The organism is Bacteroides sp. LFL-34 (assembly GCF_027257075.1).
GTDB classification, from domain to species: Bacteria; Bacteroidota; Bacteroidia; order Bacteroidales; family Bacteroidaceae; genus Bacteroides; species Bacteroides ovatus.
Window position 1 is genome coordinate 1 of record NZ_JAPQKZ010000048.1, and the last position, 47,193, is coordinate 47,193.

The 47,193-nt window shown below is 42.8% G+C and carries 32 protein-coding genes, 2 tRNA genes, 1 rRNA gene and 1 pseudogene; 4 read left to right on the forward strand and 32 right to left on the reverse strand.

Going from position 1 to position 47,193, the window contains the following annotated elements; all coding sequences use genetic code 11:
- Positions 1-222 precede the first annotated feature (222 nt).
- The 10 genes and pseudogenes from N5O98_RS22070 to yaaA form a co-directional block, all read right to left on the reverse strand.
- Positions 223-4,024: pseudogene (locus N5O98_RS22070) on the reverse strand (hybrid sensor histidine kinase/response regulator transcription factor).
- 195 nt (positions 4,025-4,219) lie between these two features.
- On the reverse strand, positions 4,220-5,428 hold the full coding sequence (locus tag N5O98_RS22075) for a glycoside hydrolase family 88 protein (RefSeq protein ID WP_004308642.1): 1,209 nt from the start codon (positions 5,426-5,428) through the stop codon (positions 4,220-4,222).
- Positions 5,429-5,685: 257 nt separating this feature from the next.
- Positions 5,686-6,177, reverse strand: coding sequence for a DUF4488 domain-containing protein (locus N5O98_RS22080; protein ID WP_004305582.1), 492 nt, complete (start codon positions 6,175-6,177; stop codon positions 5,686-5,688).
- A gap of 139 nt (positions 6,178-6,316) precedes the next feature.
- Positions 6,317-7,720, reverse strand: a complete 1,404-nt coding sequence (gene asnS, locus N5O98_RS22085) for an asparagine--tRNA ligase (RefSeq protein WP_004297192.1) — start codon at positions 7,718-7,720, stop codon at positions 6,317-6,319.
- Between the two features lie 105 nt (positions 7,721-7,825).
- A complete protein-coding gene (locus N5O98_RS22090; RefSeq protein WP_118161548.1) occupies positions 7,826-9,325 on the reverse strand; it encodes a pseudouridine synthase in 1,500 nt (499 codons plus the stop codon).
- Positions 9,326-9,399: 74 nt separating this feature from the next.
- Positions 9,400-10,746, reverse strand: a complete 1,347-nt coding sequence (gene purB, locus N5O98_RS22095) for an adenylosuccinate lyase (protein WP_008650420.1) — start codon at positions 10,744-10,746, stop codon at positions 9,400-9,402.
- 141 nt (positions 10,747-10,887) lie between these two features.
- A tRNA-Val gene (locus tag N5O98_RS22100) sits at positions 10,888-10,962 on the reverse strand.
- A gap of 35 nt (positions 10,963-10,997) precedes the next feature.
- Positions 10,998-11,072 (reverse strand) — tRNA-Val (locus N5O98_RS22105).
- Positions 11,073-11,259: 187 nt separating this feature from the next.
- The gene (locus N5O98_RS22110) at positions 11,260-11,805 is read right to left on the reverse strand and encodes a sugar O-acetyltransferase (RefSeq protein WP_004297187.1); all 546 of its coding nucleotides are present in this window, start codon (positions 11,803-11,805) and stop codon (positions 11,260-11,262) included.
- Between the two features lie 3 nt (positions 11,806-11,808).
- The gene (gene yaaA / locus N5O98_RS22115; protein ID WP_004308638.1) at positions 11,809-12,582 is read right to left on the reverse strand and encodes a peroxide stress protein YaaA; all 774 of its coding nucleotides are present in this window, start codon (positions 12,580-12,582) and stop codon (positions 11,809-11,811) included.
- A 138-nt stretch (positions 12,583-12,720) separates the two neighbouring features.
- On the opposite strand from yaaA, the gene N5O98_RS22120 reads away from it, so the two are divergent.
- Positions 12,721-14,703, forward strand: coding sequence for a family 20 glycosylhydrolase (locus N5O98_RS22120; protein ID WP_004308637.1), 1,983 nt, complete (start codon positions 12,721-12,723; stop codon positions 14,701-14,703).
- A gap of 101 nt (positions 14,704-14,804) precedes the next feature.
- On the opposite strand, the gene carB is transcribed toward N5O98_RS22120, so the two are convergent.
- Entirely contained in the window at positions 14,805-18,026 is a 3,222-nt protein-coding gene (carB, locus tag N5O98_RS22125) for a carbamoyl-phosphate synthase (glutamine-hydrolyzing) large subunit (RefSeq protein ID WP_004305593.1), read from the reverse strand.
- A gap of 427 nt (positions 18,027-18,453) precedes the next feature.
- Between carB and trpS the strand changes: the two genes are divergently transcribed.
- Positions 18,454-19,548: a tryptophan--tRNA ligase gene (trpS, locus tag N5O98_RS22130; RefSeq protein WP_004297181.1), complete on the forward strand. Its 1,095-nt coding sequence runs from the start codon at positions 18,454-18,456 to the stop codon at positions 19,546-19,548.
- A 90-nt stretch (positions 19,549-19,638) separates the two neighbouring features.
- On the opposite strand, the gene N5O98_RS22135 is transcribed toward trpS, so the two are convergent.
- The 13 genes from N5O98_RS22135 to tig all read right to left on the reverse strand — a co-directional run bounded on the left by N5O98_RS22135 (position 19,639) and on the right by tig (position 39,263).
- Positions 19,639-21,984, reverse strand: a complete 2,346-nt coding sequence (locus N5O98_RS22135; protein WP_004308636.1) for a DUF2339 domain-containing protein — start codon at positions 21,982-21,984, stop codon at positions 19,639-19,641.
- Between the two features lie 719 nt (positions 21,985-22,703).
- Positions 22,704-23,891, reverse strand: a complete 1,188-nt coding sequence (locus tag N5O98_RS22140) for an OmpA family protein (protein WP_004305595.1) — start codon at positions 23,889-23,891, stop codon at positions 22,704-22,706.
- A 103-nt stretch (positions 23,892-23,994) separates the two neighbouring features.
- Entirely contained in the window at positions 23,995-25,896 is a 1,902-nt protein-coding gene (gene mutL / locus N5O98_RS22145; RefSeq protein ID WP_004297175.1) for a DNA mismatch repair endonuclease MutL, read from the reverse strand.
- Positions 25,897-25,913: 17 nt separating this feature from the next.
- Positions 25,914-26,213, reverse strand: coding sequence for a hypothetical protein (locus N5O98_RS22150; RefSeq protein WP_004297174.1), 300 nt, complete (start codon positions 26,211-26,213; stop codon positions 25,914-25,916).
- A gap of 1 nt (position 26,214) precedes the next feature.
- The gene (locus N5O98_RS22155; RefSeq protein ID WP_118161549.1) at positions 26,215-27,978 is read right to left on the reverse strand and encodes an OstA-like protein; all 1,764 of its coding nucleotides are present in this window, start codon (positions 27,976-27,978) and stop codon (positions 26,215-26,217) included.
- Between the two features lie 22 nt (positions 27,979-28,000).
- Positions 28,001-29,383 carry a peptidylprolyl isomerase gene (locus N5O98_RS22160; protein WP_004297172.1) on the reverse strand — a complete coding sequence of 461 codons (1,383 nt, stop codon included), beginning with the start codon at positions 29,381-29,383 and terminating at the stop codon, positions 28,001-28,003.
- Between the two features lie 9 nt (positions 29,384-29,392).
- The gene (locus N5O98_RS22165; RefSeq protein WP_004308632.1) at positions 29,393-30,238 is read right to left on the reverse strand and encodes a hypothetical protein; all 846 of its coding nucleotides are present in this window, start codon (positions 30,236-30,238) and stop codon (positions 29,393-29,395) included.
- A gap of 54 nt (positions 30,239-30,292) precedes the next feature.
- Positions 30,293-31,837: a peptidylprolyl isomerase gene (locus N5O98_RS22170; RefSeq protein ID WP_022198987.1), complete on the reverse strand. Its 1,545-nt coding sequence runs from the start codon at positions 31,835-31,837 to the stop codon at positions 30,293-30,295.
- Between the two features lie 103 nt (positions 31,838-31,940).
- A complete protein-coding gene (gene guaB, locus N5O98_RS22175) occupies positions 31,941-33,419 on the reverse strand; it encodes an IMP dehydrogenase (protein ID WP_004297169.1) in 1,479 nt (492 codons plus the stop codon).
- 86 nt (positions 33,420-33,505) lie between these two features.
- Positions 33,506-35,686 (reverse strand): DNA helicase RecQ, encoded by a 2,181-nt coding sequence (recQ, locus tag N5O98_RS22180; RefSeq protein ID WP_004305598.1) that lies wholly within the window; start codon positions 35,684-35,686, stop codon positions 33,506-33,508.
- Between the two features lie 168 nt (positions 35,687-35,854).
- Complete coding sequence (gene clpX, locus N5O98_RS22185) at positions 35,855-37,099, reverse strand: ATP-dependent Clp protease ATP-binding subunit ClpX (protein WP_004308630.1); 1,245 nt, start codon at positions 37,097-37,099, stop codon at positions 35,855-35,857.
- Positions 37,100-37,101: 2 nt separating this feature from the next.
- Positions 37,102-37,764: an ATP-dependent Clp endopeptidase proteolytic subunit ClpP gene (clpP, locus tag N5O98_RS22190; RefSeq protein WP_004297164.1), complete on the reverse strand. Its 663-nt coding sequence runs from the start codon at positions 37,762-37,764 to the stop codon at positions 37,102-37,104.
- Between the two features lie 143 nt (positions 37,765-37,907).
- The gene (tig, locus tag N5O98_RS22195) at positions 37,908-39,263 is read right to left on the reverse strand and encodes a trigger factor (protein ID WP_004308629.1); all 1,356 of its coding nucleotides are present in this window, start codon (positions 39,261-39,263) and stop codon (positions 37,908-37,910) included.
- Positions 39,264-39,871: 608 nt separating this feature from the next.
- Between tig and N5O98_RS22200 the strand changes: the two genes are divergently transcribed.
- Complete coding sequence (locus N5O98_RS22200; protein WP_004297160.1) at positions 39,872-40,117, forward strand: RNA recognition motif domain-containing protein; 246 nt, start codon at positions 39,872-39,874, stop codon at positions 40,115-40,117.
- Between the two features lie 66 nt (positions 40,118-40,183).
- Here N5O98_RS22200 and N5O98_RS22205 read toward each other — a convergent pair whose 3' ends face one another.
- Positions 40,184-40,954 (reverse strand): ABC transporter ATP-binding protein, encoded by a 771-nt coding sequence (locus N5O98_RS22205; protein ID WP_004308628.1) that lies wholly within the window; start codon positions 40,952-40,954, stop codon positions 40,184-40,186.
- Positions 40,951-41,694, reverse strand: a complete 744-nt coding sequence (locus N5O98_RS22210; RefSeq protein ID WP_004308627.1) for an MlaE family ABC transporter permease — start codon at positions 41,692-41,694, stop codon at positions 40,951-40,953. The genes N5O98_RS22205 and N5O98_RS22210 overlap by 4 nt, the downstream gene beginning before the upstream one ends.
- A gap of 75 nt (positions 41,695-41,769) precedes the next feature.
- Between N5O98_RS22210 and lptB the strand changes: the two genes are divergently transcribed.
- Entirely contained in the window at positions 41,770-42,531 is a 762-nt protein-coding gene (gene lptB / locus N5O98_RS22215; protein ID WP_004308626.1) for an LPS export ABC transporter ATP-binding protein, read from the forward strand.
- Between the two features lie 138 nt (positions 42,532-42,669).
- On the opposite strand, the gene der is transcribed toward lptB, so the two are convergent.
- The 6 genes from der to rrf all read right to left on the reverse strand — a co-directional run bounded on the left by der (position 42,670) and on the right by rrf (position 47,186).
- Entirely contained in the window at positions 42,670-43,983 is a 1,314-nt protein-coding gene (gene der / locus N5O98_RS22220; RefSeq protein WP_004308625.1) for a ribosome biogenesis GTPase Der, read from the reverse strand.
- A 47-nt stretch (positions 43,984-44,030) separates the two neighbouring features.
- Complete coding sequence (gene era / locus N5O98_RS22225; RefSeq protein WP_004308624.1) at positions 44,031-44,912, reverse strand: GTPase Era; 882 nt, start codon at positions 44,910-44,912, stop codon at positions 44,031-44,033.
- A gap of 86 nt (positions 44,913-44,998) precedes the next feature.
- The gene (locus N5O98_RS22230; protein ID WP_004308623.1) at positions 44,999-46,006 is read right to left on the reverse strand and encodes a beta-ketoacyl-ACP synthase III; all 1,008 of its coding nucleotides are present in this window, start codon (positions 46,004-46,006) and stop codon (positions 44,999-45,001) included.
- Positions 46,007-46,093: 87 nt separating this feature from the next.
- A complete protein-coding gene (gene rpmF / locus N5O98_RS22235) occupies positions 46,094-46,279 on the reverse strand; it encodes a 50S ribosomal protein L32 (RefSeq protein WP_004296852.1) in 186 nt (61 codons plus the stop codon).
- Positions 46,280-46,291: 12 nt separating this feature from the next.
- On the reverse strand, positions 46,292-46,870 hold the full coding sequence (locus N5O98_RS22240) for a YceD family protein (protein ID WP_004313594.1): 579 nt from the start codon (positions 46,868-46,870) through the stop codon (positions 46,292-46,294).
- A gap of 205 nt (positions 46,871-47,075) precedes the next feature.
- A 5S ribosomal RNA gene (gene rrf / locus N5O98_RS22245) occupies positions 47,076-47,186 on the reverse strand.
- Positions 47,187-47,193: the final 7 nt, after the last annotated feature.

Consider the following 47,193-nt stretch of genomic DNA (forward strand, 5'->3'; position numbering starts at 1 on the left):
ATGATGTGGTGTCTTTAAAGTTACTAAAAAGCAAACATATCTACAACTTTTAATAGGATTAAGAAAGAAGAAGACAGTTGAAATAAAAAAGAGATTACCACCAAATTTGACGAAGAACCTTTTTCAACTTTATAGTAGACAAAAAACTCTCATTCATTTCTGCACTTCACCTCTGTGTCCTCCGCGTCCTCTGTGGTGAACAAATGCATAACCGCAAAACAATTACTTTGTATGCTGCTTCACATACTCCGATGGCAGACAACCGACATACTTCTTGAAACTGGTAGAGAAGTAAGAAGAAGATCCGAAGCCTACCATTCCGCTAATCTCCGAAATGGAGTAGCGCCCTTCAAGCAACAATTTACACGCCTTATTAAAACGGATGCGCCGGATAAAGTTGGCAGGCGGTTCACCGGATATGGAATTCATCTTGAGATACAGTGACGAACGGCTCATACAAAGCTGACTTGCCAACTCATCAGAGGTGAAGTCTTCATTACTGATATTTTCTTCTACTACCTGAATAGCTTTGCTCATGAATTCCTCATCCAGATTATTCGAAGTCATTTTAGCAGTATCTATATCAATCGTATTCGAATAATAGTGTTTCAACCGCTGGCGTGCTTTCAGTTGATTAGCTATTTTTCCTTTCAATAAATGAATCGAGAACGGTTTGGCAATGTAATCATCCGCTCCAGCCTGAATACCCTCCGTCTGTGCATCGACACTTCCTTTGGCAGACAACAGCAGGACGGGAATATGGCAGGTTTGCAGATTTCGTTTAATAAGCTGGCAAAGTTTGATACCGGCAATACCCGGCATCATCACGTCGGAAAGGACAATGTCCACACGGTGCTCTTTCATAATAGCCAATGCTTCTTCGCCGTTTCCGGCGGTCAGCGTCACATAGTTCTGCCGGAAATTATCTTTCAGGTAATCCACCATCTCTTTATTGTCATCTACCAACAAGATAGTAGGACGCTCTTCCTCACTGCCGGCTTCTATCTGATCACCGTCCGATAGTTCTTCTGCAACTATAGCCGACGCATCACCAGAGAAATATTCATCAGCCACCGGAAGCTCCCGGAGAGAAGCAGATGTTTCGACTTCATGTGTCGGCAATTCACGTTCTTTCTCCGTGAAGGCAGCCATATCAGCAGGTAGCGTGACTTTAAATTCGGTATATTGAGCTGGTTCGCTTGCTACCGTAATAGTGCCGTGATGCTTTTCCACAAGCATCTTCACCAATGACAGCCCGATACCCGTCCCCTTTCGCTGACCGTCTACCTGATAGAAACGTTCGAAAATACGGGTTAGCTGTTCCGGAGACATACCGATTCCGCTATCTCTTACCGTGAAACCATAGGTATCTCCCTCTGTCCATAAGGAAAGCAAAATACTTCCGCCGTCCGGTGTAAACTTAAAGGCGTTAGACAACAGGTTCATCAAGATAGTCTCTACATACGTCCGGTCCGCCGGAAACAACCGTCCTTCCAGATCGGATTTTATATGAAAGCTGATAGCACGCTTCTGCGCATTTTCTTTAAACAGGGCAAAAGCATCTTGCAACAGTCCTTCTACATTCACCTGCGCAACATGAATGGGCATTACACCTGCTTCGGCTTTACGGAAATCCAGCAACTGGTTGACAATGTGCAACAACTTACGACCGTTCTTATAAACGTAATCCAGTTTCTGCTGTACCGGAGTTCCTTTCAGATTGCTCTGCCCCAAGAGTTCCTCCAACGGAGCCAGTATCAGACTCAACGGAGTACGCAACTCATGAGACATATTCATGTAAAAACGTACTTTCTCCTGACTGATTTCTTCTATCTTGTTTCGTTCTATCTGTTCGATCCGGACTTGCATCTTCATTTTGGCACGAGCAATAAAAAAATAGATCACAAAGACGAGAAGCCCTACAGAAAAGAAGATGAAAAGTGTCTTTGCCCACCAGGTCTGATACCACATCGGAATGATATGCACAAAAAATTCAGTGGTCGCCTCACTCCACTTTCCATTGTTGTTACATGCCTTCACCTTGAATACATACTCACCGGGCGGGAGATTGGAATAACTTGCCCGTGCAAAGGAAACATGGCGGGAGTAGTTCCACTCGGTTTCAAAGCCTTCCAATTTGTAAACGAACTGGTTCCGCTTGCCAGCCAAATAGTTGATAACGGCAAACCGGATATTAAAAAGTTTCTGATCGGAAGGGAACGACATACCCAGCATCCGCCCTTGCTCGTCCTGATAATAACGTACCCGTTCACTTTTCATATCCGTAATCACCTGATTTAAGACAACGGCTCCTGTCACTACCGCATCCGGGGAATATGGATTATCACCCAATTCGTATGGCTTGAAATAGGCAACGCCCCCAAGAGACCCCAGGAAGAATGTACCATCGTGCGCTTTGCAAGCTCCGAAATAGTTAAACTGATCGTGAGGCAATCCGTCCTGCTTCGTATAGTTGAGGAAAGTACCCTCCTCCGTATTAAAGCAAGCCAGTCCCTTGTTAGTTGTCAACCATAAACGCCCCCGTTCATCTTCCAGTATATTATAAATAAAGTCATTTGGCAAACCGTCTTTCATCGTATAGTGTTTCCAGGCAGTCGGTGCTCCTTCCTTATAGCAATATAATCCTGTGGAAGAACCGATCCAGATTTCATGACGGCTATCCTCCTGTACACAGAAAGCCTGTATCAACCCATGCAGATAAGCCGAAGAAGAAAGATGCAGTTCTTCCAGTTTCCCGCCGGCATACAAAAACAGGCTCTCTTCCGTACCAATCCAGATTCTTCCTTTTGAATCGCGAAACAAGGTATATATCAATACATTCTCCAACTTTTTATGCTTTTTAGCTAATGGATGCTGTGACAGTTCGCCGGTCTGTTTGTCGAAAAGGTAAAGCCCGCTCATGCCGCCTACCCAAAGCGTTCCATCCGTTCCGTCCAATAAGGAGTAACAACTGTTAGTCAGGGAAGTAGAATGGGGAAAGGAATATGTTTCTATCCTGCCACTCCGGTGATGCAGACGACTCATTCCCCCTCCATGAGTGCCGATATAGACACTTCCATCCTTGTCCGTCCATATACATTTTATATTGTCCGACTTTAAAGCATTGGCGGAAGTACCCGTCCGGTAATATGAAAAGACTCCGGTTTTCCGGTTATAATAATTTAATCCGCCGTCGTTCGTGCCAATCCAGAGATTGCCATTATCCGGGTCTTCGGCAATACAACTCACTGTGTTATCACTTAACGAATTCCTCCAGGCGGAATGTTGCAAGCGTCCGAATGCCGGAGCGAGAGGATGATAATAATTAAGCCCGCCGTAAAATGTACCGATCCACATTCCCCCTTGATTATCTTTCAAGATAGAACGGATGGAATTATGGCCCAAGGTAGTCGGATCTTCAGGAGAAAAACGACAGATACGGAAAGTTCCCGTCTCCGGTTCAAGGATAAGCAAACCTTCCATGGTTCCTATCCAAACCCTTCCTTTATCATCTCCGGACAATGTCCTGACCGAGTTCGTAAGGAAATAAGCAGGAGTATTTTGCTTGTTATAATGATGTTTTATTTGAAAGTTGTTATCCACACAATACACCCCGTTTGTCAATGAAGCCAGCCAACAGTTGCCGGTTTTGTCGTCATAGAGCATATCGGAGATGGTTTCTCCTTTCAACTGGAGAAGAAGCCGGGTCACGTTTTCGTTGCGTACATAATAGAAATAGACACCTTCCGAAGTTCCCAACAGGAAACCGTCATTCATCCGGCGCTTTATAATACGAAACGAAGCGGGAACCTTCATACCAGTTCAGTCCGTCTATGGTGCCTACCCAAATCTTATTATTATGATCTTGTGTCAGAGCGAGCACAGTATTTTGCGACAGCCCGTCATCTACGGATAATCGCTTAAAATGGATGAAGCTGTCGGCGGCCGATACAGCCAAAGGAAAAAATAAAATGCAAACGGTTAATCCGAATAGGTATCTAAATAGCAAATGTCGGTCTTTCATGAGCTAATATTGAAGAATTTATCGTAAAGATAAGTATTTTCAATTCAATCTGATAAATGAATCCCGTTTTTTAACTCATATAAAGGACCGGCATCGGCTCAAAACAGGACAACTGCGCCAAAGTCCGACAGTTATAAATTCATATTTTAGATGCGGTTGCCCTGAACTTTAAATTTTTTACGGTTTCTCTTCAAGTTAGTAAGACGGATTTTCTGATTTTTCTTTCAGATCTTTATAACGTTTCAAGGCTTCCAGATAATAATAATCAGCATAATTGAGCGGAGTATCAATTTCACTGTCATGCGGGAAACTGCCAACCGAATGTAACAGGATGAAGCCATGATTTCCTCCTTCCTGGGCCAAATAATCATCAGAGGATAACTGTTTCAGGATATGCTCCGCATAACGGAAATATTCTTCCCCTTGTTTCTTGTCGCCATAACCACTCAACTCCAGTAATGCAGAAGCTGTTACGGCAGCCGCAGAAGCATCCCGCGGTTCATTCGGAATATTAGGAGCATCATAATCCCAATAAGGTACATAGTCATTTTCGGACGGACGGTGATCGATAATGAACCGCGCTATTTTATGAGCGGCATCCAGATAGCTCTGTTGCTTAGTGAAGCGATAACACATGGTATAACCATACACTCCCCAAGCCTGTCCACGCGCCCAAGCAGAAGAATCGGCATATCCCTGAAAGGTTCCTTTCGACTCTACCTCACCGCTATCTGCCAGATAGCTCACCACATGGTAGGAGGTCATGTCCTCCCGAAAGTGATTCTTCAACGTTTTGTCGGCATGAGAGATGGCTATTTCACGATATTTCGGATTATTGGTTTGCTCCGAAGCCCAGAACAGCATTTCAAGGTTCATCATATTATCAATAATCACCGGATAACTCCAATCGCCGAAATCCCACGAACGAATCAGTCCGACTTCCGGACGAAAACGGGAGCACAAGCTTTCTGAAGAATGAATCAGAATCAAACTGTCCGTTGGCTCCGGTTTCAAACGGATGCCCTGCCCATAACTGCAAAACATCATAAAACCCAAATCGTGATTACCCGTATAATATTGCATATCCTGCAGACGGTCCGTATATTTACGCGCCTCTTTTGCGAGAGCCTCATCACCGGTCAACTCGTATGCCAGCCACATGGAACCGGGATAGAAACCACTCGTCCAATCTGTGGGGTGCTCCAGTCTGTACTTTCCTTCTTTAATAGAACGGGGAAAACAGGCGGTATCCGGTTCATTCTTCAATTGTTCTGCCATATAGAGCAACTGATGTCCCGATGTTTTCACTGCATGATCAAACCATGCCATCTCATTTCCTTTTGAAGCATCGCAAGCAGTCAGGAGCGCCATACTCCCTACCGCCAGTAAAAGTTTGTTTTTCATTGTTCCACTTTATTTTGTTACTGTATTCTATTACTGGCAACAAAGTTAGAGCAAGTCGCAGACAAACCCTTTGCAAATCTATTTTTTCATTTTTGTTTCTATTTCTACGGACTTTGATTTTGTCCAAAAGTGCTTTGTTTTTATCTTTTATAGAAAAACAGGCACGGATTTTACCAAATAAGCTGTTGTCAGGCATAACCAAACAACTATGCAGCCTTTTGCAAAATCCGTGCCTCCACCCAAAAGTACGCGCTCTTCTATCTCACAATATCTTCCGGAAATTTAGCCGGCATTTCCACCCTCTTCCAGGTTTCATAATACCAGGTGTTCAACTCATTTCCATTCAAATCATTCTTGATAAAATATTTCAGATGGAGATAATCATTGTCTTTAATCTCAAATTCCAAAATATTGTCCTGATTGTCCAGCATCGGGAGATGAATGTTCTTCTCGATGCTTTCCTTATAAGAATCGTCCGTGAGTTGTTTATAAGTACCATATCCAGTAATAATTGCATCCGCACCGGGAATAATGGTAAAGTTAACGATTTGTCCGTCATCACTCAATACTTTAAATGTATTACTGGGTTTCAACGCTCCCGGAACATCGGGAGACTCGGATACATAATGGCAGAGCTGCCAAATACCTTTCAAATCGGCCGCTTTGAATTTGGTTTTCTTCTGGGCCGTCGCACCTGTTACCGCTAACAACATTATTGAAAGCATGGTAAAGAAATAGAGCTTTTTCATTGTTGTATTATTTTAGTTAACACTCTCGAATGCGTATTTCCAAATATAAAGATTTATTTTGAGAATACAGCAATTCAGAGCATAAAAAAACTCGCATAACCTGAAGATTATGCGAGTTTTACATAAATATACCGAAATATTAGAAATCAGCATTTCTTGGTGTACGCGGGAACGGTATCACGTCACGGATATTCGCCATACCTGTTACAAACAATAACAGACGTTCGAACCCTAATCCGAAACCGGAGTGAGGACAAGTACCGAACTTACGGGTATCCAGATACCACCACATATCCTTCATCGGGATGTGCATTTCTTCAATACGGGTCATCAGCTTGTTATAGTCGGCTTCACGTTCAGAACCACCGATAATTTCACCAATTTTCGGGAAAAGAACGTCCATGGCACGTACAGTCTTACCGTCTTCGTTCTGCTTCATATAGAAGGCCTTGATTTCCTTCGGATAGTCAGTCAGAATCACCGGACGTTTGAAGTGTTCTTCCACTAAGAAACGTTCGTGTTCGGAAGCCAGGTCCACGCCCCAGTAAACCGGGAATTCGAACTTATGTCCTTTCGCAACAGCTTCTTCAAGAATCTTGATACCATCTGTATAAGGCAAACGTACGAAATCATCTTTCAATACACCTTGCAGACGTTCAATCAAGCCTTTGTCGAACATATCGTTCAGGAACTTCACATCATCCGCACAGTTATCCAACGCCCATTTCACACAATATTTGATGAACTCTTCTGCCAAGTCCATGTTGTCTGTAATGTCGTTGAAAGCCACTTCCGGCTCAATCATCCAGAACTCTGCCAAGTGGCGGGGAGTGTTGGAGTTTTCGGCACGGAACGTAGGACCGAATGTGTAGATAGCGCCCAAAGCAGTAGCTGCCAGCTCACCTTCCAGCTGACCGGAAACAGTCAGACTTGCCTGCTTACCGAAGAAATCATCTTCATAAGAGATAGAACCTCTCTCGTCTTTCTTCAAGTCATACAGGTTCATGGTAGTCACTTGGAACATCTGTCCGGCACCTTCACAATCGGAAGCCGTAATGATCGGCGTATGGAAATAGAAGAAGCCCTTTTCATGGAAGAACTTGTGAATAGCAATCGCCATGTTGTGACGGATGCGGAACACAGCACCGAATGTATTGGTACGCGGACGCAAGTGAGCAATCTCGCGCAAGAATTCCATAGAGTGGCCTTTCTTCTGTAATGGATATGTATTATCGCAAGTACCCAGCACTTCGATTTCACGAGCCTGTACTTCCACTTTCTGTCCGGAACCCACTGATTCTACCATTTCTCCGTTCACGCTGATACAAGCGCCGGTAGTAATCAGTTTCAGCATCTCTTCATCGAAATTAGCCAAATCTACTACGATCTGCAAATTATTTATTGTAGAACCGTCATTCAGTGCGATAAAGTTTACTTGTTTGCTACCTCTACGGGTGCGAACCCATCCTTTCACATTAACCATAGCGCCAATGTCTGTGCGCTTCAACAGGTCAACAATTTTTGTTCTACCAATCTTTTCCATTTAACTTTTTCTTTTTAGATACAAGAAGACGAGGTTTCAAATGCAGGATGAATTCTTTCCTGCTTTCTTTCCCCGTCCTCTGTCAAGTTGTTATTTATTGACTTATTACTCAAACGAACCCATGCGGAGGTAGTTTACTTCTGCTTCCGACAGGTAACGCCAGTCTCCGCGACGCAGACCTTTTTTGGTCAGCCCGGCGAAGAATACACGGTCGAGTTTTACTACTTTATAACCCAGTGATTCGAAAATACGGCGAACGATACGGTTCTTACCGGAGTGAATTTCGATACCTACCTGGTCTTTCTTGAAATCATCTGTATAGCTGATCGCATCTGCATGGATTTCGCCATCTTCCAACTGGATACCAGCTGCAATCTGCTCCATATCTGCTTTAGTCAGGTTCTTGTCCAGATGAACATGATAAATTTTCTTCTTCAGGAATTTCGGGTGTGTCAGCTTGGAAGCCAGATCACCGTCATTCGTCAGTAACAGTACACCAGTCGTGTTACGGTCCAGACGTCCTACCGGATAAATACGTTCGTTGCAAGCGCCTTTCACCAAATCCATTACTGTACGGCGTTCCTGCGGATCGTCCGATGTAGTAACGGTATCTTTCGGTTTATTCAGCAATACATATACCTTGCGTTCAATGCTTACCGGTTCGTCGTGGAACTTAACCACATCCGAACGCTTGATCTTTGTACCCAATTCCGTTACTACCTCACCGTTTACAGAAACCACACCTGCTGTGATAAACTCATCAGCCTCGCGACGTGAACAAACACCGGCATTAGCCAGGAACTTATTCAGACGAATCGGTTCATTCGGATCAACAAACTGTTCCTTGTACTCGATCTGTTTCTTTACGCTATACTTAGCATTCGGATCATAATCGCCGGTACGCGGACGAGGACGATAGCCTCCTTGTGAACGGTCATTGTTGTATCTCGGACGGTAACCTCCCCCACCGCCGTTATTGCTGCGATAGCCGCCACCTTCGCCGTTATTGAAACGGGGACGATACGGACGGTCACCACCTTCACGGTTGTAAGAAGGACGTTGAGGACGGTCGCCACCTTCGCCGTTATTAAAGCGGGGACGGTAAGGACGGTCGCCACCTTCACGGTTGTAAGAAGGACGTTGAGGACGGTCGCCATAAGACGGACGCTCACCACCTTCGCCGCTATTGAAACGGGGACGTTGAGGACGGTCATAAGAACCACCTTCACGGTTGTAAGAAGGACGTTGAGGACGGTCATAAGAACCACCTTCGCGGTTGTAAGGACGTTGCGGGCGTTCACCTCCTTCATTATTGTTATTGAAGCGAGGACGATACGGACGATCTCCACCTTCACGATTGTAAGAAGGACGTTGGGGACGGTCGCCATAAGAGCGGTCACCGTACGAACGCTGCGGGCGTTCGCCTCCTTCATTGTTGGCATTAAATCGCGGGCGATACGGACGATCCCCGCCTTCACGGTTGTAAGAAGGGCGATACGGACGTTCTCCACCTTCTCTGTTGTAAGACCTGTTACCATCACGGCCGGCACCTGTATTCTCTTCATTGAAAGAATTTTCGCGCCATTCTTCGTTTTCTGTGCTCATTTTTTTATTCGAATAAAATTAGACTTTGGCCTCACGGCCTATTTAAAAAACACGTTTATTATATAAGTAAACAATTAAAGCCCCGTATATGTATGGGGAGTGATTGCTCTTAACTCTTTTTTAATATCTTCGCTTACATTCAATTCTTCGATAAACTCTTTAATAGAACTTTCTGTAATAGCTTGGTTGGTGCGGGTTAACGCTTTCAAAGCTTCATACGGATGCGGATAAGCCTCACGGCGCAGAATAGTTTGAATAGCTTCTGCCACTACGCTCCAACAGTTATCCAAGTCACGATAGATAGCTGGTTCGTTCAGCAACAGTTTACGCAATCCCTTCAAAGAACTCTGAATAGCAATCACGATATGACCGAAAGGCACACCTACATTACGCAGCACTGTCGAGTCTGTCAAGTCGCGCTGCAAACGGGAAACAGGAAGTTTCACAGCCAAATGTTCCAGGATAGACGTTGCTATACCCAGGTTACCTTCCGCATTTTCAAAGTCAATCGGATTCACTTTATGCGGCATGGCACTCGAACCCACTTCTCCGGCTTTGATCTTCTGCTTGAAGTACTCCATAGAGATGTACTGCCAGAAGTCACGATTCATATCGACCATAATCGTATTGATACGCTTCATACTATCAAAAACAGCAGAAAGGTTATCATAGTTCGAAATCTGCGTTGTATATTCTTCGCGCTCCAATCCCAGTTTCTCTGCAACAAACCGATTACCGAATTGTTTCCAGTCATATTGAGGATAAGCTACATGATGCGCATTGTAATTTCCGGTAGCACCACCAAACTTAGCGGTAATCGGACATGCCTTCAGCATAGCCAGCTGACGTTCGAGACGGTAAACGAATACCATCACTTCCTTGCCTAAACGAGTAGGAGAAGCCGGTTGACCGTGAGTTTTGGCAAGCATTGGAATGTTAGCCCATTCTGTTGCATAAGTCTTCAACTGTGCAATCAGTTCTTCAATCAACGGATAGTAAACCTGTTCCAATGCTTCTTTGATAGAAAGAGGAACAGACGTATTGTTAATATCCTGAGAAGTCAATCCGAAGTGGATAAACTCTTTGTAGTCATCCATTCCGCCCATCTTGTCAAATTCTTCTTTCAGGAAGTATTCTACAGCTTTCACGTCGTGGTTAGTTACACTTTCGATATCTTTAATGCGCTGTGCGTCTGCTTCAGAGAAGTTACGGTAGATATTCCGTAAAGTTTCGTACACATTGCTATCGATTCCTTTTAATTGCGGCAAAGGGAGTTCGCACAAGGTGATAAAGTATTCCACCTCTACCTGTACACGGTATTTAATCAGTGCAAATTCAGAGAAATAAGCTGCCAAAGCTTTAGTTTTGCCTCTATATCGACCATCAATCGGAGATATGGCCGTTAATACATCAAGTTCCATACGTTTTCTTAGATAATTATCAGACTGCAAAATTAACTCTTTTTCCTGAGTTATAGAGCAAAAGGATAGAGAAAGTTTGTATAAAAGCGGTAAGAAATAAAAAAAGCCTCACGAATTTCTTCGTAAGACTCTGTTTTATAGTGGGCGTTGACGGATTCGAACCGCCGACCCTCTGCTTGTAAGGCAGATGCTCTGAACCAGCTGAGCTAAACGCCCTTGTTAATGAGCCGGAAGTGTTTCGTTTTTTTGTGTGGGCGTTGACGGATTCGAACCGCCGACCCTCTGCTTGTAAGGCAGATGCTCTGAACCAGCTGAGCTAAACGCCCGTACACTTCCGTTTCAAAAGCGATGCAAAGGTACGGCATTTTTTGAATTCTGCAAACATTTCATGTATTATTTTTCAAGAAAGTTTTTGCGCAATAAAGAAAAGCTCTGATTATCAACAAATAATACAAAAAAGTTTTTTTTCTCACAACTTTCACTTCGTCCAGTCTGTCTACCAGATAAAGCAACTTATTTACGAATCACCCGTGCCGGATTCCCGACTGCAACACTGTCGTCGGGAATATCTTTCGTCACAACACTCCCCGCTCCTATCACACAACGATTACCAATCGTCACACCGGGACAGATAATAGCGCCGCCACCAATCCAGCAGTCTTCGCCAATCGTCACCGGATAAGCATATTCCTTAGAGCCTCTTCTTTCCTGATAATCCATCGGATGATGAGGCGTATAAATCTGCACACAAGGACCGACCAGTGTATGAGTACCAATTGTGATATATCCTCCATCCAGGAAAGTGCAATTGGCATTAACAAACACATGTTCACCCAACTTGATTCCGTCTCCGTGATCGCAATGGAAAGGCGGGCATATAATGGAAGTTTCAGGAATCCCCGGTACCAACTTATCCAATAATTCTCTATAACCCTCATCGTACGTACTCATTCCCCGCATACGTGCCAATAGTTTTTTGGCATGTTCAAAACGTACCTGCAACTCCGGTGCAGACATATCAGCCAACTGGCTACTACGCATCTTCTCAACTTCCGTCATACCTTATATTTCTTTGCCGTTAGTAAATACAAACTTCTTTTCGTTCGAAAGAGATTCGTTAAATTCAAACCCTTCCCAAGAGAAGCTTTTCAGATCCTCCGGATTTTCAATTCGATTCTTCAGAATGAACCGTGTCATTTCACCACGGGACATTTTGATATATATTACTATCGAAGCCAATTTTCCATTCTTCCATACTTGAAATTCGGGAGTGATGACATGCACCTCTTTTTCCACCCGCTTCCAATCAAACAAGCTTTTCATCTCGTCACTGGCCAAATTGCAAAGTATGCCGCCGGCTTTCTTGATGTCTTCAATGAACACATCCGTCAAACGGGACTGCCAATAAGAAAACATCGTCTGATTACCCGGTTCAGGCAGCACTACATCTCCTTCCAACCGATAGGAACGAATAACGTCCAAAGGCCTCAACAGTCCATAACAAAAAGAAGTCAGCCGCAAGTGTTCCTGCGCATATTCAAATTCTACTTTCGAGAAATCTTTTGCATTCAACCGTTTGAACACAATTCCGGTATAAGCCAATAAAGCAGGCAGTTCCGGTGTACCCTCCGCATGAAAAGCCTGATAACGCTTGTAATTTTCCACAGCTATTTTAGCATTCACACGCAACAGGCGTTCCAGTTCGTCCACCGAAAACTGTGACATCTGCAAAGCAATCCCGGAAGCTTCTTTTTGAAATCGTGGAACCGTTTTCAAAGGAACTTTCACCTTTGAAGTTTCACTCATAGTCTTGGCACAAGATAGAAGTACTAACATTGTTAAATCTGATTTTATCTTTTCGAAAAACAAAAATAAAAAATAAATCGCTTCTCTTGCTGGCTAATAGACAGATTATCCCTAAATTCAGCCAATAATTAACTTTAATCATTTATTAATAACAAAAACACCCCCATTATGACATACACACTAATCCCCCTGAAAGTGTTATGCTTATTGACAATCTTCTGTTTGTATGGCAGTTTATCCTATGCCAGCGTAAACTCTAAACCTTTTGTTGTCCCCGAACTCAAACAATGGACAGGAAAAGATGGTAATTTCACTCCGGGAACAAATGCGAAGATAGTATGCACCTCTGCAAATCCAGAATTGCAGAGAATAGCCCAAATGTTTGCCGACGATTATCAGCAAATGTTCGGAAAAACATTAAGCGTAACTCAAGGCAAAGCCACACCCGGAGACTTCATCCTATCACTGTCAGCTGACAAAAAGCTGGGAGAAGAGGGCTATGAAATCAAGATTACCGATCGGATCACGACTTCTGCCCCCACCCTGACAGGGCTTTACTGGAGCACACGTACCCTCTTGCAAATAGCAGAACAAAGCCAGGAGCACTCATTTCCTAAAGGAATAATCCGCGACTACCCCGACTACTCCATCCGGGGATTCATGATAGACTGCGGTCGTAAATTTATTCCGATGAGCTATCTTCAGGATCTGGTAAAAATAATGGCTTATTACAAGATGAATACCCTGCAAGTCCATCTGAATGATAATGGATTCAAGCAATATTTTGATAACAACTGGGACAAGACTTATGCTGCTTTCCGTCTGGAGTCCGAAACTTATCCGGGACTCACAGCCCGCGACGGTTCTTATTCTAAAAAAGAATTTATTGATTTTCAAAAACAAGCTGCAACCAACTTTGTAGAGATTATACCGGAAATTGATATTCCGGCACATTCATTAGCATTCACTCATTACAAACCGGAAATTGGGAGCAAGGAGTACGGAATGGATCATCTTGACTTATTCAAACCGGAAACCTATCAATTTGCAGACGATCTGTTCAAAGAATACCTGAAAGGTGACGACCCTGTATTCGTGGGCAAGCGTGTGCATATCGGTACCGACGAATACTCGAATGCCAAGAAAGAGGTAGTAGAAAAATTCCGGGCTTTCACCGACCATTATATCCGGCTGGTAGAAGGCTTTGGCAAACAAGCCGTGATATGGGGCGCTCTCACTCATGCTAAAGGAGACACCCCTGTCAAATCAGAAAATATCATTATGAATGCCTGGTATAACGGATATGCCGACCCAGCAACCATGATAAAAGACGGCTACCAGCTAATCAGCATTCCGGATGCAATGGTTTACATTGTTCCATTAGCCGGTTACTATCAGGATTATCTTAACGAGGTATTTTTATATAAAGAATGGACACCGGCACATATCGGGAAAGCCGTATTCGAAGAAAAGCACCCTGCTATTCTCGGTGGCATGTTTGCCATCTGGAACGACCATGCAGGTAATGGAATTTCCGTGAAAGACATTCATCACCGTGTATTCCCTGCGTTACAAACTCTAGCAGTAAAGACATGGACAGGGAAAGAAACCAGTCTGCCATTCGAAGTGTATAATGAAAAGCGTAGTGCTATCAGTGAAGCCCCCGGAGTCAATCAATTGGGAAGAATCGGCAAGAGTCCGGCATTGGTATATGAGCGTTCTACCGTTGCTCCCGGCAGCACTTCCACTTACCCGGAAATCGGCTATAATTATACAGTCAGCTTCGACATTACCGGAGCACCAGAGAAAAGCGGAACAGAATTGTTCCGTTCACCCAATGCCGTATTCTATCTAGCAGATCCAATTCGAGGGATGATGGGTTTTGCACGCGATGGTTATTTGAATACGTTCCCATATAAAGTGAATCCGGGAGAGAAAGCGACCATTCAGATTGAAGGCGATCATCGTAGTACCACACTCAGAGTAAACGGAAAGGTTGTTGAAGAAATGAACATACAGAAATGTTATTTCAATGCAGGAAAAGATTCTATGAGTTATATACGCACATTGGTTTTCCCGCTCGAGAAAGCCGGAAACTTCAATAGCCGGATAGAGAATCTGAAAGTACACAATTATCGTGTAAGCAAATAACAGAAAACATCTATTCGCAACAAGACAACTTAAACAAAAAACTCCCCCTTTGGCATTCCAAAGAGGGAGTTCTTTTTATTTTGATAAACAGCTAAAGCAGTTTATTTATATTCCTGCCAGCTCTTGATCTGAATATCACCCAATTTCAATTCACAGAATGCTTCGATAAAGGCACTTGCCAGACGAGCATTTGTAATCAATGGAATGTTGTGATCGATTGCACCACGACGGATACGATAGCCATTCGTTAATTCACGTTTGCTATGATTCTTCGGAATGTTTACGATCAGGTCAAACTTATGGTCAGCGATCATCTTCATTACATTATTCTCTGCACCTGGTTTCTCATCCGGCCAGTAAACCGGAGTCGCGTCTACTCCATGAGCATTCAGGAATGCAGCAGTTCCGGCAGTAGCATAAATCTGATATCCCTTAGCAAACAGCATACGGCTGGCATCCAGCAAATCCACTTTCGACTTCATAGCACCGGAAGAGAACATTACTGCTCTTTCAGGAATCTTGAATCCGGTAGCGATCATTGCATTCAGCAATGCTTCAGAGAAATCATCACCGATACATCCAACTTCACCTGTAGAAGACATATCCACACCCAATACCGGGTCAGCCTTGTGCAGACGAGAGAAAGAGAACTGAGATGCTTTTACACCAATCCAGTCGATATCAAATGCAGATTTATCCGGACGTGAGTACGGAGCATCCAACATGATGCGGGTAGCTGTTTCGATGAAGTTACGTTTCAGTACTTTAGAAACAAACGGGAAACTACGAGAAGCACGCAAGTTACATTCGATTACTTTCACTTCGTTGTTACGAGCCAGGAACTGGATATTGAACGGACCGGAGATATTAAGTTCTTTAGCAATCTGACGGCTGATTTTCTTGATACGGCGTGCCGTTGCAAAGTAAATCTTCTGTGCCGGGAATACCAGTGTAGCGTCACCGGAGTGAACACCGGCAAATTCCACATGTTCAGAAATTGCGTATTCCACCACTTCACCATTCTGGGCAACAGCATCAAATTCAATTTCTTTTGTATTTTCAAGGAATTGAGAAACAACTACCGGGTATTCTTTAGAAACTTCGGCAGCCATCTTCAGGAAGTTTTCCAATTCTTCGTCATCGTAGCAAACATTCATAGCAGCTCCCGAAAGAACGTAAGAAGGACGAACCAATACCGGATAGCCTACTTTTTCTACGAATCCTTTCACCTCTTCGAGACTGGTAAGTTCCATCCATGCCGGCTGGTCGATACCCAGTTGGTCAAGCATAGCAGAGAACTTGTTACGGTTTTCAGCACGGTCGATAGAGATCGGAGAAGTACCCAATACAGGAACCGACTGGCGGTAAAGTTTCATAGCCAGGTTGTTCGGAATCTGTCCACCTACAGAGACAATCACACCGCGAGGTTGTTCCAGATCGATTACGTCGAGTACACGTTCGAACGAAAGCTCGTCGAAGTACAGACGGTCGCACATATCATAGTCAGTAGAAACCGTTTCAGGGTTGTAGTTAATCATGATAGATTTGTAACCCAATTTGCGGGCTGTCTGAACGGCATTTACCGAACACCAGTCAAATTCTACAGAGCTACCGATACGGTAAGCACCCGAACCCAGTACGACTACTGATTTTTCATTCTTATAATAGTTTACATCATAACCTTCCACTGCATAAGTCATATACAGATAGTTAGTCAGTTCCGGATGTTCGGAAGCAACTGTATTAATACGTTTTACAGCCGGGAGGATACCCATAGATTTACGATGAGCACGCACTGCCAGGTTTTCTTTCTCCATGTTTCCGGTTGGATTCAGTACGAAACGGGCGATCTGGAAGTCGGAGAAACCTAACACTTTAGCTTCACGCATTACATCGGCAGGTATATCTTCTACCTTATTATAGGTAGACAGTTTCGCTTTGTAGTCTACGATATTTTTCAGTTTGCCAAGGAACCAGGGATCGATCTTAGTCAGGTCATGAATACGTTCGATGGTATAACCTTCTTCCATTGCTTGTGCGATAGAGAAGATACGCAAGTCAGTCGGACGGGAAAGTTCTTTATCCAAATCGTCAAAGTGCAGTTCGTCATTACCTACGAAACCATGCATACCCTGACCGATCATACGAAGACCTTTCTGGATGATTTCTTCAAAAGAGCGACCGATAGACATGATTTCACCTACCGATTTCATGCTTGAACCGATTTCACGGGATACACCGGCAAACTTCGTCAAGTCCCAACGAGGGATTTTACAGATATAGTAGTCAAGTTGCGGAGCTACGTATGCAGAATTCGGAGTCCCCATCTCACCAATCTGGTCGAGTGTATAGCCGAGTGCTACTTTAGCAGCAACGAATGCCAACGGATAACCGGTAGCTTTAGACGCCAATGCAGAAGAACGGCTCAAACGGGCATTTACTTCAATCACACGGTAGTCGTCCGTATCAGAGTTGAAAGCATACTGAATGTTACACTCACCCACGATACCGAGGTGACGGATACATTTAGTAGAAAGTTCCTTCAACAGAGTCAATTCTTTATCATCCAGTGAACAGGTAGGAGCCACTACGATGGATTCACCGGTATGGATACCCAGCGGGTCAAAGTTTTCCATGCTGGCTACTGTGAAGCAATGGTCGTTAGCGTCACGGATCACTTCAAATTCGATTTCTTTCCAGCCTTTCAACGATTCTTCTACCAGAATCTGTTTAGAGAAAGCAAAGGAGCTTTCAGCCAATTTCAGGAATTCTTCTTCGTCGGCACAGATACCGCTACCAAGACCACCCAATGCATAAGCAGAACGTACCATGACAGGATAACCGATTCTGCGTGCAGCAGCAATGGCATCTTCCATGTTTTCTACTGCCTGGCTAACCGGAGTCTTCATCTCGATTTCGTTCAGTTTCTTCACGAACAAATCACGGTCTTCTGTATACATGATAGCTTCTACCGATGTACCAAGCACCTTTACTCCGTATTTATCAAGAATACCCTGTGTGTAGAGTTCCGCACCGCAGTTCAACGCAGTCTGTCCGCCGAATGCCAGCAAGATACCATCAGGACGTTCTTTCTTGATAATTTCTTCTACAAAATAAGTATTTACGGGAAGGAAATACACTTTATCGGCAATACCTTCAGAAGTCTGAATGGTTGCGATGTTCGGGTTTACCAATACTGAGCTGATACCTTCTTCTTTCAAAGCTTTCAGTGCTTGTGAACCAGAGTAGTCGAACTCTCCGGCTTGTCCGATTTTGAGTGCTCCAGAACCCAAAACGAGAACTTTCTTGATTTCCTTTTCCATTTCTTTTGTTGTTATAATAAGTTGTTATTTCTAAGTTCGTCCATAAAAAAAATGCGTTACCCTCAAAAAAGGATTAACGCATTACCAAAGAACTAAAATATCGTTTTTGGAGAAAAGAGAAGAAGTCTGCCGTTTCCGGGTGCAAAACATCCGAATGTAGATAATACTTACTTCTGATTTCCTGTTGATTCATTGTTAATATCAAAATTTGTGCAAAGTAACGACATATTTTGCAAATGACAAAAAGAAACGTTCATTTTTTACTGAAATAGTTTACCGCGTCAATGAAACGGTTGTTTTTTCCGTTAGCTTTTTAATGAATACTTTTTTATCATAGTAAGCACAAATCATGAAGTAACTACATTTTGATGTATCTTTCAGTTTTTATCCTTATCTTTGTCGCCATTATATAATAAGGTAATAAAATATGGGAAAAGAAAAAATCATATTGACGGGCGACCGTCCTACCGGAAGACTTCATATCGGTCACTATGTAGGCTCGTTGAAACGCAGAGTTGACCTGCAAAACGCAGGTGATTATAGCAAGATGTTTATCTTCATTGCCGATTCGCAGGCATTGACAGACAATATAGACAATCCGGAGAAGGTGCGTCAGAATGTAATTGAAGTAGCCCTTGACTATCTGGCTTGTGGCATAGATCCGTCTAAAGCTACCATCTTCATACAGTCGCAAATTCCGGAATTATGCGAGCTTAGTTTCTATTATATGGACCTTGTAAGCGTATCTCGCCTGCAACGTAACCCGACTGTGAAATCGGAAATCCAGATGCGCAACTTTGAAGCAAGTATTCCTGTAGGTTTCTTCACTTATCCTATCAGCCAGGCAGCGGACATCACAGCATTCCGTGCAACAACTGTCCCTGTGGGTGAAGACCAGGAACCAATGCTTGAACAGGCTCGTGAAATCGTTCGCCGTTTCAACTATATATATGGTGAGACATTGGTAGAACCGGAAATCCTGTTGCCGGACAATGCAGCCTGCCTGCGTCTTCCGGGAACTGACGGTAAAGCTAAAATGAGTAAATCACTCGGAAACTGTATCTACCTTTCGGAAGAACCGGAAGAAATCCAGAAGAAGATCATGAGTATGTATACCGATCCGGGACATCTCCGTGTACAAGACCCGGGAAAGATTGAAGGTAACACCGTATTCACTTACCTTGACGCCTTCTGCCTCCCCGAACATTTCGAACGCTACTTACCGGATTATCCGAATCTGGCAGAATTGAAAGCACATTATCAACGCGGCGGACTGGGCGACGTAAAAGTGAAACGTTTCCTGAATTCTATTATGCAAGAAATACTCGAACCGATTCGTAATCGTCGTAAAGAGTTCAGCAAAGATATTCCGGCTATCTATGACATGCTTCAGCAAGGATGCGAAGTAGCCAGAGCTGCTGCTGCCGAGACTTTGGCAGATGTGAAAAAAGCAATGAAGATTAATTATTTCGATGACAAGGAGTTAATCGAGGAACAGGTAAAACGTTTCTCACAGGAATAAGGAAGTTTGCATAAAAACGTATCATATAAAGTAAAGGCTGCCTACTCTAAGAAAGAATGGCAGCCTTTATTATAATATATAATTTAAGATTTAGCTAACTTCATCTTCATCATTCTTGAATAATACATCCTTTAATTTCTGATAAAGGAATGAAAGTATCAGTAATATCAGTCCGAGAATGATGAATACAATGATCTTACCGATAGTAGGCATTGCCCACAAATCATCAAATACAAGTTTAAGCAGAACGATTCCAAAAGTCGAAAGGCTTATCATGCGCATGACTTTCTGATGCAAACGCATCCCTAGTCCCATCTGAACAAATCCGGCAATACTTAATGAAAGCGAAAGTCCGGCACTGAAATCATCCACTCCTACCTGCCAGAGGAAAGAGCGTACCATTGTCACCCAAAGAAGAGTGACCAGAATATTGAGATAAATAGTGAAACGACTCTTGATGCCGATTAATAGATAGTATTGGCGTGCCACATAGCATATATTCGCTATTACAAATGCTGCCGTGAACCATCGTAGTACAACAGGCACAAAAGCCATGTTCTCCCATTGATCTCCCCATATATTTATGATATATACAAGCGTATTTATCCCAATAGCTAACATATAGAAAGTCAGACATTGGGTGATCGGGAATCGTTTTCTAAAAGAATAACAAACACTCGAAATGGCAATGGCAGTAAACAAGAACATTGCTCCGCTCCTCGTAGCTCCCTCAAAATGCAGGTGAAACTCCATCATAAATGTATAATAAAGTATGGCTACAGAGACAAAAAGCATGAAAGGATTCCAGAAACCATATTCCAGTTGACGGGCTGTAGAGAAGAATGGTCTATAATACCCCATCAACAGAGCAAATGCTCCCATAGCCAGCCCTACAAACAAAGAGGTGGCAAATGAACTGTTCAGGAAAATAGTGCTGACAGCATGATGCTCATGCATTACTACATTATATATATCCATCAGGTAAGAAATAAAGGTGAGTCCCACCAGTATCTTTGCCGCATATTCATATACCCGGATTCTCGACTTGATATAAAGCCATAATAATAACACCATTTCTGACGCCCAAACTAATGTTATACAGTTTCCATCCAACTGAATCGGAACGGTAATAGAGACAAATGTCAACACAAGCCCCAGAGTGGTATACACCAGGAATTTATAGTCTTTCCGGCTCTTCCATAACCAAAGCACCAGTCCTAAATTAACAAGAGCAATGAACAGGCTCAACAAACCGCTTGCTTTGAAAGACCATCCCATATTCCGCAAGAACAAAGCTCCCGAAAGCAGATAAATAAAGTTATTCGTTATAATGACGAATACCAGCCCCCGACTCATTGTTCGCATATCTTCCCCACGAAGAATAGAGAACACCGGAAGTAGAAAGATAAAATAAAACAGAGTGGTAAACAAAAACAAGTGCCCCGAAATAACTGTAGAACTGGAGGTATAGCTAAATAAAAGAAAGATTCCCATTATCAGCCAGGTAAAGACAAATGAGATCATCGGAAGCTCACCCCACTTCTTATAAATGGAAAGTCCGAACATACCGAGATTCAGGATACTTACATAAGTGAACAGTACCAGATAACTTCCCTCTCCACTGCTTACGATGAAAGGTGCAAGAAATCCTCCGACAAGTGAAATGATGGCCAGTTCGCGCCGATTGTATACCACAGACAAAACAGACATAAATACAGTGACGCCTATCAGAATGATAAACGCCATAGTCTGCGAGAAGATATGATAATAATGGAATGCAATGGCAACCGTAAGATAGAATACAGCAAAAGCACCACCCGCAAGCAACGAGCTAAATGTACGATACTTCTTTTGCAACCGTTCGGCAACGACCAGCAATACAGCTCCCGTCAGAAAACCAAGTACGGTACGGAAAGTCTCATTGATCCAATTCTTATCAATAGCATACTTCACAAAGAAGCCTACACCGATGACGAATATTAGGATACCGATCTTTCCGAAGAGATTCTCACCGATGAACTTCTCATAGTTCACTTGTTTCTTTTGTTTCGGAACAGCCTCAACACAAACATCTTCCAGTTCTGTTTCAACCGTCTTTTCACGTGTTCCTTCCAGTGCCTCACGGATAACTGTTTCAACAAACGGCTTCTGTTTTTCCGGTACAGTTTCTTTTTGCTGTTTAGTCTCTAGTGTCGAAGTTTTTTCTATTATTTGAGGTGATGCAGAGATATCTTCGTTTTCCTTTTTCAATGCTTCTCCTTCAAGCTTTACCTTTTCAGTAACCCCTCTTTGCTGAACTTTGAGATAATCATCCATCCGTTTTTTTATCTCGTTCAGTTCTCTTTCTATCTTCCCAAAACGATTATCCAGCCTACTCAATAAAACAAAAAACATAATTAAAACGAGTAGTGCGTATACGGTATTTATATCGTCCATAATATTTTAGATTTGAGTTCCATATCACAAATATATAAAATATTGCTACACAGAGCGATTATTCCAGTAAGAATGATTCAAATCAAGAGTGAATTAACAGAGATTCAAGCCCTTTCACTTTGCTTTGTATGTAATTTCATTATAGCTAATCAGAATATCATTATAGCTAAAAGGAAGATGCTAATAGCAAAAACAAATATGCTAATAGATTATTTTTTTCATTGGGATGATTAAAAAAAACATTGCAGTGTTTGCCACAATTAATGCAATGATTTTAGAAAGCACTGTAATGACATTTTTTCGATATGTAATGTGATGAATACGGTAATGAGAAGCCCTCCCTTCACCCGCAAACAGTTTATTCATCGAGAGTTCAGAAGAAAGGTGAAGAGGATTGAAAAAATAGCTATTTGCAGGGGAAGTGTGGAGTACCTCTTATTCCCCCTCTAAAGCGTAGCTTTAGGTAGGCAAAAGCTATGCTTTACGTTCCCTAAAGCTATGCTTCTTCAAGGTAAAACAACCTACATTTATAATCAGTGTAAGCGCTTCCATATACCTCAAACTCATAATCAAAAGCCCAGGCAAGTATTAATGGTCCTAAAATAAGAAAAGAAAAGGCAGCTGAAAGCGAAAATACCTTATTTCAGGATTCGCTTTCAGCCGCCTTCTCTCTTTCAGCAGGCGATCACAAAGAATCGCCGAATACTGAAATTATATGATTACTGTGCTGATTCGACCAATACTACACGGTTCAGAATCGGTTGACCGAATTTGTCAACACCACCACCGGCTGCAACTTTCAATCTATCGGCAGAGATGCCATACTTCTTAACGAGCAGGTCTTTAACAACTTGTGCACGTTCCAAACTCAACTTCTGATTGAAAGCCGGAGTACCTGTTGCAGAGTCTGCATATCCGTTGATTGTGTATGTAGCGTTCGGAGATTCTTTTATCTTGCTGGCAAGATATGACAAGTTCATTTCTTCCTGCGGAGACAATTTATCAGAACCGATCTTGAAGAATACAGTACGTGGAGCAATATTAGTATCTGTTATAACAACTTCTTCAGTATCTTCTACTTCAACCGGTTGTTGTGCATTTGCCAACTGCTGTTGTAATTGCATATTAGCTGCTGCCATTGCATTCATCTGGTTACGCATCTGGTTTAATTCAAGTTCAGAGATAATCTGTGGAACCGGACGTTGGAATCCGCGAGTCGGGAAATAATAAGTCACCCCGATGGTAGCACCTAAGATACCATCGTAGTCAGGTTTACCTGCGTGCTCTCCGTCAAACTTGCCTTCCAGACCTGTTGCACTCAATTCCAGATTCAAGTCAACAGCATTCGACAAACGGAAGCGGTTGATAATACCTGCATTGAAAGTAGCGGAGTTAGTGTGAGGACGAGAATAAGCATGAGCCCAACCGGCACCAATATAAGGGATAATTTCATATACACGGTTCGGATTGTATCCACCGAAAAGTGCATTCAGGTTAATCATCAAATCACCATGCAAGTTCATGTAGTCCCATCTTTGTTTGTAAGAACCATCTTCTCTCGGACCGCCAACCACATAATTAGCATTTTCGCTGGTGGTAAATCCTTTGGCTTGTAATCCGCTGTACTGCAAACGCAATCCGAATCCCGGAGTTACCCATTTACCAACAGACACGTTAAATGTGGGAGCAACACGATCTCTGAACTTACCGATATGGTCATTGTTTCCATACAATACCTGGGCACCTCCTCCTACAGAGAAGAACCAGTTACTCCAGAAAGGATTAGTTATTACTTGATATTTATCTTGCACCTGAATCACTTCGTATTCAGTTACAGTCATTGTCTGCTGCGCAGAAGCGACAGACGCAACGCCGGCAAATGCCAGCAACATCAGAATCTTTTTCATATACCTAATAGTTAAGTGGTTATTTAAATCTTTTTCTTTGTTGAACTATTTAAATAACACGAACTGAACTAAAAGGTTTTAGGAAAAGATGAATTTATTTGTTTTATTTGAATAATCTTTCGATGTCCTCCTCCTTAATGGTTGTCAAAACGGTTTTCCCATCGGGTGTGTAATTCGGTGAGGGACAGGCAAAAAGGTTGTCTACAAGGCTTACCATTTCTTCATTACTCAACACCTGTCCGTAGACAATAGCCGCTGCTCGCGCCAATGTTAATGCCAGAATATTTTGGATTTCTTCCTTAACGTCATTCCCTTTTTCCATCGCTGTATGTAGCATATTACGCACCAGTTCGACCGGATTCAGTCCTTCAATACCCGAAGGGATGCCATTGATGGCATAGCTACCGCCTCCCAGATTGCTCAAATCGAAGCCGACTGCCGACAAATCATCCATAATGCTTTGAAGAACAGCAGCTTCTGAAGCCGGTAATTGTAATATTTCCGGGAAGAGAACGCCTTGAGATACTCCCTGTTTCTGTTGAATCTGTACCATATAGCGATCAAAAAGCACCCGTATATGTGCCCGGTGTTGATCGATTAGCATCAGACCCGATTTAACTGAAGTCAAAATAAACCGCCCTTTAAACTGCAAATGCTGATTTCCTTTTTCCATCACCGGTTCGTTGGCATACAAAGTAGAAGAAGCGGCGGATGTCACCGTCTCTATCTTTTCTTCCACGAAGGCCGGTTCGCCTCCAATAGAAGAATCCTCCCAATCCATTTCGGGTTCCGGCTGCGGATTATTCATCTTACTGGCTTTTGTCAGCCCTCCGTACAAATCCTCCCATTCTACTTTCGAACGACTATACGATCCGCCACCACCGCCACCGGCAGAGACTTTAAACGGATTATAATCTGTATTATAATGTACCTTCGGAGGTTCGGAAGATATCTTTTCCTCAAATGCCGGAATATCAGGCATATCCTCCGTATCAAAATCAATGGAAGGGATAGCACTGAACTTACCCAACGATTCCTTAACGGATGCTGAAAGTATCTGCCAGATGGCCTGCTCATTCTCAAACTTGATCTCGGTCTTTGTCGGGTGAATATTCACATCAATATTAGCCGGATCTACATCAAAATAGATAAAATAGGAAATCTGTTCACCGGCGGGAATCAACTGTTCATAAGCCTCCATGACTGCCTTATGAAAATAAGGATGGCGCATATAACGTCCGTTGACAAAGAAATACTGATGGGCTCCTTTCTTACGGGCAGTCTCCGGTTTGGCTACGTATCCGGAGATTTTCACCATGGTAGTGTTCACGTCTATATTCAGTAATTGCTGGTTGAGCTTCTTACCGAAAATAGCAAGAATACGCTGGCGTAACTGTGATACCGGAAGATTGAACAGTTCCGAATCATTACTATAAAGCGAAAAGGCAACTTCCGGATGCACCAAAGCGATACGCTCAAATTCGGCAAGGATGTTGCTCAATTCAGTGGAATTAGCCTTTAAAAATTTACGACGGGCAGGCACATTAAAGAACAGGTTCTTTACAGAGAAGTTACTTCCTTTAGAACAGGATATAGCCTCCTGGCTCTCCACTTGAGAACCCGCAATCACCAGTTTCGTTCCCAGTTCTTCCGATTCCGGACGCGTCTTCAGTTCTACCTGCGCCACTGCTGCGATGGATGCCAATGCTTCCCCACGAAATCCCATGGTACGCAAAGCAAACAAGTCCGCAGCTTCCCGTATCTTGGAAGTAGCATGCCGCTCAAAAGAGAGACGGGCATCCGTTTCGGACATTCCTTTTCCATCATCAATCACCTGAATACAGGTTTTACCCGCATCAGTCACTAACACATGTATATTTTGCGCATCTGCATCAATCGCATTCTCCACTAGCTCCTTGATAACAGATGCCGGACGTTGTATCACTTCACCGGCAGCAATCTGGTTAGCTACCGAATCAGGTAACAAATGAATGATATCGCTCATACTTCGTAAATTAACAATTAAAAACTCCAGCTTCCTGTTGCTAAATAATGCCACAGATAGAGAAGGAAGGCAATGATTATCAGTATGATTCCGAAAGAAACCGGTTTGCGGCCACTTGCTTTTCTTCTTTTCAAATGTGTAGTACCTTCGACGAATTTACCGCGAATATCTTCCGGATTAAATTCTTTCTCCGGCAGCATCCCCAAGTCACGTTTGGCGTTCTCCTCCATCTTAGCGAGCTTTTCTTTCCGCTCGTCTACATAAATGTATTGATGATTAAAGCCCCGGGGCTTTCTCATTGAGTTAAACATTCCCATACTACTTCATATTTATTAAGTTTCGCTTTTCTGTCTTTGGTCGCCGGTCGGTAGTCGGCTTCAATGTTTCTCCCGCACGCTTGCTGCGCCAGTTGAAAATATCGTCCTTATTTAGCGGACGGACATAGTCGAACCAGGCAAAAGTGGGAAGACGCAGTTTATCAGGCGGTATCTGGTCCATCGGATACATCGTTCCGTTGGATTTACCGATAAAAAGTCCTTTTTCCATTCTCTTATCCTTCATATAAAGATGCAGCATACTACCTTCCAGACAATTAAATCCGGTCATCGTACTGTCTTTCTCTTCAGGATAAAAAGCTGTCAGCACATTACCGTTCACTTCAATATGGCGCATATCTCCATTAACGAAATAGGCTTTCATCTCCTTGCCGGACACTTGATTATAGTGAATAGAGTCTTTCATCTCCACTGTCAACGCCTGGTTGATAATGTGCGCCCAGTCAATCGTGCTGTCATTCATATAAATCTTGATCTGCTCACCAAGCAGTTGCTGTCCGTCATTCCAAAGAATAGGGTCAGTATACATGGTCATACAAGAATCTTTCGAATTATAGACCAGTGAGTCACATACTCCCTGAACATCTGTACGATACATACGTACTTTATGGTAAGCCTTCATCAACCGGTACAAAGAATCGGTATTCAGATTATAGGACACCATCTGCAAAGTATCCCCATGCATATAAAGACTGTCTCCCTGTGAATAATCGATAGCAACAGCACGTTTTGTTGCAAACGCAGAGTCCGTCAATTCATTATAGAAACAATAATCGCCCGTCAGCATATTCTTATTGATGGAGTCTGTCATCTTCACATTATCGAATGCTTCTCCGTAACCGATTACCCGGTCATAGAACAGACTGTCGCCTACAAGTTTCTTCCCCTGATTGGTCAGGACCGAACGGTCCAACAATTCCGCTTGTTCGGTCAATGTGTTATAGAATCCCCGTTCCGAATAGATATGATTATTATCACTGACAATATTGGAAGGTCCGAGAATCACTGCTATTTTGTTTTCGGTATTATACCTCAATGTATCGGAGGTCAACACAAACTTAGGGTTCACCAACTTCACATCATGGTTGAATACCGACTGTTTTGTTGCAGGGCTATATTCGCCCCAGTCAGAAGTCAGTACATTCTCTTCATCCATCAAAGTTCCCCCCTCGAAATAATATCCGAGATCGTAGAGACGGTCGTAGTTCAAGCTGTCCGTCAGCAGGGTCGTGTTCCGGTTAATCATCTTCACGTTTTCACGAAGTTGCGCAATTTGCGTCATTCCGTCATAATAAAGATAATCACCATAGATGAACAAGGTATCTCCCTGTTCCATACGCACATTGCTGAAGGCTTCTACGGAGTTGGTTTTCTCAAAAATCAGTGCACTGTCACAGTACATATACATACTGTCATGGCGCAACTTCACGTTACCAATCAACACCTGCACATCCGGACGTGCCAGCTTATCCGCCTGTCCTTCGTCAGCATGGAGCAAGTAAACTTTGGTCTTTTTATTCTCCGGTTGCTTCTTGTTGTCCGATTGTTTCTTATTACCCGCCGACGTTTTGGTTTTGGGAGCCGTCTTAGACGTATCCGCAGTCGATTTTGTCGAAGTCCCTGCCGTGGGTTTCTGTCCCGTCGGCCTCACTTGTGCCACAAGACATACACCAAACAGGCATAGAAAGCCTATAAGGAGCCATCTATGCCTGTCTTGTTGTTTATTTTTCTTATTCTTTTTCAGCATATAAAGTCAAAGCAAGGTTATATCAGTCATTCTTGACCCAACCCGGATACTTGAAGTCACACTTCTGCCAGTTTTCGTTGATGCGTACATAAGTGTGTTTTTGCTTGTTCAGAATCCATTTCTGCAACACCTCTTCGCGACGCTTATCCATTACGATTTCTTTCAGATCCTGATAGTCTTCCGCGATGGTTGCTTTATGACCATTGATTTTAGTTTTCAATTTCACGATAGCGCATACTTCTTTTCCATCTTTCTCATTAATCATTGTAAAAGCTTTGGAAATCTCGCCAACATTCATCTTATCCACTACCTTAGCAACGTCTTGAGGAAGATCCTGCATCTGGAACTTAGAAGTAGTGATACCTGAATGTTCATTGATGTTCACCATGATACCGTGATTGTTGCGGGTATCCTTATCTTGTGAGATAACGGCAGCGGCATCATCAAATGTGAATTTGTTAGCACGAATATCATCTGCAATAGAATCCAGACGGGCACAAGCCTCGGTCAGTTCTTTTTCCGAGACTTTCGGACGCAACAGGATATGGCGGGTATTAACACGGTCACCACGCTTCTCAATCAACTGGATAATATGGAAACCAAATTCCGATTCTACAATTTTGGAAACTTTCTTCGGGTCCTGCAAGCTGAATGCCACATTCGCATAAGCGGGGTCCATCATACCACGTCCCATAAATCCACATTCACCACCTTTAATGGCAGAAGCCTTATCTTCAGAATACAAACGGGCCAATGTAGAGAAGTCGATTTCTCCTTTTGTCACACGATCCGTATAATCACGCAGTGTCCTCTTTACATCCTCGATTTCCGAAACGGGTATTTTGGGTTGCAAAGTAATAATCTGCACTTCCACCTGTGTAGGAATGTAAGGGATACTATCCTGTGGAAGATCTTTGAAGTAACGGCGTACTTCTGCCGGAGTCACTTTGATATCTCCTGCCAGTTTCTGCTGCATCTTCTGAACCGTCAATCCGTCACGTGCATTATCACGCAAAGTTTCACGAATCTGGGTGGATGTTTTATTGAAATACTCCTCCATTTTCTCTCTGGAACCGATCTGCTGGATGTACATATTGGTCATCATATCCACACGCTGGATGATTTCCGCTTCGGAAACCTCGATACTGTCCAACTTTGCCTGATGCAGGAATAACTTCTGCACAGCAATCTCTTCAGGAATTACACAATAAGGATCGCCTTCGAATCTGCGTCCATTATACAAGGCATCCATACGGGCCTCTTCTACATCTGATTTTAAAATAGCTTCGTCACCTACTACCCAAACTACTTCATCAACCACATTATCTTGTGCATAGGTTGCCACATTAGCAAATATTGCCAGGACAAGGGTAACAACAAATCTAAAGTTCACAAACTTCTTCATTCTTTGTATTTAATAATTATATATAATCTTCTTCTTACTTACCGCCTGCTGATACAAGTCGTTCTTTACCTGTTCCATAAAGCTCACCCGTTTCTGATTTACCAGTAAGTCTTTCACTTCCGAGCGGGCAAATTCATACGGTTTCTCCTCACCAACTCCGCGATAATCGCTCACATTCAGGAAATAATAATAAGCCGTATCTTTCAATTCTACCTGACGGTGTTTGTTTACGTACTCTTCCGGTGCCTCTACTTTCAACGGAATCATGTCCAGGACATCGGTCACGGACACCCATTTATCATAGAAATATTCATATTTCACCGCATTCTGCAAACTATATTTTTCCAGGCTCTCGATAGCATCCTGTTTTTCCGACTTATACCATCTGCGCACATTGTTCAACTGGGGAGCTGTCAACGGCACTTTAATAAACAATCCCTTAATCAACGGACCTTCCAGTTTAAACAATTCCTTGTTTTTGCCGTAATACTCTGCTATCTCGTGTTCGGAAATATCATTCGCCAACTTCTGGCTAATCAACTCCTGCTGATAAGTATGCATTATCAACGCTTTCCGATAATTCTCCACCAGCTTGTCTACATCCACATTATCGGGGATATTGTTCGCAGCTTTCTCATACAATAAAATCTCTTCCGCCCAACTACGAATATAGTGCTCGGTGAAGAGAATGCTATCATCTTTTGACAATCCGACCGGAAGCACGGACATCAAATCTTCTTTATATAAAAAATTACCGTCCACCTCTACCAAAGGAGTCTTTCCTTTGTGGTCGTGCTGTTCCTTGCACGCTCCACAACCAAGAAGGGTAATCAGTAAGAGGACTAATATTCGCATCGGCAACTAAAATCTACTTATTTAAGGTACGAAGATAGTGAATAATCGGTTACATCAGTTATTATTAACTGTTTTTAAAACCTCTTGGTTTATTTCAACCTTACCGGACTCACTCAATTCCCGCATCCAGCACGTGTCAAGATAGCTTCGATAATCCTTTCGAACCCGATCAATTACTTCCCGATAATCATCCGGACCTTTCATTTTTTCGCCTACTACAATAGTAAAAGGATAAGACATCAAAGGATCAAAATCACCCTTCTTAAAAACCAGTTTATCTATATATTTATTGTCTCCGTCGGCAAAAATTCCTTGTTCAACTTGTATCTTTTCCTCCCCGGATGTATTAAAAGTTTGCCGAAGCTTGTCCGCCCACTCTTTTTCCGGCACTTTCTTCAGCATTTTTTTGGCTTGCTTTGCCGTCTTTTTATCAACGCAATGAAGTACGACTCCTCTATACCGGGGGCTCTCCCACCGATAATCCGACGAATGAAATTTAAAATAAGTAGCCAATCCCGCCCAGTCATTAGCTGCGGGCAAATCTATTTTCTGACGTGTTATCTCTTCCACCAAATAGTTTTCATCAGATTCCCGCAAGGCATAAGGAATTTCCGGATGCTTTTTATCGATATTCCGGCTTTCATAATCCAGCAATGACTTAGCTATAAATCCTTCCAACTGCCGTTTGACAGCTTGAGGATGAGAAGAGGCAAAATGCGTGAACATAGTTCCGGTGTATGCTTGTCCGTCAATCGTAAACAGGGTTTGTTCTGTACGGCCTTTCGCCAGCAGTTCTTCCATTGCCGCCTGATTGGGAGCATACTGCCATGCTTTTTTCAAGCGTTCGAGCACCGCGCCTGTACCTTTGTCCAAAATCTCCTTGCGCCGTAACCGTTCCATTAACCTGGCACTGACATTTTCGTAAGCAGCTGTTTCCTCCCGATCCATCACTTTCAAGATATGAATCCCTTCAGGAGTGAAAAAGGGCTGCGATGCCATACCTTTTGCCAGAGAGAAAGCAACATTCTCAAACTCGCTCGTTGTTTCCAGACATTCGATCCATCTACTTTGCTTATCATCCGAGTATATTTCGACCAAACGGTTAAAATTCAAATCCGGCTGATTCTGTATCGCCTGGTATATAGAATCCATCCGCGTTTTTTCTTCTTCTAAATGCCGGGAAGTAATTGTCTGCGGCAAACGTTTGAAAATCTGCATCACCTGTACCCTACCGCTACGTGCTTTCAGTCCCATCTTCTGATAGATAGCACGGGCACAACTATCCATCACTTGCCTGTCTAGCAGATAAGATTCCACCAACTCGGTCCGGCATTTCTCCTGTTGTTTACGAAAAGCAGAGGTCGTATCAAGTCCGGCAGCCCTGGCTGCTTCCACTTTCAACTTCGATTGAGCGAAAAGTGCCGCATACTCTTTGGACGAAAGCCTGGCATTTGAACGTTCGGCATAACGGCGGTATGCATATTCAAATTCCGAACGGAGTATCTCTCTTCCGTTAACACGCATCAATACCGGATCTTCCTGTGCAAAGACCGCGACTACAAAGAGAGAAATACATCCCAACAACAGGTTTCTTTTCATCATCAATTTTTATTTTTCAAACAACAAACGGTGAGCAGTGAACACCCTGCTGATTATACAGCCTGTTCACCGTTCACCGTTAATAGTTCACCGTATCTATCTATTATTCCGGACGGCTATAGTTAGGCGATTCACTGGTAATCGTCACATCGTGCGGATGACTTTCCATTACACCTGCATTGGTAATGCGGGTAAACTTAGCGTCATGAAGTTTCTCAATGTTAGCAGCGCCACAGTATCCCATACCTGCACGCAAACCACCAGTCAGCTGATACACAACTTCGAAAAGCGTACCTTTATAAGGAACACGGGCAGCGATTCCTTCGGGAACAAGCTTCTTCACATCAGCCGTTCCACTCTGGAAGTAGCGGTCTTTCGAACCGTTCTCCATTGCTTCCAATGAACCCATACCACGATAGGATTTGAATTTACGACCATTGAAGATAATAGTGTCACCCGGAGATTCTTCTGTTCCGGCAACCAATGATCCGATCATTACGCAATATCCTCCGGCAGCCAATGCTTTCACCACGTCGCCCGAATAACGCAAACCACCATCGGCAATCAAAGGAATACCTGTACCCTTCAACGCTTTTGCTACATCATAGACAGCTGATAACTGTGGAACACCTACACCGGCAACCACCCGAGTGGTACAGATAGAACCCGGGCCGATACCTACTTTCACAGCATCTGCACCAGCTTCCACCAAAGCTTTGGCAGCTTCTCCGGTAGCAATGTTACCTACCACAATATCAATATTCGGGAAGCGTTTCTTTGCTTCTTTCAGTTTTTCAATCACAAACTTAGAGTGTCCGTGAGCTGTATCAATCACGATTGCATCTGCACCGGCATCCACCAATGCCTGCATACGTTCCAGCGTATCGGCAGTAACACCTACACCGGCAGCTACACGCAGACGACCTTTGGCGTCTTTGCAAGCCATCGGTTTATCTTTTGCTTTTGTAATATCTTTATAAGTGACAAGACCGATCAACTTTCCGTCCATTCCGACAATCGGAAGTTTCTCAATCTTATGTTTCTGAAGAATCTGTGCAGCAGATTCCAAGTCAGTAGACTGGTTAGTAGTCACCAATCTTTCTTTCGGAGTCATGACAAGATCAATGTGTTTTGCCATGTCTCTTTCGAAACGCAAATCTCTGTTGGTAACAATACCCACCAAATAACCTTCATCATCTACCACAGGGATACCACCGATTTTATATTCCGCCATGATGTCCAGTGCATCCTGAACAGTAGAACCTCTTTTAATCGTTACAGGGTCATAAATCATACCATTTTCGGCACGCTTTACGATAGCAACTTGTCTTGCCTGTTCTTCGATAGACATATTTTTGTGAATCACACCGATACCACCTTCACGAGCAATGGCAATCGCCATTTTCGCTTCGGTAACTGTATCCATGGCAGCCGTCACAAAAGGTATTTTTAACTCAATGTTTTTTGAAAACTTAGTCGAGAGATCGACAGTGCGCGGTAAAACTTCAGAATAAGCGGGGATCAACAATACGTCGTCGTAAGTCAACCCATCCATTACAATCTTATCAGCAATAAATGACATAGGGCTATGCGTTTAAAAATTATTGCGTGCAAATATACGGTTTTTATTCAAAACCGCATACCTGCACGCCTATTTTTTTCGCTTTTTTAATTAGCCATTTCAGAGATGAACTTAATACGTACCAAACGAACTTCCTCTTCCGTGAAGTCATCGCCTAATTCGTCAAGCGCATCATCAATCTTATCAGTGGTAGATTCCTTGAAATAATCGTAGATATCAAGCAAATGATCTTCATCCATGATTTCTTCCAGGAAGTAATCTATATTCAGTTTGGTTCCCGAATAAACGATCGCTTCTACCTCGTCCAGCAGTTCACCAAATTCAATCCCTTTGGAAAGAGCGATATCATCTAACGCCACTTTACGGTCAATTGCCTGAATGATAGCTACCTTCATCTTTGATTTATTGGCAACCGTACGTACCCGCAAGTCTTCAGGACGTTCTATTTCATTCTCTTCACAGTGGCGTTTGATTAATTTACAGAACTCTTCACCGTAACGTTTTGCTTTTCCAGCTCCTACGCCCGGTATATTCTGCAACTCGTCCAATGTCACCGGATAAATGGTAGCCATTGCTTCCAAAGACGGGTCCTGGAAGATCACATAAGGCGGTACTTCCAGTTTCTTCGAGAGTTTCTTCCGCAAGTCCTTCAACATGGAATAAAGAGCCGGGTCTACTGCACAGGAGCCACCGCCGCGTGCCGGAACTTCTTCTTCCGTCTCTTCGAAATCGTTGTCCTCGGTAATCTTGAATGACTTCGGTCTCTTCAGGAACTTGTGTCCTTCCTCCGTCACTTTCAGGAGTCCGTAATGCTCCACATCTTTGCTCAAGTAACCTGCAATCAGCGCCTGACGAATCACTGCGTTCCATGTCTTATCCTCTTCACCCATACCGGAGCCGAAGACTTCGAGGTCTTCATGCAAATGCGCCTGTACTTCGGAAGTTTCTTTACCTTGTAGTATGTCTATAATATAATCTGCCTTAAAATTTTCTTTCACCGCGATAATCGCTTCAATCACGGCACACAATAACTCTTGAGCCTCCACTTGTTTTTTAGGGTTTAAACAGTTGTCACAATTTCCACAATTTTCTTCCGTATATTCTTCACCGAAATAATGCAGCAACGTCTTGCGTCGGCATACGGAAGATTCGGCATAAGCAGCGGTTTCCAACAGAAGCTGCTTGCCAATTTCCTGCTCTGCCACAGGTTTTCCTTGCATGAACTTTTCCAGTTTCTGCAAGTCTTTGTTTGTATAAAAGGTTATGCACTGACCTTCACCGCCATCTCTACCGGCGCGCCCGGTCTCCTGGTAATACCCTTCCAGACTCTTTGGAATATCGTAGTGAATCACGAACCTCACGTCCGGCTTGTCAATTCCCATACCGAAAGCGATAGTCGCTACAATAACGTCCACTTTTTCCATCAGGAAATCATCCTGATTCTTGGTCCTGGTCAACGAATCCATTCCAGCATGATAAGGACGCGCATTGATACCGTTTGCCTGCAGGATTTCAGCAAGTTCCTCCACTTTTTTCCGGCTAAGGCAATAGATAATGCCCGATTTCTCCGGATTGTTTTTGATAAACTTGATAATATCCCTGTCAATATTAGCGGTCTTCGCACGTACCTCATAATAAAGGTTCGGACGGTTGAACGAAGATTTGAAGACTTGAGCATCTACCATTCCCAGATTTTTCTGGATATCATGCTGCACCTTCGGTGTCGCCGTTGCGGTAAGCGCAATCAACGGAGCTTTACCTATTTCATTGATAATAGGGCGAATCCGCCGGTATTCCGGTCGAAAGTCATGGCCCCATTCAGAAATACAGTGAGCTTCATCCACTGCATAGAACGAAATCTTTACCGAACGCAAAAACTCTACGTTTTCTTCTTTCGTCAGCGACTCCGGCGCTACATATAGCAATTTTGTCTTTCCGGCAAGGATGTCCGACCTCACTTGGTCTATCGCGCCTTTATTTAATGAAGAATTGATAAAATGGGCGACGCCATCTTCTTCACTGAAATTGCGCATTGCATCCACTTGATTCTTCATCAACGCAATGAGCGGAGAAATTACGATTGCCGTACCTTCCATCAAGACCGAAGGTAGCTGATAGCATAAAGATTTCCCGCCACCGGTAGGCATCAGTACAAAGGTATCTTTACCATCGAGCAAGTTATTAATGATCGCTTCCTGGTTTCCCTTGAACTTATTAAATCCGAAATACTTTTTCAGTTCATCTGTTAAATTAATCTTCCCTGCCATCTTAACTAAGGTTGTTTTATTCAGTTCATGGTTTAACTTTAAGTATGTTCTCTTCTTCAAGAGAGCCAAACAAAGTTATAAACAACTTCGTAATTACCAAGCAAAATGCGACTAATATTTTCAAGAAAATACAGTTACGATCATTTTCTGTAGCCTTACTCTTTGATTTTAAGCGGTTTGTAGTCGTGCCATATTCGCTTTTTCCAGTTGCATCTTTGCATAATCCAGCGTCACCTTATACTCTTTTTTGTTCTCTGAAGGGATTTCAAACATGACATCCATCATAATTGTTTCCACAATAGAGCGCAATCCGCGGGCACCTAGCTTATATTCTACCGCCTTGTCGACGATATATTCGAAGACATCATCTTCAAATGTCAGCTTGATACCATCCATTTCAAACAGTTTGATGTACTGTTTGATGATTGAGTTTTTCGGTTCGGTAAGGATCGCACGAAGCGCATCCCGGTCCAGCGGATTCAAATAAGTCAACACCGGAAGACGTCCGATAATTTCGGGAATCAGTCCGAATGACTTCAAATCCTGTGGAGCGATGTACTGCATCATGTTATTCTTGTCTACCGTCGCTGTTTTCTGCGATGCCGTATAACCTACGACATGGGTGTTCAACCGTTGGGCGATCTTCTTCTCGATACCGTCGAACGCACCGCCGCAGATAAAGAGAATATTCTTGGTATTTACCGGAATCATCTTCTGGTCCGGATGTTTACGACCTCCCTGGGGAGGTACGTTCACCACAGAACCTTCGAGCAATTTCAGTAATCCCTGCTGTACACCTTCACCGCTCACGTCGCGAGTGATGGAAGGATTATCTCCTTTACGGGCAATTTTGTCGATCTCGTCGATAAACACGATACCCTGTTCAGCTTCAGATACATTATAATCTGCCACCTGAAGCAAACGGGTTAAAATACTTTCGATATCTTCGCCCACATAACCGGCCTCCGTCAGCACTGTAGCGTCTACAATAGTAAACGGCACGTGCAGTAACTTAGCAATCGTGCGTGCGAGCAACGTTTTCCCGGTTCCGGTACTACCCACCATAATAATGTTCGACTTTTCAATCTCCACATCATCACCGCTGTCTTTTTGCAACAAACGTTTATAATGGTTATAGACCGATACGGAAAGGAAGCGTTTCGCATCATCCTGTCCGATCACATACTGGTCGAGGAATTTCTTGATTTCTACCGGTTTGGGCAGTTCTTTTAAATTAAGTTTGGTAGCTCCCGCGCTTTTCTTGCCTTCGCCCAATGCTTCCTGAGTGATCTCATAAGCCTGGGTAGCACAACTGTCGCAGATATAGCCGTTCATTCCCGTAATCAGGAATCCGACTTCATTCTCCGACCGTCCACAGAAGCTACACCTTTTCTTTGTCTTTGAATCAGCCATTTTTATTTCTTAATCAATACCTCATCAATCATACCGTATTCTTTCGCTTCCTGAGCTGTCATCCAGTAGTCGCGGTCAGAGTCCGCCCATACTTTATCAAAATCAGTATGCGAATGATCGGCGATGATCGTATAAAGTTCTTTCTTCAATTTCTGAATCTCACGAGCTGTGATTTCAATGTCCGACGCTTGTCCTTGCGCACCACCCATCGGCTGGTGAATCATCACACGTGAATGAGGCAACGCAGAACGTTTGCCTTCAGCACCGGCAACAAGCAATACAGCCGCCATTGAAGCTGCCATACCTGTACAGATGGTAGCAACATCACTTGAAATAAACTGCATCGTATCATAAATGCCCAGTCCGGCATATACACTTCCGCCCGGAGAGTTGATATAGATAGAGATATCCTTACCCGGATCAACAGAATCCAGATACAGCAACTGTGCCTGAAGCGTATTCGCTGTATAGTCATCTACTTGTGTACCGAGAAAAATGATGCGGTCCATCATCAAACGGGAGAAAACGTCGAGTTGAGTAACGTTCAACTGTCTTTCTTCCAGAATATAGGGATTCAAATACCCGGCCTGCGATTTAATCACATCATCCAATACCATGCCATTCATTCCTAAATGCTTGGTTGCGTATTTTCTAAAATCATCCATGTTAATTGTTCCTTTCTTATAAATTAAAAATAAACGTAAGTACAAAGAAACGAAAAAGAATACAGAGACACAAAAAAACACAGAGTTATAATTTTATAAAAACTCTGTGTTTCTGTGACTTTATATTCTATTCAACCGAATGATTATTCAAACATCTTATTGAATTCTTCGATTGAAACGTTCTTGTTTTCCAAAGTAACCTGCGCTTTCAGAGCAGCAGCCAGCTTCACTTCTACCACACGACTTACCAAATTATTGATAGTTTCTTTCTTCTTCAACATCTCCTGTGCATAGTTATCAAGCACATCATCAGGGATAGACAACATACCGTATTGAGCAAACTGTGCCTTCGTTGTTTCTCTAGCCATCTTCAGAACATCTTCCTGTTCTACTTTGATATCGTTTGCTTCAACCAACTGTTCCTTAATCAGATGCCAAGTCAGTTCCTCGATGCTCTTATCATAGTTTTCAGCAACATATTCTTCGCCCTTTTCTTCGTTATTCAGCAACATGATACGTTTCAGCAGAGCGTCAGAGAATTCCAACTTACCTACTTTTTCCATCATCACTTTGCGAATATCGATCAGGAACTTATAATCGCTGTCAGCAACAAATCTTGCTGCAATTTCTTCTTTAATCTTAGCGCGGAATTCCTCTTCAGTCTTCACAACACCTTCGCCGAATGCCTGGTCGAACACTTCCTGTGTCAATTCACCCGGAACAAAACGAGTGATTTCTTCTACCTGGAAACTGAAGTCAGACTTAACATCTTTCGCGATTTCCTTGTCGATCTTCAACAAAGAACCCAGTTCAGCAGCATGTCCGTCATAAGCAACATTCGGATTGAACACCAATACATCATTTACTTTTGCGTTAGCAAAAATAGCTTTCTGATCGTCATTCTTCATATAAGCAGGCATCAACACAGCAGCTTCTACCTGAATACCACCTTCTTTTGTATTGCCTTCTTCGTCCAACTGTGCCAGCAGACCTTTCAACATATCATTATCTTCGTAAGCATCTACCTTATCATACTTACCAGTGCGTTGAGTGTACATCTTCACCTGGTTGTCGATCATTTCTTCAGAAACTTCGATAGAATAATAATCTACTTTGTCTTTAGCGCTTACTTCTGCTTTAAATTCAGGTGCCAAAGCGATATCGAACACGAAATCGAACTCTTCCATTGTATCGAAATCAATATTCTGCTGCTTTTCTTCATTAGGCAACGGCTCGCCCAACATATTCACCTTATTATCTTTAATATAATTGTAAACAGCTTCTTGCAATGCCTTATTCACAACCTCTGCAATCACTGATTTACCATACATCTTTTTAATAAGACTTGTCGGCACCATACCTTTACGGAATCCCGGAATCTGTGCCTTCTGACGGAGTGATTTCAACTCTTTGTCTACTTTCTCCTGATAATCTGCTTTCTCAAGCTTTACAGTAAGCTCTGCGCTTACTTTGTCAATGTTTTGTAATGAAACGTTCATTCTGACAATTATTTATTTGATTTATACTTTGTTCTATACTCAAAGAGGGTGCAAAATTAGTGCTAATCTTTCAAATTTCAAAAGACATTGCAGATTTATTTCAGCAACGCCACCCATCTTTCACACATCTTTTATTAATTATTTCATCAATTCCTCATATATAAACAACAATAAACCATCAGCAACGACCACGCCGCAGGTCCCCCGGCCTACTTTTTTCTCCGTCAAGCGAGCGCCCGTAACGAAGCGTTAAGAAGGGCAGACTGTTTGAGCGAAGCGAGTTTCTGCCCTTTAGCGTAGTGAAGGAAGCGAGTAGGAGAAAAAAGTCAGCCTTGAACTTTTCTTTGGTTCTTTCTTTTCTTTCAAGAGAAAAGGAAAGAACTTTTTTTCTGATAATCCGCAAATTAACCTTCCAAAAAGATGGTTAATCCAAAAATTATTCTTTTCTTTGCTGCGGATTGATGGACCATTAGTTTCTCGATTTGATTACAAGGTTTTTACTTCCGTTACGAAACGCATTTGTAAACTCTCTGTCGTTTTAATCTTTTTATTAGTAACCATCTATCCAGAGAGTTTTATTCATTTATTTATTTTTTATCATTTTCATTATGAACATTTATGTTGGAAACCTTAACTACCGTGTTAAGGAAGGAGATCTGCAACAAGTGATGGAAGATTACGGAGCAGTATCATCAGTTAAAGTTGTTATGGACCGTGAAACCGGTAAATCCAAAGGATTCGCTTTCATCGAAATGGAAGACGACGCTGCAGCTGCAAAAGCTATTGCTGAATTGAACGGAGCTGAATACATGGGCCGTACAATGGTAGTTAAAGAAGCTAGACCTAGAGCTTAATTGCCGACGCTAATATAGCTAAGAAAAAAAGAAACTTCTGTCACCCCGATGACAGAAGTTTTTTTATTACCCTTCCATTCCTTGCACTTCCACGTCCTTCACCTTACGGAGCAAGTCTGAAGCAAAGATAAAGTTATTCAGTCGTTCGTTGGTAGAGGTAAAGATATCATCTTTTGTCCCTTCCCACTCTTTATGTCCTTCATAAATATAAATCACCTTCTCGCCAATTCCCAATACAGAGTTCATATCATGCGTATTGATAATGGTCGTCATGTTATATTCCTGCGTAATATCATGGATCAGATCATCAATCACCAATGACGTTTTCGGATCGAGCCCCGAGTTCGGTTCATCGCAAAACAAATATTGCGGATTCAGGGCAATCGCACGTGCAATAGCCACACGCTTCTGCATCCCCCCACTGATTTCTCCCGGAAACTTATCTTTCGCCTCCCCCAGATTCACACGATCCAAGCAGAACATCGCCCGTTTGGTGCGCTCACGCAAAGTATCATTGCTAAACATATTCAACGGAAACATCACATTGTCCAACACCGTCATCGAGTCAAACAGAGCCGCACTCTGGAAAATCATCCCCATCTCCTTGCGAAGCATCTTTTTCTCCTTCTTCCCCATCAAGACAAGGTTGCGTCCGTCATATAAGACTTCCCCCTTCTCCGGAGTAAGCAATCCTACAATACACTTCATCAATACCGTCTTACCGGAGCCACTCTGACCGATAATCAAGTTCGTCTTTCCATTTTCAAAACTAGCATTGATATCACTCAATACCGTTTTATCATCAAATGATTTATAAAGTCCTTTAATCTCAATCATCCCATCAAAAGTTTAGTTAATATCAAGTCCGCAAACAGAATCAATACACTGCTGGATACTACGGCATCCGTAGAAGCCTTTCCCACAGCAATCGATCCACCATCTACCGTATATCCGAAGAAAGCAGACACACTTGCAATAATAAACGCAAAAAAGAGGGATTTGATGATACCGGCCCAAATAAACCACTCCACAAACATATATTGCAATCCATATTCCAGATCGACCGCATTCATCACCCCGGCAAACCAACAGGTGCAAAAGGCACCGATAATTCCGGCAAAGATACTGAACGTCACTAAAATAGGAATCACAGTTACCATCGCCGTAATCTTAGGCAGAATCAGGTAGTTTGCCGAATTGATACCCATAATTTCGAGCGCGTCAATCTGCTGCGTCACCCGCATCGTTCCTAATTCCGAAGCGATATTCGATCCTACTTTTCCCGCAAGAATCAAACACATGATAGAGGAAGAAAATTCCAGCAACATAATTTCACGTGTCACATACCCCACTGTCCAGCGAGGCATCCACGGACTTTCGATATTCAACTTAATCTGGATGGTAATAACCGCGCCGATGAAAAACGAAATCAACAGCACGATGCCGATGGAGTTCACACCTAGTTGCTCCAACTCGTTAAGGTATTGCCGGAAGAACATACGCATACGTTCAGGACGGGAAAAAGTCCGTCCCATCAGCATGAAATATCTCCCGACGGTTCTCAATGCTTTTATCATAACTCACACTATTTGTCTGCAAATGTACATTATTTCAGCTTATTTTTACTACATTTGCCGCAAAATAACTAGAATATGGAAGAAAGCAAGATGGTGCTCCGCACGGAAGACCTGGTTAAGAAGTACGGTAAACGAACCGTTGTGAGCCACGTTTCCATCAATGTGAAGCAAGGTGAGATTGTAGGTTTGCTGGGACCGAACGGTGCCGGTAAGACGACTTCATTCTATATGACCGTAGGGCTGATTACTCCGAATGAAGGACGTATTTTCCTCGACGACCTGGAGATTACCAAATATCCGGTTTACAAACGAGCGCAAACGGGAATCGGCTACCTTGCACAGGAAGCTTCCGTTTTCCGCCAGATGAGTGTGGAAGATAATATCGCCGCCGTACTGGAAATGACTAACAAGCCCAAAGAATATCAAAAGGAAAAACTCGAAAGCCTGATAGCAGAATTCCGTCTGCAAAAGGTACGCAAAAACAAAGGTAACCAGTTGTCCGGAGGTGAACGCCGCCGTACGGAGATTGCCCGTTGTCTTGCCATCGACCCCAAATTCATCATGCTTGACGAACCTTTTGCCGGTGTAGACCCGATTGCTGTAGAAGATATCCAGCAAATTGTTTGGAAGCTGAAAGACAAGAATATCGGAATCCTGATTACCGACCACAACGTACAGGAGACACTTAGTATCACCGACCGCGCCTATCTGCTGTTCGAAGGAAAGATTCTTTTCCAGGGAACACCGGAAGAATTATCGGAGAATCAGATTGTGCGTGAAAAATACTTGAGTAACAGCTTCGTTTTACGCAGAAAAGATTTCCAGTTGGAGAAATAGATTCACCACAGATTAACACAGATTTCCACAGATTAAAAATAAAAAACGGGCTAATCAATTTACAAGTTTTGTATCATTTGATTAGCCCGTATTCTTTATGAAATATCTGTGGAAATCTGTGTTAATCTGTGGTGAACTTTACTTCTGTCTAATATAAATATTAACCGGAGTACCTGTCAGATTCCATTTCTCACGCATCTTATTTTCGAGGAAACGTTTGTACGGATCCTTCACATACTGCGGCAAGTTGGCAAAATAGACAAATGAAGGTACTTGCGTATTCGGCAGCTGTGTGATGTATTTAATCTTGATATACTTACCTTTATTTGAGGGAGGCGGATAAGCCTCGATCAGCGGGAGCATTTCTTCATTCAAACGAGCTGTCGGAATCTTTGTCGTCCGGTTCTCATATACATTACGTGCTTCTTCCAGCACTTTCAGAATACGTTGTTTAGTCAACGCAGAAGCAAAGATGATCGGGAAATCGACAAACGGAGCAAAACGTGAACGGACAGCTTCCTCAAATGTCTTCTGCACTTTCACTGATTTATCTTCCACCAAGTCCCATTTATTAATCACGACTACCAATCCTTTCTGGTTCTTCTGAATCAGAGAAAAGATATTCAAGTCCTGGCTCTCAACACCCCTCGTTGCATCCAACATCAGAATACAAACATCCGAACCTTCGATGGCACGAATCGAACGAATCACCGAATAATATTCCAAGTCTTCATTTACCTTGTTTTTCTTACGGATACCTGCCGTATCTACCAGGTAAAAATCAAATCCGAATTTATTGTAACGAGTGTAGATCGAGTCACGGGTAGTCCCTGCAATCTCTGTCACGATATTACGTTCTTCCCCAATAAACGCGTTTACAATGGAAGATTTTCCTGCATTCGGGCGTCCTACCACAGCAAAACGAGGAATATCATCATCCAGGATTTCAGAAGACTCCTTCTTGAAATTGCTGACAATCAAATCCATCAAATCACCCGTACCACTTCCTGTCATGGCAGAAACACAATACGGATCGCCCAATCCCAGTTTATAAAACTCGGGAGCGTTATACTGTAAATCATGATTGTCCGTTTTATTGGCAACCATAATCACCGGACTATTAGCACGGCGCAGAATAGCCGCTACCTGCATATCCAGATCGGTCACTCCGTTCATCACATCCACAACGAACAAAATAACGTCCGCTTCATCGACTGCCAATAATACCTGCTTACGGATTTCCTCTTCAAAAACATCATCCGAATTAACCACCCATCCGCCGGTATCCACCACGGAGAACTCACGGCCCAGCCACTCGGACTTGCCATATTGTCTGTCGCGGGTTGTACCCGCTTCTTCATTCACAATAGCCTGACGAGTCTTCGTCAGACGGTTAAATAAGGTAGACTTGCCCACATTCGGGCGTCCTACAATTGCAACTAAATTACCCATAGTTCAATACCTTGTTTTTCACGACTATCACAGTCGCATGAATACTCTTAATCTAACTGATAACCAAAATTACGCAGTTCCTTATCCGAACTACGCCAATCCTTATCCACTTTCACATACGTTTCAAGGAAAATAGTCTTTCCAAAGAAACGTTCCAATTCACGGCGAGCCTCGGTAGCAACCTTCTTCAACGCCTTGCCCTGTTTACCGATAATAATTCCTTTCTGCGAATCACGTTCCACGTTAATCACCGCACGAATATGAATCTTCTTCGGCTCTTCCTTAAACTCCTCTACGACCACTTCCACCGAATAAGGAATCTCCTTGTCGTAGTAGAGCAGAATCTTTTCCCGGATAATCTCATTCACGAAGAAACGGGCAGGCTTGTCCGTCCACTGATCCTTTCCAAAATAAGGAGGAGAATCGGGCAACAGTTCTTTGATTCGCTTCATCACATAGTCCACATTGAACTTCGATGTAGCAGAAATCGGAATAATTTCGGCTTGGGGAAGCAGTTCTTTCCAATCTTCCACCAGCTTTACCAGTTTTTCCTGATCTGTAAGATCTATCTTATTGATGAGCAAGAGCACAGGCACCGTCATCTGGCGCACCTTCTCCATAAACTCATTATTCTTATCCGGCGTCTCCACCACATCAGTCACATAAAGCAAGATATCCGCATCCGTCAATGCCGAAGTAGAAAAATTCAGCATCGACTCCTGTAGTTTATAATTGGGCTTCAATACTCCCGGAGTATCAGAAAAAACAATCTGCATTTCATCCGTATTATAGATTCCCATAATCCGGTGACGAGTTGTCTGCGCCTTGAAAGTAGCGATCGAAATACGTTCACCCACCAAGACATTCATCAATGTCGATTTTCCGACATTCGGATTTCCTACAATGTTTACAAAACCTGCTTTATGCATTTCTCTTCATTTTATTGGTTGAGACAAAAAAACGCATCGAATCGAAATAGGATGCGTTTTTGAGTGTTATAGTTCAGTAACTTACGTTACGATTCCTTTTTTCCGTCATAACCCCATTTCACGTAAACTGCGCCCCATGTAAATCCAGCACCGAATGCAGTGAAAATGATATTATCACCTTTCTTGAGTTTATCTTCATAATCCCAGATACACAAAGGAAGAGTAGCAGCACTGGTGTTACCGTAATGCTCAATATTTACCAACACTTTATCCATTGGCACCTCCATACGGTGAGCCACGGCTTCGATAATGCGGACATTCGCCTGATGCGGAACAATCCAGTTGATATTATCTTTCGTCAGACCATTCTTTTCTGCAATAGCAGCAGATACATCCGACATGTTGGATACAGCATATTTAAACACTGTTCTTCCTTCCTGGTGCAAATAGTGCATTTTATTGTCTACTGTGAAATAAGACGGAGGACAAACCGAACCACCAGCTTTCATGTGGAGGAAAGGCAATCCTTTGCCATCAGTTCTCAGTATCGAATCCATGATTCCGTAATCTTCCGTAGTCGGTTCCACCATAAAGGCAGCAGCACCGTCACCAAAGATAGGGCATGTAGCACGATCTGTATAGTTAACCATTGACGACATCTTATCGGCACCGACAATGATAATTTTCTTATATCTTCCCGAACGGATGAAATTAGCAGCTGTCTCCATTAAATACAGGAAACCGCTACAAGCAGCTTGCAAATCGAAAGCAAATGCATTCTTCAGTCCGAGTTTATCACAAAGAATAGAAGCTGTAGAAGGGAAGTGATAGTCAGGAGTAGTGGTAGCGACAACAACCAAATCAATGTCATCAGGATTAGCACCAGTTTTCTTCATCAACTGTTTGGCAGCTTTGCGTGCCATGTATGAACTACCTAATCCTTCCTCATTCAGAATATGTCTCTCCTTTACTCCGATACGAGTCATAATCCATTCGTCGTTGGTATCCACCATTTTTGATATCTCGTCGTTAGTTAAGATATAATCGGGAACGTACCCACCGACTCCTGTGATTACTGCATTTATTTTTTCCATCAAACCTATTTTAAATTAGCAATACTATAATACTTAAAGCAGCCGGAGAGCTTTACCCTCAGGCTGTTTTCAGTATAACTGTACTAATTATACAGCTGCTTCTTTCTCAATAGCGAGCTTACCTCTGTAATAGCCACAAGCACCACATACAGTGTGGTAAACGTGCCATTCGCCGCAATTCGGACAAATAGCCAATGTAGGAGCTACTGCCTTATCATGAGTTCTTCTCTTCGCTTGTCTCGTACTTGATTGTCTTCTCTTAGGATGTGCCATTTTCTTAAAACTTTAATTATTATCTAATATTTTTTTTAATTCATTCCAGCGAGGATCAATTTGTTCCTCCACTTCTTCCTCAATTACGATGTCATCTCCACCTGTGTCGAAAGTATCATCGCTATCCTCATTCGCATTTGTTTTCAAATGCTTGTTCAATTTACTAGTTACCGCTTTATTACACTTACCGGGAGCATGTACATGCTTCATCGGAATAGACAGCGCAACAAATTCATACATGAACCATGCAACGTTGATTTCCCCTTCTTCCTCGGGAATCACAATCAGGTTGTCACCTTCTTCTGCATATTCATGACCAAACTTTACCATCAGTTTATCAGAAGAACTGATAGGTAGCTCCATATCATCCAGACAACGGTCGCATGGTACCCATACCATACCGTCAGTTTGGAAACTCAGCTCGAAAGCACGAGAGGTTCTTTTCACAGTCAATGTAACATTGACCTTTCCTTTCTGAACTTCAGGACCATCAATGTGAGCGAAGTAAAGGTTATCCAATACAAACTCATACTTAGCAGAGTCTGCTTGCATACCTTTCAAGTCAATTTTGTATTTATCAAATTTTCCCAAAGCTTCTCTCTTTTTTAAATCGTTAGCTTACAATTCGGGCGACAAAGATACAAATAAATATCCTCATAACATACAAATTATCAGTAAATATTCACTTTTTTAATAGGTATTATGAGGTTTGTATCTGCTAAAAAGGGTGGTATAAATACCAAAGTAATAAAAAACAGAAAGCCTCGCCCGTCAATAGACAAGCGAGGCTTCTTTAAAACGGCGGCTACCTACTCTCCCACTGTTACGCAGTACCATCGGCGTGACGAGGCTTAACTTCTCTGTTCGGAATGGGAAGAGGTGGAACCCTCGTGCTATAACCACCTGAATAAGGT

Coding starts and splice junctions, on each gene's coding strand:
- N5O98_RS22075 (WP_004308642.1), bottom strand. CDS start 5,428: ATGAAAAACAAACTTTTACTGGCGGTAGGGAGTATGGCGCTCCTGACT.
- N5O98_RS22080 (WP_004305582.1), bottom strand. CDS start 6,177: ATGAAAAAGCTCTATTTCTTTACCATGCTTTCAATAATGTTGTTAGCG.
- asnS (WP_004297192.1), bottom strand. CDS start 7,720: ATGGAAAAGATTGGTAGAACAAAAATTGTTGACCTGTTGAAGCGCACA.
- N5O98_RS22090 (WP_118161548.1), bottom strand. CDS start 9,325: ATGAGCACAGAAAACGAAGAATGGCGCGAAAATTCTTTCAATGAAGAG.
- purB (WP_008650420.1), bottom strand. CDS start 10,746: ATGGAACTTGATGTATTAACGGCCATATCTCCGATTGATGGTCGATAT.
- N5O98_RS22110 (WP_004297187.1), bottom strand. CDS start 11,805: ATGACGGAAGTTGAGAAGATGCGTAGTAGCCAGTTGGCTGATATGTCT.
- yaaA (WP_004308638.1), bottom strand. CDS start 12,582: ATGTTAGTACTTCTATCTTGTGCCAAGACTATGAGTGAAACTTCAAAG.
- N5O98_RS22120 (WP_004308637.1), top strand. CDS start 12,721: ATGACATACACACTAATCCCCCTGAAAGTGTTATGCTTATTGACAATC.
- carB (WP_004305593.1), bottom strand. CDS start 18,026: ATGGAAAAGGAAATCAAGAAAGTTCTCGTTTTGGGTTCTGGAGCACTC.
- trpS (WP_004297181.1), top strand. CDS start 18,454: ATGGGAAAAGAAAAAATCATATTGACGGGCGACCGTCCTACCGGAAGA.
- N5O98_RS22135 (WP_004308636.1), bottom strand. CDS start 21,984: ATGGACGATATAAATACCGTATACGCACTACTCGTTTTAATTATGTTT.
- N5O98_RS22140 (WP_004305595.1), bottom strand. CDS start 23,891: ATGAAAAAGATTCTGATGTTGCTGGCATTTGCCGGCGTTGCGTCTGTC.
- mutL (WP_004297175.1), bottom strand. CDS start 25,896: ATGAGCGATATCATTCATTTGTTACCTGATTCGGTAGCTAACCAGATT.
- N5O98_RS22150 (WP_004297174.1), bottom strand. CDS start 26,213: ATGGGAATGTTTAACTCAATGAGAAAGCCCCGGGGCTTTAATCATCAA.
- N5O98_RS22155 (WP_118161549.1), bottom strand. CDS start 27,978: ATGCTGAAAAAGAATAAGAAAAATAAACAACAAGACAGGCATAGATGG.
- N5O98_RS22160 (WP_004297172.1), bottom strand. CDS start 29,383: ATGAAGAAGTTTGTGAACTTTAGATTTGTTGTTACCCTTGTCCTGGCA.
- N5O98_RS22165 (WP_004308632.1), bottom strand. CDS start 30,238: ATGCGAATATTAGTCCTCTTACTGATTACCCTTCTTGGTTGTGGAGCG.
- N5O98_RS22170 (WP_022198987.1), bottom strand. CDS start 31,837: ATGAAAAGAAACCTGTTGTTGGGATGTATTTCTCTCTTTGTAGTCGCG.
- guaB (WP_004297169.1), bottom strand. CDS start 33,419: ATGTCATTTATTGCTGATAAGATTGTAATGGATGGGTTGACTTACGAC.
- recQ (WP_004305598.1), bottom strand. CDS start 35,686: ATGGCAGGGAAGATTAATTTAACAGATGAACTGAAAAAGTATTTCGGA.
- clpX (WP_004308630.1), bottom strand. CDS start 37,099: ATGGCTGATTCAAAGACAAAGAAAAGGTGTAGCTTCTGTGGACGGTCG.
- clpP (WP_004297164.1), bottom strand. CDS start 37,764: ATGGATGATTTTAGAAAATACGCAACCAAGCATTTAGGAATGAATGGC.
- tig (WP_004308629.1), bottom strand. CDS start 39,263: ATGAACGTTTCATTACAAAACATTGACAAAGTAAGCGCAGAGCTTACT.
- N5O98_RS22200 (WP_004297160.1), top strand. CDS start 39,872: ATGAACATTTATGTTGGAAACCTTAACTACCGTGTTAAGGAAGGAGAT.
- N5O98_RS22205 (WP_004308628.1), bottom strand. CDS start 40,954: ATGATTGAGATTAAAGGACTTTATAAATCATTTGATGATAAAACGGTA.
- N5O98_RS22210 (WP_004308627.1), bottom strand. CDS start 41,694: ATGATAAAAGCATTGAGAACCGTCGGGAGATATTTCATGCTGATGGGA.
- lptB (WP_004308626.1), top strand. CDS start 41,770: ATGGAAGAAAGCAAGATGGTGCTCCGCACGGAAGACCTGGTTAAGAAG.
- der (WP_004308625.1), bottom strand. CDS start 43,983: ATGGGTAATTTAGTTGCAATTGTAGGACGCCCGAATGTGGGCAAGTCT.
- era (WP_004308624.1), bottom strand. CDS start 44,912: ATGCATAAAGCAGGTTTTGTAAACATTGTAGGAAATCCGAATGTCGGA.
- N5O98_RS22230 (WP_004308623.1), bottom strand. CDS start 46,006: ATGGAAAAAATAAATGCAGTAATCACAGGAGTCGGTGGGTACGTTCCC.
- rpmF (WP_004296852.1), bottom strand. CDS start 46,279: ATGGCACATCCTAAGAGAAGACAATCAAGTACGAGACAAGCGAAGAGA.